The sequence below is a fragment of the Actinopolyspora lacussalsi subsp. righensis genome (assembly GCF_900116555.1).
Taxonomy (GTDB): domain Bacteria; phylum Actinomycetota; class Actinomycetes; order Mycobacteriales; family Pseudonocardiaceae; genus Actinopolyspora; species Actinopolyspora lacussalsi.
The window spans coordinates 171,477-227,731 of sequence record NZ_FPAT01000004.1; the positions used below are offsets into that span (position 1 = coordinate 171,477).

At 68.4% G+C, this 56,255-nt stretch carries 61 protein-coding genes and 3 CRISPR repeat arrays (2 of these 64 cut by a window edge); of the genes, 25 read left to right on the forward strand and 36 right to left on the reverse strand.

The features are described 5' to 3' along the window. A protein-coding gene (locus BM394_RS09145) for an isochorismate synthase (protein WP_425427652.1) crosses the window boundary here: on the forward strand, window positions 1-965 show its 3' portion. Its footprint begins 241 nt before the window's first position; the window shows 965 of its 1,206 coding nt (coding positions 242-1,206); its start codon lies beyond the left edge, outside the window; the stop codon is at window positions 963-965. A gap of 42 nt (window positions 966-1,007) precedes the next feature. On the opposite strand, the gene BM394_RS09150 is transcribed toward BM394_RS09145, so the two are convergent. Beyond that, window positions 1,008-1,208 (reverse strand): PqqD family peptide modification chaperone, encoded by a 201-nt coding sequence (locus BM394_RS09150; protein ID WP_092976685.1) that lies wholly within the window; start codon window positions 1,206-1,208, stop codon window positions 1,008-1,010. A gap of 224 nt (window positions 1,209-1,432) precedes the next feature. Then, on the reverse strand, window positions 1,433-2,953 hold the full coding sequence (locus tag BM394_RS09155) for a M1 family metallopeptidase (protein WP_092976688.1): 1,521 nt from the start codon (window positions 2,951-2,953) through the stop codon (window positions 1,433-1,435). Between the two features lie 151 nt (window positions 2,954-3,104). Between BM394_RS09155 and BM394_RS09160 the strand changes: the two genes are divergently transcribed. Beyond that, window positions 3,105-3,350 (forward strand): hypothetical protein, encoded by a 246-nt coding sequence (locus BM394_RS09160; protein WP_092976691.1) that lies wholly within the window; start codon window positions 3,105-3,107, stop codon window positions 3,348-3,350. Window positions 3,351-3,383: 33 nt separating this feature from the next. Here BM394_RS09160 and BM394_RS09165 read toward each other — a convergent pair whose 3' ends face one another. Further along, window positions 3,384-3,674 (reverse strand): hypothetical protein, encoded by a 291-nt coding sequence (locus BM394_RS09165; protein ID WP_092976694.1) that lies wholly within the window; start codon window positions 3,672-3,674, stop codon window positions 3,384-3,386. A 147-nt stretch (window positions 3,675-3,821) separates the two neighbouring features. On the opposite strand from BM394_RS09165, the gene BM394_RS22760 reads away from it, so the two are divergent. Further along, window positions 3,822-3,989: a hypothetical protein gene (locus BM394_RS22760; protein WP_175530031.1), complete on the forward strand. Its 168-nt coding sequence runs from the start codon at window positions 3,822-3,824 to the stop codon at window positions 3,987-3,989. 86 nt (window positions 3,990-4,075) lie between these two features. On the opposite strand, the gene menD is transcribed toward BM394_RS22760, so the two are convergent. Then, entirely contained in the window at window positions 4,076-5,797 is a 1,722-nt protein-coding gene (menD, locus tag BM394_RS09175; RefSeq protein ID WP_092976700.1) for a 2-succinyl-5-enolpyruvyl-6-hydroxy-3-cyclohexene-1-carboxylic-acid synthase, read from the reverse strand. A 192-nt stretch (window positions 5,798-5,989) separates the two neighbouring features. Between menD and menE the strand changes: the two genes are divergently transcribed. Beyond that, window positions 5,990-7,195, forward strand: a complete 1,206-nt coding sequence (menE, locus tag BM394_RS09180; RefSeq protein WP_092977203.1) for an o-succinylbenzoate--CoA ligase — start codon at window positions 5,990-5,992, stop codon at window positions 7,193-7,195. Window positions 7,196-7,318: 123 nt separating this feature from the next. After that, entirely contained in the window at window positions 7,319-8,191 is an 873-nt protein-coding gene (locus tag BM394_RS09185) for a 1,4-dihydroxy-2-naphthoate polyprenyltransferase (RefSeq protein WP_092976703.1), read from the forward strand. Window positions 8,192-8,239: 48 nt separating this feature from the next. Here the strand turns inward: BM394_RS09185 and BM394_RS09190 are convergent, their stop codons facing one another. From BM394_RS09190 to BM394_RS09225, 8 genes are all read right to left on the reverse strand, one after another. Next, window positions 8,240-8,716 carry a hypothetical protein gene (locus BM394_RS09190; protein WP_092976705.1) on the reverse strand — a complete coding sequence of 159 codons (477 nt, stop codon included), beginning with the start codon at window positions 8,714-8,716 and terminating at the stop codon, window positions 8,240-8,242. A gap of 10 nt (window positions 8,717-8,726) precedes the next feature. Continuing rightward, a complete protein-coding gene (locus tag BM394_RS09195; protein WP_092976708.1) occupies window positions 8,727-9,161 on the reverse strand; it encodes a hypothetical protein in 435 nt (144 codons plus the stop codon). A 49-nt stretch (window positions 9,162-9,210) separates the two neighbouring features. Then, entirely contained in the window at window positions 9,211-10,194 is a 984-nt protein-coding gene (locus BM394_RS09200; RefSeq protein WP_092976711.1) for a WXG100 family type VII secretion target, read from the reverse strand. Window positions 10,195-10,330: 136 nt separating this feature from the next. Next, window positions 10,331-10,660 (reverse strand): hypothetical protein, encoded by a 330-nt coding sequence (locus tag BM394_RS09205; protein WP_092976714.1) that lies wholly within the window; start codon window positions 10,658-10,660, stop codon window positions 10,331-10,333. Window positions 10,661-10,799: 139 nt separating this feature from the next. After that, window positions 10,800-11,405 (reverse strand): DUF3558 domain-containing protein, encoded by a 606-nt coding sequence (locus BM394_RS09210; RefSeq protein WP_092976717.1) that lies wholly within the window; start codon window positions 11,403-11,405, stop codon window positions 10,800-10,802. A gap of 266 nt (window positions 11,406-11,671) precedes the next feature. Then, on the reverse strand, window positions 11,672-12,988 hold the full coding sequence (locus BM394_RS09215) for an MFS transporter (protein ID WP_092976720.1): 1,317 nt from the start codon (window positions 12,986-12,988) through the stop codon (window positions 11,672-11,674). A gap of 410 nt (window positions 12,989-13,398) precedes the next feature. Continuing rightward, window positions 13,399-13,916: a CRISPR direct-repeat array (repeat unit 29 nt; unit sequence CGTAGGCCCCGCGCACGCGGGGATAGACC). A gap of 58 nt (window positions 13,917-13,974) precedes the next feature. Further along, window positions 13,975-14,448, reverse strand: coding sequence for a hypothetical protein (locus tag BM394_RS23675; protein ID WP_425427651.1), 474 nt, complete (start codon window positions 14,446-14,448; stop codon window positions 13,975-13,977). Next, on the reverse strand, window positions 14,445-15,773 hold the full coding sequence (locus tag BM394_RS09225; protein ID WP_139235180.1) for a helix-turn-helix domain-containing protein: 1,329 nt from the start codon (window positions 15,771-15,773) through the stop codon (window positions 14,445-14,447). The genes BM394_RS23675 and BM394_RS09225 overlap by 4 nt, the downstream gene beginning before the upstream one ends. 416 nt (window positions 15,774-16,189) lie before the next feature. Between BM394_RS09225 and BM394_RS22765 the strand changes: the two genes are divergently transcribed. The 3 genes from BM394_RS22765 to BM394_RS22770 all read left to right on the forward strand — a co-directional run bounded on the left by BM394_RS22765 (window position 16,190) and on the right by BM394_RS22770 (window position 19,092). After that, on the forward strand, window positions 16,190-16,330 hold the full coding sequence (locus BM394_RS22765; protein ID WP_175530032.1) for a hypothetical protein: 141 nt from the start codon (window positions 16,190-16,192) through the stop codon (window positions 16,328-16,330). A gap of 188 nt (window positions 16,331-16,518) precedes the next feature. Next, window positions 16,519-18,090, forward strand: coding sequence for a radical SAM protein (locus tag BM394_RS22990; RefSeq protein ID WP_245780070.1), 1,572 nt, complete (start codon window positions 16,519-16,521; stop codon window positions 18,088-18,090). A 549-nt stretch (window positions 18,091-18,639) separates the two neighbouring features. Then, a complete protein-coding gene (locus BM394_RS22770; protein ID WP_092976725.1) occupies window positions 18,640-19,092 on the forward strand; it encodes a MerR family transcriptional regulator in 453 nt (150 codons plus the stop codon). 1,070 nt (window positions 19,093-20,162) lie between these two features. Continuing rightward, window positions 20,163-20,800: direct repeats of the CRISPR family, unit length 28 nt; unit sequence GTAGGCCCCGCGCACGCGGGGATGGACC. A 90-nt stretch (window positions 20,801-20,890) separates the two neighbouring features. Here the strand turns inward: BM394_RS22770 and BM394_RS09245 are convergent. After that, window positions 20,891-22,054, reverse strand: a complete 1,164-nt coding sequence (locus tag BM394_RS09245) for a dipeptidase (protein WP_342752666.1) — start codon at window positions 22,052-22,054, stop codon at window positions 20,891-20,893. A gap of 269 nt (window positions 22,055-22,323) precedes the next feature. Between BM394_RS09245 and BM394_RS09250 the strand changes: the two genes are divergently transcribed. The 3 genes from BM394_RS09250 to BM394_RS09260 all read left to right on the forward strand — a co-directional run bounded on the left by BM394_RS09250 (window position 22,324) and on the right by BM394_RS09260 (window position 24,149). Continuing rightward, window positions 22,324-22,755 (forward strand): Rrf2 family transcriptional regulator, encoded by a 432-nt coding sequence (locus tag BM394_RS09250; protein ID WP_092926291.1) that lies wholly within the window; start codon window positions 22,324-22,326, stop codon window positions 22,753-22,755. 101 nt (window positions 22,756-22,856) lie between these two features. Continuing rightward, complete coding sequence (locus BM394_RS09255; RefSeq protein ID WP_092976731.1) at window positions 22,857-23,609, forward strand: SDR family NAD(P)-dependent oxidoreductase; 753 nt, start codon at window positions 22,857-22,859, stop codon at window positions 23,607-23,609. Window positions 23,610-23,732: 123 nt separating this feature from the next. Continuing rightward, window positions 23,733-24,149 (forward strand): nuclear transport factor 2 family protein, encoded by a 417-nt coding sequence (locus BM394_RS09260; RefSeq protein WP_092976734.1) that lies wholly within the window; start codon window positions 23,733-23,735, stop codon window positions 24,147-24,149. Window positions 24,150-24,259: 110 nt separating this feature from the next. On the opposite strand, the gene BM394_RS09265 is transcribed toward BM394_RS09260, so the two are convergent. Next, window positions 24,260-24,451 carry a DUF397 domain-containing protein gene (locus BM394_RS09265; RefSeq protein ID WP_092976737.1) on the reverse strand — a complete coding sequence of 64 codons (192 nt, stop codon included), beginning with the start codon at window positions 24,449-24,451 and terminating at the stop codon, window positions 24,260-24,262. A gap of 324 nt (window positions 24,452-24,775) precedes the next feature. Then, a CRISPR array of direct repeats spans window positions 24,776-25,352; the repeat unit is 28 nt; unit sequence GTAGGCCCCGCGCACGCGGGGATGGACC. A gap of 161 nt (window positions 25,353-25,513) precedes the next feature. On the opposite strand from BM394_RS09265, the gene BM394_RS09270 reads away from it, so the two are divergent. Beyond that, window positions 25,514-26,275, forward strand: coding sequence for a DddA-like double-stranded DNA deaminase toxin (locus BM394_RS09270; RefSeq protein WP_092976740.1), 762 nt, complete (start codon window positions 25,514-25,516; stop codon window positions 26,273-26,275). Then, a complete protein-coding gene (locus tag BM394_RS09275) occupies window positions 26,272-26,691 on the forward strand; it encodes an Imm1 family immunity protein (RefSeq protein ID WP_092976743.1) in 420 nt (139 codons plus the stop codon). Before BM394_RS09270 ends, BM394_RS09275 begins: the two co-directional genes overlap by 4 nt. Window positions 26,692-27,259: 568 nt before the next feature. Here the strand turns inward: BM394_RS09275 and BM394_RS09280 are convergent. Together BM394_RS09280 and BM394_RS09285 are read right to left on the reverse strand one after the other, a co-directional pair. Then, complete coding sequence (locus tag BM394_RS09280) at window positions 27,260-27,451, reverse strand: DUF397 domain-containing protein (RefSeq protein ID WP_092976746.1); 192 nt, start codon at window positions 27,449-27,451, stop codon at window positions 27,260-27,262. Then, entirely contained in the window at window positions 27,435-28,301 is an 867-nt protein-coding gene (locus BM394_RS09285; protein WP_092976749.1) for a helix-turn-helix domain-containing protein, read from the reverse strand. The genes BM394_RS09280 and BM394_RS09285 overlap by 17 nt, the downstream gene beginning before the upstream one ends. Before the next feature lie 133 nt (window positions 28,302-28,434). Here BM394_RS09285 and BM394_RS09290 point away from each other — a divergent pair, with 133 nt between their 5' ends. From BM394_RS09290 to BM394_RS09315, 7 genes are all read left to right on the forward strand, one after another. Next, a complete protein-coding gene (locus tag BM394_RS09290; RefSeq protein ID WP_092976752.1) occupies window positions 28,435-28,653 on the forward strand; it encodes a hypothetical protein in 219 nt (72 codons plus the stop codon). After that, entirely contained in the window at window positions 28,650-28,913 is a 264-nt protein-coding gene (locus tag BM394_RS09295) for a hypothetical protein (protein ID WP_092976755.1), read from the forward strand. The genes BM394_RS09290 and BM394_RS09295 overlap by 4 nt, the downstream gene beginning before the upstream one ends. Further along, complete coding sequence (locus tag BM394_RS22360) at window positions 28,906-29,175, forward strand: hypothetical protein (RefSeq protein WP_139235182.1); 270 nt, start codon at window positions 28,906-28,908, stop codon at window positions 29,173-29,175. Before BM394_RS09295 ends, BM394_RS22360 begins: the two co-directional genes overlap by 8 nt. A gap of 276 nt (window positions 29,176-29,451) precedes the next feature. Further along, window positions 29,452-29,709 (forward strand): hypothetical protein, encoded by a 258-nt coding sequence (locus BM394_RS09300; RefSeq protein ID WP_175530033.1) that lies wholly within the window; start codon window positions 29,452-29,454, stop codon window positions 29,707-29,709. Continuing rightward, entirely contained in the window at window positions 29,706-30,122 is a 417-nt protein-coding gene (locus BM394_RS09305; RefSeq protein WP_092976759.1) for a hypothetical protein, read from the forward strand. Before BM394_RS09300 ends, BM394_RS09305 begins: the two co-directional genes overlap by 4 nt. A 244-nt stretch (window positions 30,123-30,366) precedes the next feature. Then, a complete protein-coding gene (locus BM394_RS09310) occupies window positions 30,367-31,212 on the forward strand; it encodes a hypothetical protein (protein ID WP_092976762.1) in 846 nt (281 codons plus the stop codon). Next, window positions 31,209-31,430, forward strand: a complete 222-nt coding sequence (locus tag BM394_RS09315; protein WP_092976765.1) for a hypothetical protein — start codon at window positions 31,209-31,211, stop codon at window positions 31,428-31,430. The genes BM394_RS09310 and BM394_RS09315 overlap by 4 nt, the downstream gene beginning before the upstream one ends. Before the next feature lie 94 nt (window positions 31,431-31,524). On the opposite strand, the gene BM394_RS09320 is transcribed toward BM394_RS09315, so the two are convergent. Beyond that, window positions 31,525-31,929, reverse strand: coding sequence for a DUF4229 domain-containing protein (locus BM394_RS09320; protein ID WP_092977204.1), 405 nt, complete (start codon window positions 31,927-31,929; stop codon window positions 31,525-31,527). Window positions 31,930-32,098: 169 nt separating this feature from the next. Between BM394_RS09320 and BM394_RS09325 the strand changes: the two genes are divergently transcribed. Both BM394_RS09325 and BM394_RS09330 read left to right on the forward strand, forming a co-directional pair. Further along, complete coding sequence (locus BM394_RS09325; protein WP_092976768.1) at window positions 32,099-32,341, forward strand: BldC family transcriptional regulator; 243 nt, start codon at window positions 32,099-32,101, stop codon at window positions 32,339-32,341. A 549-nt stretch (window positions 32,342-32,890) separates the two neighbouring features. Beyond that, window positions 32,891-33,079, forward strand: a complete 189-nt coding sequence (locus tag BM394_RS09330) for a hypothetical protein (protein WP_092977205.1) — start codon at window positions 32,891-32,893, stop codon at window positions 33,077-33,079. A gap of 340 nt (window positions 33,080-33,419) precedes the next feature. Here BM394_RS09330 and BM394_RS09335 read toward each other — a convergent pair whose 3' ends face one another. The 18 genes from BM394_RS09335 to BM394_RS09420 all read right to left on the reverse strand — a co-directional run bounded on the left by BM394_RS09335 (window position 33,420) and on the right by BM394_RS09420 (window position 51,678). Further along, window positions 33,420-34,925, reverse strand: coding sequence for a MinD/ParA family ATP-binding protein (locus BM394_RS09335; RefSeq protein WP_092976771.1), 1,506 nt, complete (start codon window positions 34,923-34,925; stop codon window positions 33,420-33,422). Window positions 34,926-35,186: 261 nt separating this feature from the next. Then, window positions 35,187-36,206 (reverse strand): c-type cytochrome biogenesis protein CcsB, encoded by a 1,020-nt coding sequence (gene ccsB / locus BM394_RS09340; RefSeq protein WP_092976774.1) that lies wholly within the window; start codon window positions 36,204-36,206, stop codon window positions 35,187-35,189. Further along, entirely contained in the window at window positions 36,203-37,852 is a 1,650-nt protein-coding gene (gene resB / locus BM394_RS09345) for a cytochrome c biogenesis protein ResB (RefSeq protein ID WP_092976777.1), read from the reverse strand. Before resB ends, ccsB begins: the two co-directional genes overlap by 4 nt. Further along, window positions 37,852-38,637: a cytochrome c biogenesis CcdA family protein gene (locus tag BM394_RS09350; protein WP_092976780.1), complete on the reverse strand. Its 786-nt coding sequence runs from the start codon at window positions 38,635-38,637 to the stop codon at window positions 37,852-37,854. Before BM394_RS09350 ends, resB begins: the two co-directional genes overlap by 1 nt. Before the next feature lie 211 nt (window positions 38,638-38,848). Further along, the gene (locus tag BM394_RS09355; RefSeq protein ID WP_092976783.1) at window positions 38,849-39,607 is read right to left on the reverse strand and encodes a TlpA disulfide reductase family protein; all 759 of its coding nucleotides are present in this window, start codon (window positions 39,605-39,607) and stop codon (window positions 38,849-38,851) included. Continuing rightward, a complete protein-coding gene (locus tag BM394_RS09360) occupies window positions 39,604-40,239 on the reverse strand; it encodes a histidine phosphatase family protein (protein WP_092976786.1) in 636 nt (211 codons plus the stop codon). Before BM394_RS09360 ends, BM394_RS09355 begins: the two co-directional genes overlap by 4 nt. After that, window positions 40,236-41,585 carry a glutamate-1-semialdehyde 2,1-aminomutase gene (hemL, locus tag BM394_RS09365; RefSeq protein ID WP_092976789.1) on the reverse strand — a complete coding sequence of 450 codons (1,350 nt, stop codon included), beginning with the start codon at window positions 41,583-41,585 and terminating at the stop codon, window positions 40,236-40,238. The genes BM394_RS09360 and hemL overlap by 4 nt, the downstream gene beginning before the upstream one ends. Window positions 41,586-41,771: 186 nt before the next feature. Continuing rightward, on the reverse strand, window positions 41,772-42,203 hold the full coding sequence (locus BM394_RS09370; RefSeq protein ID WP_245780072.1) for a hypothetical protein: 432 nt from the start codon (window positions 42,201-42,203) through the stop codon (window positions 41,772-41,774). Window positions 42,204-42,227: 24 nt separating this feature from the next. Next, window positions 42,228-42,857, reverse strand: coding sequence for a hypothetical protein (locus tag BM394_RS09375; protein WP_139235183.1), 630 nt, complete (start codon window positions 42,855-42,857; stop codon window positions 42,228-42,230). Beyond that, on the reverse strand, window positions 42,836-43,279 hold the full coding sequence (locus BM394_RS09380; RefSeq protein WP_092976795.1) for a hypothetical protein: 444 nt from the start codon (window positions 43,277-43,279) through the stop codon (window positions 42,836-42,838). The genes BM394_RS09375 and BM394_RS09380 overlap by 22 nt, the downstream gene beginning before the upstream one ends. Window positions 43,280-43,316: 37 nt before the next feature. Beyond that, window positions 43,317-44,141 carry a proline-rich domain-containing protein gene (locus BM394_RS22775; protein WP_175530024.1) on the reverse strand — a complete coding sequence of 275 codons (825 nt, stop codon included), beginning with the start codon at window positions 44,139-44,141 and terminating at the stop codon, window positions 43,317-43,319. Window positions 44,142-44,214: 73 nt separating this feature from the next. Next, the gene (locus tag BM394_RS09390) at window positions 44,215-44,772 is read right to left on the reverse strand and encodes a hypothetical protein (RefSeq protein ID WP_245780073.1); all 558 of its coding nucleotides are present in this window, start codon (window positions 44,770-44,772) and stop codon (window positions 44,215-44,217) included. Beyond that, entirely contained in the window at window positions 44,769-45,764 is a 996-nt protein-coding gene (hemB, locus tag BM394_RS09395; RefSeq protein ID WP_092976798.1) for a porphobilinogen synthase, read from the reverse strand. The genes BM394_RS09390 and hemB overlap by 4 nt, the downstream gene beginning before the upstream one ends. 313 nt (window positions 45,765-46,077) lie before the next feature. After that, a complete protein-coding gene (locus BM394_RS09400) occupies window positions 46,078-47,610 on the reverse strand; it encodes a bifunctional uroporphyrinogen-III C-methyltransferase/uroporphyrinogen-III synthase (protein WP_092976801.1) in 1,533 nt (510 codons plus the stop codon). 14 nt (window positions 47,611-47,624) lie between these two features. Then, window positions 47,625-48,563 (reverse strand): hydroxymethylbilane synthase, encoded by a 939-nt coding sequence (hemC, locus tag BM394_RS09405; protein WP_092976804.1) that lies wholly within the window; start codon window positions 48,561-48,563, stop codon window positions 47,625-47,627. Then, window positions 48,560-49,984, reverse strand: coding sequence for a glutamyl-tRNA reductase (locus BM394_RS09410; protein WP_092976808.1), 1,425 nt, complete (start codon window positions 49,982-49,984; stop codon window positions 48,560-48,562). Before BM394_RS09410 ends, hemC begins: the two co-directional genes overlap by 4 nt. After that, entirely contained in the window at window positions 49,981-50,829 is an 849-nt protein-coding gene (locus tag BM394_RS09415) for a redox-sensing transcriptional repressor Rex (protein WP_092926087.1), read from the reverse strand. Before BM394_RS09415 ends, BM394_RS09410 begins: the two co-directional genes overlap by 4 nt. Before the next feature lie 597 nt (window positions 50,830-51,426). Continuing rightward, window positions 51,427-51,678 (reverse strand): glutaredoxin family protein, encoded by a 252-nt coding sequence (locus BM394_RS09420; protein WP_092976811.1) that lies wholly within the window; start codon window positions 51,676-51,678, stop codon window positions 51,427-51,429. Between the two features lie 410 nt (window positions 51,679-52,088). On the opposite strand from BM394_RS09420, the gene BM394_RS09425 reads away from it, so the two are divergent. Next, complete coding sequence (locus BM394_RS09425) at window positions 52,089-52,733, forward strand: sigma-70 family RNA polymerase sigma factor (protein ID WP_245780074.1); 645 nt, start codon at window positions 52,089-52,091, stop codon at window positions 52,731-52,733. A gap of 337 nt (window positions 52,734-53,070) precedes the next feature. Beyond that, window positions 53,071-54,024: an HAD family hydrolase gene (locus BM394_RS09430; protein ID WP_175530034.1), complete on the forward strand. Its 954-nt coding sequence runs from the start codon at window positions 53,071-53,073 to the stop codon at window positions 54,022-54,024. 129 nt (window positions 54,025-54,153) lie between these two features. Here the strand turns inward: BM394_RS09430 and BM394_RS09435 are convergent, their stop codons facing one another. After that, entirely contained in the window at window positions 54,154-54,636 is a 483-nt protein-coding gene (locus BM394_RS09435; RefSeq protein ID WP_092976817.1) for a helix-turn-helix domain-containing protein, read from the reverse strand. A 364-nt stretch (window positions 54,637-55,000) separates the two neighbouring features. Between BM394_RS09435 and BM394_RS09440 the strand changes: the two genes are divergently transcribed. Further along, on the forward strand, window positions 55,001-56,255 hold the 5' portion of the coding sequence (locus tag BM394_RS09440; RefSeq protein WP_092976820.1) for a peptidoglycan-binding protein. 44 nt of this gene lie beyond the right edge of the window; only the first 1,255 of its 1,299 coding nucleotides appear in the window; its start codon is at window positions 55,001-55,003; its stop codon lies beyond the right edge, outside the window.

Consider the following 56,255-nt stretch of genomic DNA (forward strand, 5'->3'; position numbering starts at 1 on the left):
TGCTGATAGTCCCCGAAGTCGTGCTCGGGCAGCGCGGCGGGGTGCGTTGGATCACCACCATCGGTGAGCACGACCGGCGGCTTTCCCGTGCCGCTCCCGCACGGGCTCCCGGCACCATCCGCTACAGCGACGGGGAGTTCCCCACCACGCGTTACCGGCAGGCGGTGGCCGAGGCGGTACGCCGAATGCGCGGCTCGACCGAACTGAGCAAGGTGGTGCTGGCGCACGATCTGCTGGCCACCACCTCGGAACCGCTGAACTCGCGCTACCTGCTCGGCAACCTCGGCAGGCGCTACCCCGGGTGCTGGACGTTCGCGGTGGACGGGCTGGTGGGAGCCACGCCGGAATTACTGCTGCAGCGCAACGGCAACGAGGTGAGTTCCCGGGTGCTCGCCGGGACGGCTTGGCCGCACGAGGGGCGCACCCAGCGGCAGCTGATGTCGGAGCTGCTGGGCTCGGCGAAGAACCGTGGGGAGCACACTTACGCGGTGCGTTCACTGGCGGACGGGCTGGAGCCGTTCTGCAAGGAGCTGGACGTGCCCACCACCCCCGAGGTGCTGCGACTGCGCAACGTGATGCACCTGGCTTCGGACGTCTCCGGACAACTGGACCCGATGCTCGCGCAGAACGGCCACGCCGGGCTGCTGCGACTGGTGCAGTCGGTGCATCCCACGGCCGCGGTCGGCGGAACCCCGACGGCGGGCGCGATCGAACTGATCGACGAGCTGGAGGAGATGAACCGGGAGCGCTACGCGGGACCGGTCGGCTGGGTGGACGCCGACGGCAACGGGGAGTTCGGTATCGCACTGCGCTGTGCACGGATCACGTGGCACTCCGGCGAGGGGTCGCGGGCGCGGTTGTTCGCGGGCTGCGGCGTGGTTCCCGACTCCGATCCGGACACCGAGGTCACCGAGGCGGAGGCGAAACTTCTCCCCGTCCGGGAGGCTCTGGAAGGGGTGCGTTGAACGCGGATGCTCGTGGGCGCCGAAGTCCCTCCCGGGGAGTTCTCACTCGTGATCGGCGAGGCACGCGGCGCGTAGTTTCCGCAGCACCGCGTTCACGTCGTCGGCGGCCGCACCGGGATCCGCCCGGTAGGCGATGATCAGCTTCTCGGTCACACGCTCGGGATCCTCACCGTTGAGCAGATCGCGCAACACCCTGGCTCCGGTCGTGTTGAGCTGTCCGGACTCCTCGTCGTGCAACAACATCCTTCTCGGACCTCCACGAGCCCGCCCGACCGAAGACACGGCTCCGCGAATCCACAGCGGACCGATCCGGTCCTTTCACTCGAAGGCTAGCGGGGTCTCCGGGCACCGCAAAGCCGCCGCACCGGAATTCACGCGAAGGTACGACTCGCCTCGATGTCGAGGGGCCGCGAAGAACCGTCCCCGCCCGCGCGGTGCGAGCGGGGACGGTGGCGGAACCCGCGGGTTCAGCCGCGGTCGTGCATCCCGGCCAGCAACTCGTGAGTGTGGTTCAGCTGCTCGACCGCCTTCGGCGCGGACGCGTCCGCGGTCCGCGCGGCGGCGGTCCGGGGAACCCCGGTCGCACTGCCCACCCGAGGTTTGCCCTCGCTGAACAACCACTCGTCGAAGAAGCCGTCCAGCCGCTGTCCGGAAACGCGCTCGGCGTGCTCGATGAACTCCGGCACGGTGGCGTTGCCGCCCCGGTTCCGCTCGAACCAGGTTCGCACGGTGCGCAGCATCTTCGCGTCGCCGATCCGGTTCCGCAGGGCGTGCAGCGTCATGGCCCCGCGGTTGTAGACCGAGGCGTGGAAGAGGTCCTCCTTGCCGGGGCCACCAGGCGTGACCTGCCAGAACGGCGAGTCGGCCGGGTACGACGAGTAGTAGTGGTCGAACAGCTCCTGGGCCGTTCCGTTCCCCTCGTGCTCGGCCCACAGCCATTCGGCGTAACTCGCGAAACCCTCGTTGAGCCAGATGCTCGACCAGTCGTCCAGCGCCACCGAGTCGCCGAACCACTGGTGCGCGAGCTCGTGGGTGACCACCGAGGTGTTGGAACCGATCCGGAAGAAGTTCGGGCTGTAGACGGGCCTGGTCTGGTTCTCCAGGGCGAACCCGAGCCCTTCGGCGGGCACCACACCGCCCTGGGTCTCGAACGGGTACGGTCCGACGATTTCCGAGAGGAATTCCAGGATCTCGGGAGTGCGTTCCAGACTGGCCTCGGCGGGCCCCTTGATGTCACCGAGCCCGTCGGCGTAAGCGGTGATCATCGGCTGGTCGAAGGCACCCTTCTTGCTGTGCACGTCGTACTGCCCGATGGCCAGGAACGCGAGGTAGGTCGCACTGGGGCTGGGCATGCGCCAGTTCCAGCGGGTCCAGTCGCCCTGGCGGATACGAGCGGTCATCCTGCCGTTGGAGAGCACTTCGGTTCCGTTCGGCACGGCCACCGAGATGTCGAAGGACGCCTTGTCCGAGGGGTGGTCGCTGGCGGGGAACCACCACTCGGAGATCAGGGGTTGTCCGACCGCGACGGCACCGTTCTCGGTGCGCTTCCAGGGGGTCTGCCCGTCGACCTCCACTGTGGATGGTTTGTCGGCATAGCTGACCACGAACGTGGCCAGGCTCCCCTCCGGCAGTGCTCGCTTCGGTGTGACCGTCACCTCGGTGGCGCCCTGCCGCTCGACCCGCGCGGGCGCTCCGTTGACCCGCACGGACCGAATCTCCAGCGCGAAGTCCAGGTTGAACGAGCTCAGGTCCTCGGTCGGTTCGGCCACGATGGTCGTGGTGCCGCGCAGCAGGTCGTTCTCCGGCTGGTAGCGCAGCCGGATGTCGTAGTGGGACACGTCGTAGCCGCCGTTGCCCGCCTCCGGGTAGTACGAATCGCCGACGCCGGGTGCGCCCGCGCCGCCGGTTCCCGCCAGGGCCGGGGCCGCGAGAACCACCGTCGCGGCGCAGGTGGCGACAGCGGTACGTAGCGCTCGTCTCCGCAACAAGTGACAACTCCTAACACGGTGCTCGATCCGGAACACAACCAGTGATCATACGCACACGAAACGGGATCGGAGCGGATCAGCGGGCACCGGTCGAACATCGAACCGTGGGCGGCCCTGTCGGCCCCCGGAGGCTCGGACACACAATGCGGGCATGTCGAACAGCACACGGGGAACCTCCCCGAGCGTCCGTCCGATCGGGAACACCGCCCTGCTCGCGGCCGGAGTCGTCACCGCGATACAGCTGTCGACGGACAGTCCCGCCGCGGCAGGCCCTTACGTCGTGGCCCTGCTGCTCTGCGTGCTGGGAACGGGACTGCGGATCGAGTCGGCGATACGGGAACGCGTGCCGGAAACGAATCCGGATACGACAACACGCCAGGACCACACGAGTGGGTGACGTTCTTCGTGGCACCGGGTGCGCGAGAAACCGTCACTCCCTGCCGGGCATGGCCGGTCCGATGTGGTCGTGATCGCGCAGGTGCTGCAGCAGGTCGAGCACGGCCTCGATGCTGGTCCCCGCGATCGGGCCGCGCCGGTGCGGGATCGGCACGTCGGTGTAGGTGGTGTAGGCGATCCACCCGGCAGGATCGACGTTGTACATGACGCTGCCGAGGTGGTCCCCGGCGACGTAGACCTCGTAACCGACGGTCGCCCGCTCCTGGTCGACGATCGGTTCGTAGTGCTGGTCGGTGATCTCCTCGGCGGTGTACAACCGGGCCATCGCTGCTCCCGTGGTCGGATTCCGGCGTAACGGCACCGCGCGCGTTGGTGGCACGGCAGCCCCGTGATCCGACAGTCTCGCACCGACACCGATCCGACACGAGGGGTGTTCACCCGACCGTCCGGCGAATTCGATAAAACCGGACGCGTGGTCACCGAAACCCGCGATCATCTGATCGAACGAATCCGGCGGGACGTGGCAGCGGCCTGGAGCGCCGGAGAATCCGCCGTAGAAGAACCGCTGGCCGAACGCCGTACAGCCGCCGCTGTCGAGATCTCGGAGGCAGCGCATGTCTGGCCGTCGCGACCCGGTTGAACGTCCCGGCCGTCACCGCTGATCGGGTTTGGAAGGATCCGGATATCGGCGTGGAGGTCCGACTGATTCGCTGATTTCGGCTCCGCTCAGCCGAGCACGGCGGACGCGACGGCTTCCGACAGCCGTTCCCGCAGTTCGCGCTGCCCGTCACGCGCGGTGCGGACCTCGACCACCCGCAACCCGGACCGGTAGCGCAGCGCCGCACCGAGGTCCCCGCCGTGGTCCACCGATCGGTGCGGCACCCCGTGCGCCGCGCACAGCGCCGCCAGATCGGTGCCGTGCGGGGTGCCGAAGACCCGCTCGAACGGCTGGGCGTAGGCAGGGTCCCCCTGCTCTAGCAGCGAGAAGATCCCGCCGCCGTCGTCGTTGCACACCACGATCGTCAGGTCCGGGCGCTGTTCGTGCGGCCCCAGCAGCAAGCCGTTGGTGTCGTGCAGGAATGTGAGATCACCCAGCAGCGCGTAGGTGGGTGTCTCGCGGGCCAGGGCCACGCCGAGCGCCGTGGAGACCGTGCCGTCGATGCCCGCCACGCCCCGGTTGCGGTGCACCCGCACGTCGGGGCGCGCTCTGGCGGACAGCGCCACGTCACGTGCGGGGTTCGAGGATCCCACGACCAGCGTGGAGTCGGCCGGAATCTCGTCGAGCACTCGGGCGGCGACGACGGGGCCGTGCGGACCGGACTCGCGGTCGAGTGCGGCTGCCAGCTCCTCCCCCGCCTTCCGGTCGGCCGCCGACCACGCTTCCAGCCACGCCGGGTCGGGAGTCACCGCCGTGGGGTCCACCGAGTCGGCCAGCAGCGAGACGTCGTGCGCGGGCGCGGGCCAGGTGTCCGACCGCCCGTGCAGCAGGACCGTCTCCACCTTGCGGTCGGCCAGCAGCCGCTGCACCTGCCGGAACACCGTCGGCCTGCCGACGCAGACGACCAGGTCGGGGCGGTGGGCGCGGAGGAACTCGGCGAGTTCCAGCAGCCACATCCCGGTGGGCAGCAGCGTCTCCCCACCGTGGCCCACACCTCCGGTCTCGGCGAGAACCGGCCAGCCGAGTCGTCTCGCCCAGTCGAGATCGTGCTCCCCGCCGTCCGCGGCGAGCAGCACCAGCCCGTACGGCGATTCGGGCTCGTACCGGGCGGGTTCGTGCGGTGCCTCGGCGAACTCGGTCCAGGGGCGCCCGTCGGGGCGTCCCGCCAGGGATTCGCACCACTCCGGTCGGTCGGTGGCGAGCTCGCCGTCCGAGTCGGTCGGGACGGTCGCGGCCGGTTCGTCGGGCACGAGTGGTTCCCGGAACGGCAGGTTGAGGTGCACCGGCGCGGCCGGGCGAGCACCGCCGAGGGCCGCCCGCACCGCCCGGCAGGTCTGGCCGCGCCAGTAGGCGTGCTGCCCGGGGCGGTTCTCGGCGACCGCCAGTTCGTCGAACCACCGCACCGAGGTGCCGTAGAGCCCGTGCTGGTCGATGGTCTGGTTGGCCCCGGCCGCGCGGAGTTCGGGGGGCCGGTCGGCGGTGAGCACGAGCAGCGGCACCCCCGCGTGCCCCGCCTCGGTGACGGCTGGGTGCAGGTTCGTCGCGGCGGTGCCGGAGGTGCAGACCACGGCCACCGGTTCCCCGCTCGCGGCGGCGATGCCGAGGGCCAGGAACCCCGCACTGCGCTCGTCGATCCGCACGTGCAGCGCGAGACGTCGCCGGGACGCGGCGCGGTGCAGCGCGAAGGCCAGCGCGGCGTTTCGCGACCCCGGGGACAGCACGGCGTGCCGCAGCCCGTTGCGCACCAGCTCGTCGACGAGCACCTCGGCCTGGGCCGTGGCGGGATTCAAAGGATCACCCCGGTGTCCGGGAGAGCTGCGGTGGACTGCTCGTCACTCTACAGAACCTTCTCACCTCCGCTTTCGCAGGTTCTGCCGATCGGGAACCCGGGCGGCGGAGCACGGCGGACCTCGGTGCGGCCGGCACGGAGACGGGAGCGGGGACGGCGGAACCACGGCCGGGCCGGGCGGACAATGGAGGCCATGAGCAGCGCCAGAGAACTCCGCCCCCTGACGATTCCCCGTGATCCGGGCGAGCTGACGGCGGTGGTAGCGGAGCTGCGGAACGCGCTGGACGGGACCGGCCCGGCGTTGCTGCCGCTGGCGGCGGACGACCCCGCCGCCGGGGAAACGGCCCGTGCGCTCGGCGCCGGGGAGCCGCTGGCCACTGTCGAGGACTCCGAGTCGGATCCCACGAGCCTGGTGATCGCGACCTCCGGCTCGACCGGCGCGCCCAAGGGGGTGCTGCTGCCCGCCTCCGCGCTTCGTGCCTCCGCCCGGTCCACCCACGACCACCTCGGCGGCCCCGGTCAGTGGCTGCTGGCGATGCCCACCCACCACATCGCGGGAATCCAGGTGCTGGTCCGCTCGATCGTGGCTGGTCACACCCCGCGAGCCGTGGACACGCGGGAGGGCTTCACCGCCGAGGCGTTCGCCGACGCGGCCGAGCCGCTGCTGAGCACCGAAAACCAGCACTACACGGCGCTGGTGCCCACCCAGTTGGGGCGGCTGCTCGACGCGGCGAGCGATCCGCGCGGGCTCCGGGCGCTGCGTACCTTCGACGCGGTGCTGCTCGGCGGCGCGGCGGCGGCACCGGGCCTGCTGGAGCGGGCGCGCGCGGCGGGGGTGAACGTGGTCACCACCTACGGCATGAGCGAGACGGCGGGCGGCTGCGTCTACGACGGCACCCCGCTGCCCGGTGTCAGGGTTCACGTCGAGTCCCCGGAGCCGGGGCGGATCAGCCTGTCCGGCCCGACACTGGCGCGTGGTTATCGCCGCTCCCCCGACAACCACGGCTCCGATCGGGCGGCGTTCGAGACGGGGTGGTTCCGCACCGGTGACGTCGGACAGTGGCGCGACGGGCACCTCGAAGTGCTGGGCCGGGCGGACGACATGATCGTCACCGGCGCCGTCAAGGTGGTGCCCGCGGTGGTGGAACGCGCGCTGACCGAGCACCCCGGCGTCCGCGAGGCGTGCGTGCTCGGCGGTCCCGACCCGGAATGGGGGCAGGCCGTGCTGGCGGCCGTGGTCCCCGAGCGCACCGTGCCGGACGAGCGGGAGCTGCGCAGGCGCGTCCGGCAGCGTCTCGGCGCGGCGGCGGCCCCGAAACGGTTCGTGGTGCTCGACGAGCTGCCGCTGCGCGGGCCGGGCAAACCCGACAAGCGGGCGCTGCTGGAGCTGTTCGGCTGACCGCTCCGCCCCTCGTGCGCTCCTCGTACGCACCGCGTCGCGCACCGTCACCGCTCGGTGACCGAGATCAGGCGCGACACCCTGGGGCGATATCACGGATCACCGGTGCGCGAGGATTGCCGCATGGCCTCAGTCGCTGAATGGGTTGAAGGTGTTCGGGTCCGGACCTGGCCGAACGCCGTGGCTCCCGTGATCGCGGGTAGCGCCACCGCCGCCGGAGCAGCCGGATTCGACCTCCCGTTGGCGTTGTTGTCGCTGGTGGTGGCGCTCTCCCTGATCACGGGGGTCAACTTCGCCAACGACTACTCGGACGGCATCCGCGGCACCGACGAGGTGCGGACCGGGCCGCGACGGCTCGTGGGATCCGGCTCGGCACGTCCGGGCAGTGTGCTGGGAGTGGCGCTGGGCTGCTTCGGCATCGCCGCGGTCGCCGGGCTGGCCGTGCTCTACCTGAGTGGTCACTGGTGGCTGCTGTCGCTGGGAGCGGTCAGCATCGCGGGAGCCTGGTTCTACACCGGCGGCAAGCGACCCTACGGCTACGCCGGCTGGGGCGAGCTGGCGGTGTTCTGCTTCTTCGGCCCGGCCGCCGTGCTCGGCACGATGTACGTGCAGGCCGACAGCATCAACGGTTCGGGGATCGGCGCGGCCGTGGCGATGGGGGCGTTCTCCAGCGCGGTGCTGGTGGCCAACAACCTGCGGGACATCCCCACCGACCGGCAGAGCGGCAAGCGCACGCTGGCGGTGCTGCTCGGCGACCGGGACACCCGGACGCTGTACGTGACCCTGGTGCTGGCGCCGTTCCTGATCACCACGCTGACCGGGCTGCGGATCACGCCCGCCCTGCTCGGCTTCCTCGCGCTGGCGTTGGTGATATCGCCGATACGGCGGGTGACGCGCGGCGACACCGGGCTGAGCCTGCTTCCGGTGCTGCGCGACACCGGGTTGGCGATGCTGCTGTGGGCGGTGGCGACCGCGGTGGGGCTGACTCTCGGTTGAGAGCCCCGGATGCCGGACCGGGCACCCCGGTCCGGCACCGAGAACGCGTCACCGCCGAACGCGCACCAGCCCGTAGTGCCAGATCAGCGCGAGCACCAGCGGGATCGCGGCGATCGCGGCGGAGCCGAACTGCACCAGCCGCGAGGTCGCCAGCTTGTACATCGTCAGTGTGGCCCCCGACCTGATGGTCACCTGCTCACCGCAGGTCACCGTGGCGGCGCCGGAGAACCACGGCTGGTACTGCCGGTAGGAGACGGTGGAGTCGTTGCGCGGACTCCGGATGTTGCGTCGTTCGCCGCTGTCGGGAACGACCTCGCAACTGGCCCATCCGTTCTTCCTGAGGTTGTCGGTGAGCGCGATGGTCTTCCCGCTCCAGCGGTACTCGTCCGCGTTCTCCTCGGTGACCCCGCGATCGGAGTACACCGTGGTGGCGTTCAGCGTCGCGGCCCCGTAGAGCACCCCGAACCCGGCGACCACGAGTACGACCCAGCCGATCGCCAGGTACAGCGCTGCTTTCCGTAACATCCGTCCTCACTCACCAGTTACCGCTCCGCAGGAACGAATCAGGCGGTTCCTCGTCGTCCTGTTCCGGGGCCCGGTTCGGATCGTTGGCGATGATCTCGGTGGCCTCGTGCCCCTCGTCCAGCATCTCCTTGACCTGCCGCATGGCGGGCACACCCTCCTCGAAGGCGCGCCGCACCCCCTCGTCCGCCACCGCCCGGCCGCTGGTCACTTGCTGCCAGCTCAACTCCCCCTCGTCGATGCGCCGCTGCAACTCGGCGATCCCGGCAGGAGCCTCACCCCGCCGGACGAGCTGTTCGATCTGTTCGGTCTGCTCCTCGGAGAGCTCCGCTTCCGGTAGTTCGTCGTTCATCTCCTCGGCACGCGCCGCGACGCGCTCCGCGTCAGTCACGGCCTCGTCGAGTGCGGCCTCCGCGTCGCGGATCTCCTGTGTTTTCCAGTCCCGCAAGTCCTCACCTCGGGTTCGCCGGTTTCGACGGGTTCGGTGGAGTCCGGCGTCACAGATTTCCCGCCATGCTCGTGCGGCGGCCCGAACCGTGCTGCTCACCGGACCGCTCCGGCGACTCGGTTCCACCCTGTTGTCGCGCACCGCCCCGCTGCTCCGCATCGCCCTGTCGCACCGTGGTGTTTCCGTTCCCGCCCATGTCCGAGGTGGTCTGCCGCACGTCGGAGGCACCACCGCGCACCTGCGTCGCGCCCTCTCTCACCTGGTTGACCCCGTCCGTCACTCCGGACACGGCACCGGTGAGCTCACGTGTTCGGTCCAGCGCGACGTTGACGGCGTCACCGGTACCGCGCGGACCATCGCCACTGGCGACCTCCTGAATCCTGGCGAGTGAGGTTCCGGTGGATTTGACTCCCTCGATCACCTGCTTCACGCCCTGGTAGATCCGGATGATCGCCTGGATCATGTCCATGATCATGAACACGATGTCGATGCACTGGATCACGATGCGAACCGCGTTGGCCCAGCCCCCGACAGGCACCCAGGCCGTGCAAGCCGCCTGGATCAGCCGGTTCACGAGCTTGTCGATCAGCTCCAGGATCTTCGAGCAGAGCATCTTCGAGGTATCGGCGGCCTTGGTGAAAGCCGTGCTCACCAGATCGGCCGCCGCCGCGTCGGCCTCCAGCGCGACCGTCCAACCACCGACCATCATGGACTCGAAAGCCGCAGCGGCGGCACCGTCCCAGCTCTGCCGCAGATCGCTGACACCGTGGTTGAGGTTGCGCCGCACCGCCCGCAGCGACTCGCCTATGTCGTTCCACGCCTTGGCGTTCTGCTCGATCTTGGCGAAGTCACCGGTGATGGGCGAGATCAACGACTCGACGAGGTTCTGCCCCGCGACCTGCTCGTAGATCCAGTTGACCCCCTGGACCTGCCAGCTCGCGTCCTGGATGGCCGATTTCAGGGTTTCCGAGTCCGCCTGCCCGGTGCGCTGTTCGAGCTTCGCGATCGGATCGTCCACATCGGCGAATGCCATTCGTCCCCCTCGTAAGACTGCCCCGTAATGGCTCGCACCGGCCCCGGCCCCGGGAAATCTCCCGTGGTCGCTCCTTTCGGAGCCCGACACGGTGATGGGGCCGACCGGTGCTGTCGATCGTTCTGACGCCGAGTGCTCAGGGCCGCATCCCGCTCAGGGCTGTCTCTATGCCGCTGAGCAGCTGTTCGATCTCGCGTTCACGTTCTTCGTACTCGGCGGCCGTGTTGTCCAGCTCCTCCCTGACCCGGAGCAGCTTGGCGTGCGCCAGGCGCAGGGTTTCGGAGTAGAGCGCGGTGGCCCCCTGCACGACCGGGATCAGGGACGCCATGACGCCGGTGAAACCGCTGGTGTCCGAAGCGGTCTCGTTGGCGTAGCTCTCGATACCGTTGAACGACTCGGCGTTGCGCCGCAACAGACCGCCGTAGTCGCGGAGCCGCGACGGTACGGCTTCGACTCTCTCCGACACCGTTTCCCCCTCTGCGGAGCCGTTCCGGACGTGGCCGGACGCGTCTCACTCGTTCGGACCACGACTGTGACGCGACCGCACGACTTACGGTTCCGGGAGAAACCGATTTTTCGAGTCGGTGGTGGATCGAGCTTTCCGCTCAGTGCGCCACGGAGTCCAGCACCAGGCGCGAGATCCGCTCGGCGGCCTCGCACTGTTCGGTGCCGGCCTCCTGTTCACTGACCACGACCTGCAGGGTGGCTCCCGTCACGTCGGAGTAGACGGTGCAGTCGTTGGCGTAGGAGGTTCCGCTGGCGGCGACGGGGAAGTCGGAGAGCCGTTCGCCGCCGAGCTGGTCGAAACCGTCGGGCTGGGCGGCGAGGAGCACCGAGTCGTCGGCCTCGCTGCCCTGCTCGGCCGGAAAGCGGCAGCCGCGCACCGGAGGATCGAAGCTGACCTCCTCCGGCTGACCGTTGCCCACCGCGAACGCGGGCTCGCGCAGCTCGGCGGGCTCGACCAGCGAGCACATCCGCTCGGCGGAGAGTTCGGCCAGCTTGTCGCGCTGCTCCGTCGGAGTGGTGGGGGTGGCCGAGGACGACGGCGCCGGTGTCGACGTTCGCCCGGTGCCGGTGGAATCGGTATCGGTATCGGTGCTGCCGCCACCGCCGCAACCGCTCAGAAACACCAGCAGCGCGCCCGCGCAGGCCGAAACGCGGGACATCCCGGTGCGTCCGAACCGGGAGCCGACGCCAGAAGCACAAGACATGCTCCCCAGGATGCCCTAGACCGCCACACTTCGCGGCGCCTGCGCGATTTCTCGAGAAATTGACGCCGACCGCACTGCCACGCCTGGGCGCACCGTCGATTTCCCGAGAAATCGACGGTGCCGTGCCGGAAAGGGGACCGCGGTCCCGGAAAAGCGGCCACACCGCTGCCGGCCGGACAGCGGTGCGGCCACTGTGCACTCCGAGGGCGCTCCGGCGACGAACGAACCGGGAGCGCCCTCGGTGCCCACTTCGGAAACCGGAGTTCCTAGTGTTGCGCGGCCGGAGTGGTGGCCGCCTCGTCGTTGGTGAGGTCACGCTTGTAGGTCTCGGTCAGCAGGTAGGCCGAGCCGAACGAGATCACCGCGAGCACGATCACGTAGGCGGCGATGGACATCGCCGAACCCGTGGTGCCGTACAGCCAGGTGCAGATCATCGGGGCTATGCCGCCGCCGAGGATGGACGCGAGCTGGTAGCTCACCGAGATGCCGCTGTAGCGCAGCCGGGTGGAGAACAGCTCGGAGAAGTAGGCGGACTGGGGGCCGTAGACCGCTGTCCGGCACAGCTGCATCACCATGCCGCCGAGCAGGTACAGCATGATCGAACCCGTACCCACCAGCATGAAGTAGGGCACGGCGATCAGCGCCATCACGGCCATGCCGCCGAGCACCATCCTGCGCCTGCCGAAGAAGTCGGACAGCAGCCCGAACAGCAGCATCAGCGGTATGTCGACGAAGCTCAGCAGCGAGTTCGCGTTGAGCACCGTGGTGCGCTCGAACAACCCCTCCTGCGTGGTGTAGAAGACCATCCAGGTGCTGGTGATGTAGAAGGTGGCGTGCGTGCCCAGGAACATGCCGGTGGCCAGCAGGATCGTCTTCGGGTGCGAGCGCAGCGCCTCCAGCACCGGCATCTTGGCCTTCTCCTTGGTGTTCATCACCTGTTCGAAGACCGGGCTCTCGCTGATCGTGATGCGGATGACCAGCCCTGCCACGATCAGCACGGCGCTGAGCAGGAAGGGAATCCGCCAGCCCCACGCGAAGAACTGTTCGTTGCCGACGCTGGCCGAGATCGCCGAGAAGGTGAGGTTGCCCAGCAGCAGCCCGGCGGGCACGCCGACCTGCGGCCAGGAACCGTAGAAACCGCGCCGGTTCTCGGGGGCGTGCTCGACGGCCATCAGGGCCGCGCCGCCCCATTCGCCGCCGACACCGATGCCCTGGGCGAAGCGCAGCGTGACCAGCAGCAACGGTGCCCAGACACCGATCGTCTCGTAGGTGGGCAGCAGCCCGATGAGCAGCGTGGCCACACCCATCAGCATCAGCGACCAGATCAGCATCGGTTTTCGTCCGAGGCGGTCGCCGAAGTGGGAGAACACGACGCCGCCCAGTGGGCGGGCGATGAAGCCGACGGCGAAGGTGGCGAAGGAGGCGATCGCACCGACCATCGAGTCGAGTTCCGGGAAGAACAGCTTGTTGAACACCAGCGCGGCGGCGGTGCCGTAGATGAAGAAGTCGTACCACTCGATGGTGGTGCCGATGAGGCTGGCGAAGGCCACTCTCCGGGAGTGGGGTTGTGACGTACCGACCATTTGGTATGCACCCTTCGTGTCGAAGCTAACGGGGACTCGCACGGACAGGTGGGTGTGGCGCAGATAACTAACGCTGTAAGTTTTGGGAACGTTAACGGCGGAGCGCGGCAATCACAAGGGGGCGGCGGAACTCGATCTTGAAAAGGACGAAAAGGACCGGCGCCAGCAGAGCGGGCGCCGACGGAGAGCGGGAACGCGCGGCAGGGGCGCGGCGGAAGAGCGCGCGACCGTCTTCCGGGGGTCAAGCCGCCCCGGCACAGCACGGTCCACAATGGTCGTACGCTGTGGCGGGAGAAGTGGCTCGCGGGGACGATCCCCGAGCCTCGTCGTCATGACTGACGATCTGGAGGAGGCCGGAACGAAGTGGTTCTCACAGCGCGTTCGCGCCGCTAGAATTCCAGGTCAGTGAGTGTAGGCCCCGCGCACGCGGGGATAGACCCTCACTCGATCACTCTCCAAGGTAAGTAAGAACGTAGGCCCCGCGCACGCGGGGATAGACCCTCGTGCCACCGTGTTTCGGTGGGCATCTCGCCGTAGGCCCCGCGCACGCGGGGATAGACCGCGCTCACGCTCAGCCTCGTCCTCCGCACGCTCGTAGGCCCCGCGCACGCGGGGATAGACCACAGGTCTGTTCTGCCTGACGCGGCTGCGGCGGCGTAGGCCCCGCGCACGCGGGGATAGACCGCTTGAGCAGTACCAAGCCGAAGTCGCCGACGTGTAGGCCCCGCGCACGCGGGGATAGACCCCGGGCGTGCGGCTTGTCGAGCAGCCGGTTGATGTAGGCCCCGCGCACGCGGGGATAGACCCGTGATCCACCTGTTTTGTTCGTGCATGAGTTCGTAGGCCCCGCGCACGCGGGGATAGACCACGGAGCCTGTCGTTTTCGGTGGGCACTCATAAGTAGGCCCCGCGCACGCGGGGATGGACCTACGTCAGTCAGGGGTATTTCCGGATTGACACCGTAGGCCCCTCGGGAGTGCTCGGGATCAGTCGCGGCGGGCGCCCTCCGGCCAGATCACGGTGGTCGGCAGTGCACGGTCCTCCGCCGCCGCCACGATGTCGGCGGTCCCGCCGTAGCCCCGTGCCGGTTCGCCGTCCCACACCGCGATCAGCCGGTCGGCACGGTCGATCATTTCGAGGCTGGCGTCCATGTGGGACCGCGAGGTCGATTCCACGTGGTTGAGCCGCACCACGTCCGAAGCACGTGCCATGAGGGCGTCGTAGATCGGGTGATGCTCTGCGGGAAGCCCCTCCCGGTACTGAGTCGCGGGCACGATGACCACGAGCTCTCCCCCGTGATCGAGCACAGCCCGGGCGAAGAGGCTGTCGGCGCCGTCCGCCAGGCAACTCAGCCCGACGACCTCGGGAGTGCTCGCTATCTCATCGCGGAGCGCGGTGTCCACGAGTTGTTCCGTATCGCCGGGGAGACCCCGGTGTCCCGTGATAGCTAGCTTCGTCACCACTGGTCCTCGTCGTAGAGCTTGGTCAACATCCGATCGAGATCCTCGACCTCACGACCGCCCTCCGGCAGCTCGGATCGCAGCGTCCGGACGTTCGACACGATCCGCTCAGAACGGTACCGCTTGCCGACCCGCAGCGCTTCCAAGCCGAGTTTGGCGGCTTCGTCCTGATGAGCTGCCCGTGCCAGTAGTAACGCATGCTCGACCTTCGCGAGCGCCTGGGGCTTGGGAGCCGCCATCGACGGAACGACGGCAGCGTAGACACTTCTCGCCGCCGAGACGTCACCGAATTTCGCCAGCGCACTGGACTGATAGCGAGCCACCTTCGCCGCCGTGAAAGCGAACACCCACGGCCATCGGGCCTCGCCGGCATGTCGATCAGCGAGGCGTTCCGCGGTGGTGAGCGCTCCGGTCATCGCCGCTCGATCTCGTAGCGCGCCGAAGGCGACCGCACGCAAGGATGCGAGCCATGCTCGGGCGGCGACCGGGCTACTGTTGTCGAGCTGACGAGCCGCCTTGTCGAGCAGTCGCACACCCTGGTGCGGGTCACCGATCTCGACGGCGAAGTGTCCGAGGCTCCCAATCATGTAGGACACCAACAGGGGATTCCTGGCTGACTCGGCGAATCGGATGCTCTCCTGGTACCGCGCACGCGCGAGGACTGTATCGCCTCGGTCAGCCGCGAGCCACGCTGAGAAACCAGCGACCTCGCTCAGAGCGGCGAATCCACGAGCATCATGCAGCTTGTCCCGAACGACCTGCTTCACCAACCGCAGATGCCCTTCAACGGCGGGTGCGAGATGCCGCGAAGAGACCGACGCTTCCATGCGCCGATAAGACTCGGTCGGTGCGGATATCGACGCGACGAGCCCGTCGCTCGTGTCCGCCGCCGCACCCGTACCGCGAGTTCGTGCCAGCGCTACGCCGACACCAAGCCCGAGGGTCGTTCCGAGGTAGGTCCTTCTGTCCACGTTCTCAGTGGTACACCCGTTGCCACTTCGCCTGAACCCGAGTTCGAGGTCTGAGTCGGCATTCAGGATGTGCCGTAGTGCTTGCCGATAGCGAGCGGCAGGCCAACGGATGACGCCGCGCTCCCACTTGCCGATGTGGTTGGCGTCGACCTCGGTGATCTTCTCCGTCAGCCGGTAGGTCTGGGCGTTCACGGCTTCGGCCAGTTCCTGGCGGGTCATCGGCTGACCTGGTGATGACGGCGACCCAAGACGTTGTCGTGCAACGCGTAGGGCTTCGTTGGGCTCCGGCACACCTGCTCCTCTGATCAGTCCGTTTCTGACAGTAACTGACCGAATACAAGCGGAGAAATTCAACTCTCCCAGAACTCTCCCCTTGCGCTCCCAACTTCGCTCCCTCCCGTCCCGGGGCGCGACGACGGAGGCTCGTCGTGTCACTGCCAAAACGGTGGAGAGGTCGGACCATGCGGACACCCGTATCGATCGCGCTGCCCGCCGCGACCGCGAACGTGCGAGCGACCCGTGCAGTAGCGAAACGTCCGTTCGTACGCGAGCAGCGGGCTCCGCGCCGAACGCGGCGCACTACGAGACTCTTCTGGGGGCGACACACCGAAGCGTATCCGGGGTTCACGTACGAACACCCGCACACAGCGCCATCACACGAACGCCGCTGGCGGACCACGCCTCCGAAGGCTCGGACCGAGGACGGTGCACGCGTCTACGCGGTGGGCCTGCGAGGAGAGTTCGTTCGGCACGAAGTGCCTGAGCGCCCGGTGACGCAGCTCTATGAGGGCCGCGAAGTGGTCATCGCCGAGTGCGGCTGCCTCGCCTTCCTGTTGTTCGGTGTTCCTCCCGGCCGTTACGAGCGCTGTCCCAGCTGCCCAATTGATCAGGAGACGTTGCCGCACCGGTAACACCGAAGTCGGACCTACTCGACCTGCTCCGCTCCGCCCCACGGGCTGTAATCAACACAGGAGATCGAATGATGTCGGATCTTGCCGCGAACGTTCCGACCTATGTGAACAAGGATGCGACCTTGCGAATCAAAGTTGTGGACGCGTGCGGGATGACATGCACGTTTTGCCACAACGAGGGCACGCCAGTGGTGGCTGACAATCGGCGCCGAGCGTCGGGGGAGTTCGTCACCGCGGGCAAGTCGGGGCGTGTGTCCATCTACGCGGCGAGTAACGGGGCGAATTTCTTGCCCACGACAGTTGAACCGAATAAGGAATACCAACGTGCGCTTCGTGCGCTGCGTGGACTCGGACTGAGCGAGTTGCACATCACGGGAGGCGAACCCACCCTGCACCCCCGGTTGGCAGAGGTCGTGCGCCTCGCTCGCGACGCCGGGTATCGAGTGCGCATGACCTCGAACGGCGAGAACGGCGCCGAGGTGCTCGGGGCGTGCGCTCGCGCTGGGCTCGATCACGTGAACTTCTCGGTGTTCGGCACCACGGCGACCGAACTCGCTCGAGTACAGAGCACGCGGTTTCAGGACACTGCGCGGGCCGAGAAGAAGATCGAGGCACTGCGTGCTTCCATCGCGGCTTGCGAACGACACGGCATCGGAGCACGGGCGAACATCGTCGTGCTCGACCACACGCACGTCGAACGGGTCCACCTGTTGCTCGACGAGTACTCATCGGCGATCTCGGTACGCCTGTTGAACAGCCTCGACCACGGGACGGCCTCCGTCGACGCGATCGAGCGCGTCCTCACCGAGCGAGGCGCGGTCGCCGTAGCGGACCACGTAACGGCGGGCGTCTCCGGTGCACGGACCGAGTACCGCATGGCTGACGGTCGGCACATCTCGTTCAAGCGGCTGCGTCCCACACGCTTGCCGGACACGTGCGCCGGGTGCCGGTTCAACAACGGCACCGACTGCCAGGAGGGCTTCTACGGCCTGCGCCTGTACCGAGCTCGCGATGGCCGGTGGATGGTCGGCGTCTGCATCCAACGGATGGACCTGTGCCAACCTCTCGACGAGTTCCTGTCGGGGCAGCTCGCCAGCGAGGTCGTACGGTTCCGCGAAGCGGAGTACGCCCGGCTCGCTCGGCACGCTACTTCCCCGACTCAGCACGCGCCGCACTCCTCACAGCAACGAAGGGATCATCACGTCATGGCGATCGAGCACGAGGCGAAAGTACTGGAGATCGATCCGGACGAGTTCGAACACCGCGTCGTCGCACTCGGCGGACGCAGGATCGACAAGGCATGGCAACGCCGCTACGTCTACGACATCGTCACGGGAGATCAATCGCGGTGGGTTCGCCTGCGAGACACGGGTGGCGAGACCACGCTCACGATCAAGGAGATCGCCGACGACGGCATAAGCGGCACCACCGAAACCGAGGTCGCGGTCTCGGACTTCGAGACGACCAACGTCCTGCTCGACAAGCTGGGTTACCGCCCGAAGGCGTACCAGGAGAATACGCGGGTACGGTTCGAGCTCGACGGCGCCGAGGTCACCATCGACGCATGGCCGCACATACCGCCGTATGCCGAGATCGAGGCCGACAGCACATCGGCGGTGCTCGCGGTCGCCGACCGGCTCGGGTACGCCGAGCAAGATCTCACCGGCGAGAACACGACCAAGATCTATGCCCGGTACGGCATCGACCTCGGTTCGATCAGCCACCTGGCGTTCACTGCGGACGCCAACGTGAACCGGTAAGGCAACTTCGAGTGCACGAGCGACGTGCCCTTCCCTTCGCGGAGTGTCCAGAACTCGTCGCTTTGAACAAACGAGCGGAGGAGGACTGAACGAAGTGGTTCTCACAGCGCGCTCACGCCGTTAGAATCCCAGCGCAGTGAGTGTAGGCCCCGCGCACGCGGGGATGGACCCAGCGTGTCGATCTCGCTGACACGCCGCAGCAGCGTAGGCCCCGCGCACGCGGGGATGGACTCCTCGACGCCCGTAGAGGAGGGATTCCTGCCCCCGTCGCGCACGGCACCTTGCCCTCGGTTGCGCCGCTCAGGAGTTCACCGATGGCAGTGTCGCAGAGCGTGCGAGCAACGGCGGCCCATTCGATCGGCTGCGCGAGCGAACCGCCGGGTTCCGTACGGCCGACGAGGCCCACACCCGGTGGGGCGCCACCTGGAACAGTCCGCCTCCGCACCGCGACTACGCTTCGCGCTCGGCCATACCGCCGAGGTGCCATTCCCGATTTTTTGGATTATTCTCGGGATCGAAAGGTGTTGGTTCGGCTGTGGGAGGTGTGCCGTGACCACGACCAAACAGCGTGAGCGCGACGAGCTCTTCGACCAGTTCCAGCGGGTCGAGGAGCTCGAGGAGGTCGCCGAACAGGCCTCGGCGCAGCTGGACCCCACCCAGCTCGAACGCTTGCGCTCCGTGGCACGACGCACGCTCGCGGGCATCAAGCCGGTTCGTGTCTCCCTGGCCAGTGAGCTGCTCGACCTCGACGAGAAAACGATCAGGAGTTGGACCGAGGAAGGTGTGCTCACCGAGGCCGACACGGCCAGCACCCGGCGACTGCTGGACCCCGAACGGCTGCACGAGGTGCTGCACATCGTGCGCGAGTTGCGCGCCAACGGCAAACGAGCGGATCTGCTCGACGCGGTGTGGTGGAAGCTCAGCGACCAGGCCGTCCTCGACCGGGAGGACCTGGCCGACAGCCTGGCGGAGATGCGTCGCGGCGACGCGCACAAAGTATGACCGACAGTTATCAATTACTACCGGTGGTGTTGAGATCATCACCGCGTGACCGTTGACGTCGAAATCACCAGCATTGCTCAGCAGCGGCGAAAGGTGCTTCGCAACAAACACGCGAAACACTTCGAGCAGTGGTTGGAGGAGCTCAAACGGGACGGTTGCCGTGCGCTCCAGTACCGCTTGACCGGCGATCTCGTCGAACGAGTCTGCGTACGACACCTCACCGGCCCGCTGCGCGTGATCGTCGCGTTCCACAACGCCGAACACGCCACCATCGTTCTCAATCGGTCCCCACGACGACAGCGACCCCGGCATCGACGTCTACCGGCACCTGTACTCCCTGGCCGGGATCGAAACCCCGTCCGCGCGGACGCGGACGAAACCACCCTGCTGCGACGAAGAAGGGCACCCACCCTCGGACGACGAGGAGATCATCGACCTGGTCCAGCGGGCCCAACGTCTACGACGTCGACGCACAAGCTGATCCCTCGAAGTGGCACATCGGAGGAGGGTCTCCGCTCATGCTGTTCGTGCCCGTCGCTCGCCCACGCATGCGCGGGGTGGCCCCCGACTGGCAACGGATGTGGTCAGAGGATGTGGAACGGCGTGGCTCGGCGGATCACGGTTCGGAGAAACCGCCCTCCCTCGCTGGCCGGGCACTGCCTGCCGACGATAAGTCCGAAGAATGCGTCGATGACGGACACAACGCAGACGAACCAACCAACGACCAGCTGCACGGGCACGTACGGATGGCTCACTCCAGCCAAGGGAAGAGCCGAGGCCGTGCTAGACGAGCGATGTGCCGTCCCTGTCGCGGAGCGCCAGTGAGCTCTTCCTCACCACCACTGAGAGACTCCGGGAGACAGTGGTGTCCCTCGTCCAGCGCTACGATTCAATCCTGCACATCAATCCACAATGGTCATGCGATGACTTGGTGAGCACCCCCGCTTCGGGGTGCTGGAACAAGCCCGGAAACACACGATCGTGCTTCGTCACCACGAACATGGGCAGGAGGACAGAACGAAGTGGTTCTCACAGCGCATTCGCACCGCTAGAATCCCAGCGCAGTGAGTGTAGGCCCCGCGCACGCGGGGATGGACCCCGAGCGCGCCGAACTCGGCCAACTCGGGCGGCGTAGGCCCCGCGCACGCGGGGATGGACCCTAATAACGTCCGCACCCTGGATCTCCTTACCAGTAGGCCCCGCGCACGCGGGGATGGACCGTCGTGCAGACCATAGAGCCACTGGCACGTGTCGTAGGCCCCGCGCACGCGGGGATGGACCTGGGCTAATGAGGCTGGATATCTCACTGGAGGGGTAGGCCCCGCGCACGCGGGGATGGACCCGCCTGCCTGTAGCAGGTCCGCAGCCAGGACAGGTAGGCCCCGCGCACGCGGGGATGGACCTCGATGCGGCCACAGGTGGCGGCGTCTCCGGCAGTAGGCCCCGCGCACGCGGGGATGGACCCCGCGAACGGCCCGTCATGGTCGATGTCGTGGCGTAGGCCCCGCGCACGCGGGGATGGACCGTCCGCCCCGGTCGAATCGAACTCGTCGCAGGGGTAGGCCCCGCGCACGCGGGGATAGACCCAGCACCAGCCCCAGCGCCGGGTCGGCTCCGTAGTAGGCCCCGCGCACGCGGGGATAGACCCAGTAGGAACACTGTTTGCGACAGAAACCCGAGGTAGGCCCCGCACGCGCGGGGATGAACCTGTCGCCCCTGCCGCAGCCGCTTGACCACGAACCCCACCGTCGCCGTCGGCGCTCACCGCGAATCCGGGGCGAAGAAGACCGGCAGCCGGTCAGTCGGGCAGCACCTCGCGCATGACCCGGATTGTGTTGCCGCCCATGATCGCGGCGATGTCGGCCTCGGAATGCCCCCGTTCACGCAGTTCCCGCGTGATCACCGCGATGTCGCTGGTGTCCCAGCCGACCGTCGTCGACCCGTCGTAGTCGCTGCCCAGCGCGGCCGTCTCGATGCCGCCGACGTCGATGACGTGCTCGATGGCGTCGACGACTGCGGCGGGAGTGGTGTCGCAGACGGCGGCGTCCCAGTAGCCGATGCCGACGACTCCGCCGGTACGCGCCACGCCGCGGATCTCCTCGTCGGTCAGGTTGCGGTTGACATCGCAGGTGGCCTGCACACCGCCGTGGCTGTACACCACCGGTTTCGTGGCACGGTCGAGCATCTCGGCCACCGCGCGGTGACTGGAATGTGCGATGTCGACGATGACCCCCCGCTGCTCCAGCTCGTCGAACACCCGGCGGCCCAGGTCGGTGAGTCCGCCCTTGTCGATACCGTGCATCGAGCCGACGACCTCGTTGTCGAAGAAGTGGGCGAAGCTCGCCATCCGCATGCCGGCGTCGAACAGCACCTCGACGTTGCCCTGCTCGCCCTCGAGGTTGTGCAGCCCCTCCACGGAGAAGAGCGCGCCGGTGACCCGCTCACCGGCTTCACGGGCGGCGACCAGCTCGTCGAGGTCGGCTCGGGTGCGGATCCGCACCAGGCGACCGTCGGAACGCGCGGCCGCGTCGCTGAGCTTCTCGGCGTGGTAGAGCGACCGTTCGAGCAGCGAGGTCCACGTCGCCGGTGGCTGCAGCTGGGCGATGGACAGCAGTGTGATGTTGTCGGTGTCGGCGGAGTTGGATTCGTAGTTCTGGCCCCTCGGGGACTTCGACACCGACGAGAACACCTGGAGGCCCACGTTGCCCTCCTCGAGCCGAGGCAGGTCGACGTGCCCTCGGTCGGAGCGCTCGAGCGGGTCACGGTCCCACATCAGCGTGTCGGCGTGCATGTCCACGATCGGCAGCGAGTCGTGCAGCTCCCGCGTGGACGCGTCGACCGAGGGAAGGCGGGTGTCGACGACCTGGTTCATGCGGCGCTCGACGATCCCGGGCGCGAACACGAAGAACGCGATCACCGCGAGCACCACGAAGAACGAGCCAGCACTGACGGTCCACCGCAGCCACCCGCGCTTGATCCGAGCCACGAACGCGAACCGTAGCGCTTTCACCGATCCGTGGTCCATCCCCGCGCACGCTGGGATCGGCCCGGCTCGGCTGTGCACTGGTGACCAGGAATGACACCTCCGAAGCAGCGACGGGCCGGGCGATGCTCTCGACCGTGGCCGGGGCACACCCGGCCCGACCAAGGGCTGCCCTCCGTGGGACTTGCCGCATGCCGTTGTAACGATTAGTGTTACGACTAGGATCGAGCGGAGAGGTGGAGACCGACGTGAGCGCCAACAGCAGACTGACCGTCGCGGCGCACGCCCTGACCTGGATCGGGCTGTATCAGCGGCGCGGTCATGAGGTCGCCACCTCCGAGCAGATCGCGACGAGCGTCAACACCAACCCGGTGGTGATCCGCCGCCTGCTGGCCGAGCTGCGCAAGGCGGGCCTGGCCGACTCACAACGGGGAGCGGGGGCGGGCTGGATGCTCGTGCGGGACCTGGAGACGATCACCCTGCTCGACGTCTACCAGGCGATCGATCCAGGACCGATCTTCGCCTTGCACCGCGCGACACCGAACCCCGAGTGCGTCGTGGGAAACGGCATCGGGCCCGCGATGACCGCCGTGTACGACGAGGTGGAGGCCGCCTTGCGCGGGGAGTTGGCCAAGACCACGTTGGAGGACGTACTGCGGGACGTCTTGAAAGCCGCCTGACCTCGGGCTGTTGACCTTCCCCCTTCGAGGGAAATAGCGGCCCGCGAACATCGGCCATCGATGTAACAAAAATTGTTACAGCAAGGAATCGGAGAAATCCCATGGGACAGCTGGACGACAAGAGCGCCCTCGTCACCGGCGCATCCAGCGGCATCGGGCTGGCGATCGCCCGCCGTTTCGCTGCCGAGGGCGCGACGGTCTACCTCACCGGCCGCCGCGAGGCCGAGCTGGACGCCGCCGTCGCGCGGGTCGGCGCCCGAGGCGTCGCCGTCCAGAGCGACGCCTCGGACCACGGCGACCTCGACCGGCTCTTCGCCGAGATCGCGAACCGCAGCGGCCGACTGGACATCGTGGTGGCCAACGCCGGGGTCGGGGAATACGGTCCGCTCGGCACGATCACCGAGCAGGAGTACGACCGCACGACCTCGATCAATCTCAAGGGCACGGTCTTCATCGTCCAGAAAGCACTGCCGCTGCTGACGACAGGCGCCTCGGTGATGCTGGTCTCCTCCAGCGCGGCCCTGCGGGCCGCCCCGGGCCTGGGCGTCTACGCCGCCACCAAGGCCGCGATCCGCGGCCTCGCCCGCACCTGGGCCGCCGAGCTCGCGGACCGCGGAATCCGCGTCAACACCCTCACCCCCGGCGATGTCGAGACCCCGGGCGGGGACGAACTGCGCGCCGCTTTCCCGCACGGCGATCAGCCCACCGCGGCCGAGCCCGCCACGTTCAGCCCGCTCGGCCGGATCGGCCGTCCCGAGGAGGTCGCCGCCACCGCGCTCTACCTGGCCGGAGACCAGAGCAGCTTCACCACCGGTGCGGAACTGCTCGTCGACGGCGGCGCCACACAGCTCTAGGCACCGATCGGCGATGCGGGACGACCGTGCTCGGCGGATCGCTGAGCGGCAAGCACTTCCTGTTCCAGGGCCGCGGCCCGACCGACACACCACACGCGAACGACAGGACGAAGGACGAGGACGATGGCAACGGATACGCAGACCTCGCGAACCGTGGCGGAGAAGTTCGTGGAGCGCCTCGGCAGGCAGGACCCGGAAGGCGTCCAGGAACTGTTCGCCGCGAAGATCGACTGGTACGTCCCCGGCAGTGACGCGCTGCCCTGGACCGGACGCCGTACCAGCCGGGAGGAGGTCGCGCCGTACTTCACCACGATGTGGCCGCACTTCGAGCCCGGCAGGAGCGAGGTCGCGCTGGATCGCGTCATCGTCGACGGTGGTGACGTGATGCTGCTGGCGGTCTTCACGCACACCGTCGTGTCCACCGGCAAGGAGTTCACCACACCGGTGGCCATGCACCTGGTGGTCGAGGACGGCCGGATCGTCCGCATGCACCTGCACGAGGACACGCTGACCGTCGACAAGGCGTTCACCGCTGACTGAGCGGAGAGGACTCGGGCACTCCGTGGCACGGGGCGGCCCGGCCGGGCGGCACTCCCACGAGAAAGCGCCTCCGGAGCGCATCCGGAGGCGCTGGACCTCTCGCCGCTGAATCAGCCGAACTTCTCGGCCTTCACCGCGTCGATGAACGCCGACCACTGCGGACCGGTAGTGGTGAAGTAACCAGCCGCGCGATCCTTCGTGTCACGCACCGCAGCACCATCCGCGCCACGACCGACCTCGACGCAGTTGCTAACTCGGCCAGAACGGCTCGATTTCCGCCAGTTCGTAGGGTGCAGCTTCATCGCTTACCTCCCGGTATCCCGCCAACCCGGCCATGAACTCAACGGGCCACCCGGCCCTCACTTCACGAAAGGTAGCGCACCCATCGCTTTTCCGTGACTATCCACACCGCCATGCCCCTGAAGACAGCCAAAACCGCGACAGCGTTCCAACCGCACAACAGTCCACAAAGGTTATAACCTGACCCGAAGCGCAGCACGTTCCGAGATATTCCGCAGCAGCCCGACTGCACACGACCGAGCTTCCTCACTACGAACCCCAAGAGAGGCCAGAACGAAGTGGTTCTCACAGCGCTTTCCCGCCGTTAAAATCCCAGCGTAGTGAGTGTAGGCCCCGCGCACGCGGGGATGGACCGGCCGGTGGATCACGCTGTGACCCACCTGATCAGTAGGCCCCGCGCACGCGGGGATGGACCCTCATCCGGGGTGGACGAGGCTGTGACCTGCCCGTAGGCCCCGCGCACGCGGGGATGGACCACGAGTTAGCGTCAAGCCCGTTTGGCATAGTGGGTAGGCCCCGCGCACGCGGGGATGGACCGCGCCGGGAGGCGGCCAACGATCGGTGGAAGCGGTAGGCCCCGCGCACGCGGGGATGGACCAGCCTGCCGCTCGCGGTGCTGGTGTCGACCGGTGTAGGCCCCGCGCACGCGGGGATGGACCCCAGGACATCCGGTGCCGGGTGGCCGCCCCGTCGTAGGCCCCGCGCACGCGGGGATGGACCGAAGAGGTGACCCGTGGACATCGCGAAAGGCCCGTAGGCCCCGCGCACGCGGGGATGGACCCATGCGGGCGGCGGTCTCCAGCCGCTGCGGGTCGTAGGCCCCGCGCACGCGGGGATGGACCATGTCTGGTGTTCAGACGGGAATGATGCTCACCGTAGGCCCCGCGCACGCGGGGATGAATCGAAGGAACGGCCCACGGCAGGTATCGAAGATGCCCCCGAGCAGAGAGCTCGCTCATGAGTCGAGGCATCCGGCGAAGCCCTCGCGCTGCGGCAAGCCAGGAGGTGTTCTCGGAAAGCGACGCGAACAGCCGAAGAACCCCGCGACTAATCCATAGCTCACCATGAGCGCGCTGGAGGAAGTCGGGCAGTCACTGGCGACCACCATCACGAAAGCCACCGAAGCCCAGAAAGCGATCGTCGCGGCCGGAAACACCTGGAACGAACGCGGCCAGAAACTAACCGAACACCTCTCCGGCACCAACAACGCGGACGCCCAGCACCTCCTGGACCAGCACGAGACCACCGCCGAGGACACGCGGGAAGCATGGCGCAAAATCACACTGGCCCTCCGCGCCATCCAGCGGTACCGCACCAGCATCGAAGGGGAGCCGACAAGCGAACTCGGCGCTGCCCCGGGGGCGTCCGCCCCGCGCACTGGCATCAGCAATGCCACCGCGCCGGACGGCTCCGAGTATCCACCCGAGGCAGCGTGGGTGGCGGACACGCTGCCTCGTCGGGTTCGCCCCGGAGACAAGACTGTGGGGTACGCGAACGGCTCGTTCACCGATCGGTTCGTCTCCGGTGTCGATCACGTGTGGACACCGCACATTCAGGAGCGCGCTCGCGGTCTGGGTATGAGCCGGTGGGTGATCAAAGCTCTGAGCAGCCACGTTGAGATGAAGGTGGCGAGCATGATGATTCAGCGAGGTCAGCGGAACGCAGAGGTGGTGATCAACAACGTGCCGTGCGGATCTCGGGCGGACCAGCCGCCCGGCTGTGCACAAGCGTTGGAAAGATTCCTGCCCGGGGAAAGCACACTGACGGTCCACGGCACCACCGAGGCCGGAGAACCATTCACGCAACGGTACGAGGGACGAGCATGACGAACGCGCTCACCGAGGCTCAGCAGCGGGTCAACGCCTTCGGCGTGGTGCTGTCCGCCGAGCACGACCCGGACGAGCTGATCCGTGGGATCACGGAGTGGGAAAGCACGATCGAGGGCGACGATCCGGAGTTCGGTCTGGTGTGGTTCTTCATGCACAGCGCCGAGGAAGGCGCGCGAACGCTCACTGTCGGCCTGCGCCGAACGACCGGAGCCCTGGCGTGGTTCGAGGACGACGCTTTCCTGGTGCCCACCGACGGCACCAACGACGAGCACGTGGATTACTTCTCCACGGAAGGACACCACTTCCCGATGGATTCCCGCACGGAGATACCACGTGAGAAGGCGCTGGCAGCGCTACGCGAGTTCGTCCAGCACGACGCGCTGCCCAACGGCATCGAGTGGGTCGAGCAGTGACGGATTGAGCGATCCCGCGCCGGTTACGAGTGACGTCGTGGTGATCCCCGTCGAGCGCCACGAATCCGGCACGGCGACACAATCCACGATGTCCGCAGGATGACTCGGTAAGCGACCTCGCTTCGAGCAGCGTGCCGAAGCGCCCCCACGACACGAGACCGAGCTCCGTCGCCACGAACGGCCAGAAAGGACACACGAAGTGGTTCTCACAGCGCGTTCAAGCCGCTAGAATCCCAGCGCAGTGAGTGTAGGCCCCGCGCACGCGGGGATGGACCGGCTGATGGTTCGAAGGAAACGTGGCCCGAAACGTAGGCCCCGCGCACGCGGGGATGGACCACGCATTACCGGGGTAGCACGCAAGAGTGTTATGTAGGCCCCGCGCACGGGGGGATGGACCCACCAGCCCGGTCACCAGTAGGGCGCGGGTCATGTAGGCCCCGCGCACGCGGGGATTGGCCGCCCGCATAAGCCCGCGAGCGCACCTCCACGCCGAGGTGAGCAGGCCGAACTCGCACGAAAAAGCGCCTCCGGAACGACTCCGGAGGCGCTGGACTTCACACTGCGGAAATCAGTCGAACTTCTCGGCCTTCACCGCGTCAATGAACGCCGACCACTGGGCATCAGTCGTAGTGAAGTACCCGGCCGAGCGATCCTTGGTGTCACGCACCGCCGCGCCGTCGTTGAAGCGGCCGACCTCGACACAGCTCGTCCGCTGATGCGAACGGCTGGACTTGCGCCAGCCTTCAGGATGTACCGTCATTGCTGTCATCCTCCATTTCGTCTGCACGGCTGGCGATGAACTCCACGGAGGCATCGGGGCTCATCGTCACCTCGTGCAGATTAGTAACCGCTTCCTGGTATGCGTGAGCGGTGCCCGGAGTGTGCAACGACACCGACGAGTGGTACTGCTCCATGTGCACGATCGGCGTAGCCTTCGGGAATTCGAACAGGATGAATGAGCCCATGTGCGCCGGGTGCCACATTGTCGCGCCGCTGCGCAGGATACGAATCTCGATGTTGTCCGACTCGGCCATGTGTACCAGGTGGCGCAGCTGCTCAGTCATCACTTCACGTCCACCGATCGGATCATCGAGTACGGATTCCGTGATGATCGGCACGAAGTGCGGAGCGTTTCGGGTGGTGAGGATTTCACGCCGTCCGATACGCATGAGGACGCGCTGCTCACGCTCGTCGACGGACAGCATTCGCATGATGGAGCGTGCGTAGTCCGAGGTCTGCAGAAGTCCGGGGATCACTCCGGTGGCGACATCGGTGATACGACTGGCGCTGCGCTCGAACTCGATAAGCGTGGTGAGTTCTTTACGCGGGCCGGATCTGCCGGTGGACAACCAATCGGGCTTGTCCGCGTCCCGCGCCATGTCGACTACGCGCTCCCGTTCTGACGCGGATACCCCGAGAGCTCCGAGGTAGGCGGCGACCAGTTCCGGACTCGGCACCGTGGCACCGGTTTCGTACCTCTGGATTTTGACGTGGTTGGTTTCGAGTTCACGTGCCACGGCTCGCAGAGTGAAACCCGCGTTCTCCCGAATTTCTCGCAGTTCAGCGCCAAGGGCACGGGCCTTCGGCGTCCCGCCACTGTTACCTGCCATGTAACAACAGTATCCATGACGAGTGAATATGCACCATCACCTGTTTAGGGTATTGCCCACCTTGGACAAATAACTCATCTTGGTACAAGTAACAAGGTTGGTTACTTGCTCCGTCATGAAATGAGGAACGGTCATGCCACACACCTACGATGTATCGCACCCGGGCATACGGCTGCGGTGCAGGGACGAGTCCGGCTCGTCGTCGCTACGGATCTGGCGGTCACAGTGGACGCCGAGAGTGATCCGGATCGACACGCCGACCGTTTACAACCGAACCGAGTGGACGGTCGAGCAGGCGAAGCTGCTGCGGGACGTGCTCGACGACGCGATCCGGGCGGGCGAGCGGTCATGAGCCATCCACACACCCAGCTTTCCGTCTTCCTGCGGCGCGGCGAGTGGATGCTCAGCGACGCCGCCTTCGAGATCGGCGGGCAGCGCTACACCGCGACGCAGTGCCGCGACACCGCCACCGTGCTCGACGAACTCGCCGCCGCACTGCGGCAACACGCCGCCGCACTGCCGAGCGGCGAGCTCCCAACCGGCGAGCTTCCCCCCGACAGCACTCCCGCTGACAGCACTCCCTCCGACGACGCGAACGAATCGGATGCCTGAGGCACCGCCCCCTGCAGCGCCACCCACCACCCCGCCGGAGCAGCTCCGGGCCGACGCGGCACCCACGGAGATCATGCCCGCCCTGCGGGCGGGGCGCTGGTCCCGCTGGCGCGGCACGCTGCCACTGCCCGCGATCGCGAAGCGCCGACCGGGCAGCAGCGGCCTACCCGCTCGGCCCACCGGAACCAACGCGCCGACAGCCCTCGACCCGCCACACCCACAGCTGCTCGCCCGCGTCCTCACCGGCTTACGCGCCCTGTGAACCACGGCCCGGCCTCGTGAGCCCCGACCTCCGGGCCGGACCGTCCGCCGCCCGGCCGGGCCGCTCCCCTTCCCCGTCCCGGCCGGGCGGTTCCCAACAGCGCGAGAACCGCGCGCCCCGACCACCGAAACGCCAACGATCCCCGGAACGACACGACGATCTCCCGAGCCGACACAGCTACGCGGAAAGGACAACCGGAATGACGACCGCCGAACGCGGAACTCCCCGCACACGGGAGACGGAGCAGGACACGGCGCCGCGCGCCGGTGATGCCTCGTGACCGGTCACCCGACGCGGCCGAACATCGCCCTGAGCCACGACCCCGAACAACTGGACCGCACCATCCACGACATAGCGGCCGGTCGGGCGACCGCCCGGCAGTGCGCCGAGACCGCCTCGGCGCTGCGGCACCTCTCCCACGAACTGAGCGACCACGCCGCCGTACTCGCCTTCGGCGGCCCGCCACCGAGCGAGCAGCCACCCACCACCGGGACAACTCCCGAGGAACCACGGAAGCGAGAGGATTCCGAATGAACACCCATCCGGTCATGCTGCTGGGCACGGCGGTGCTGCTGGTGGGCACCGCGATCGTGCTCGGCGCCTGGGGAAACCGCGTCAGCTACCGTCCCCGCCACGCGGGCGGCAGTGGTCCCGCCGCCCGACGGCTGGCCGCGCTGCGGCTGGAGGCGTACTTCCGGACGGAGCGACCCGCCGCCGAAGTCATCGGCTGGCCGCTGTGCGACCCGGACCGATACCCGCGGCTGTTCGACCTCGCGGCACCGCAACCGGTTTCGCCGCCCGACCCGACGATTCCGGAGCCCGTACAACCGATCCCCGGCGCGACCACCGGGAACGGAAACCCCTCCGGTGCTCCGGGGAACTCCGGAGCCGAGCATCCCGATCTCGCGCTCCTGCGCCGCGTGCTCGACGGACTCCACCGGCTCTAGGGCCTTCCGCCGTCACCCCACCCGCACTGCCCGCTCCTGGTTCTCGTCAATTTCTCGCGAAATCGTCGCCCCGGCCACACGTACGAGGCAAGAAACGGGAAAAACACTGGGACGAACGGGTAACGCGAGGTCACCGCTTCGGGCAACTCCCCTTCCGACGCTCCTGCCGCGCTGACTACCTTCACAGCGGATAAACGAAGCACGGCATCATTCCCCGATTCCTCCCACCGTGGAAGGAGAAAGAATGCCCGCCCCGGAGAAAACCTCCACCGAAACGGAACTGGTACGCGACCCCTGGCTGAAGCAGTTCCACACCAAACAGGGCACTCCCAGAAGCGGGGACGTCACACGGTACGTGGATTTCAGGTACAGCTGGGTGGACTACTTCGAGCACTGGGAAGCGTACTACCTCGCCAGGGAGGACTCCGCGGACATCCCCGTCACGGTGCACCTGGAGTTCGACTACCCGGAGCTGATGCTTCCGCCGGGAGCACCCGAGGACGCGAAGGTCGTGGACCTCAACGGGTGGGGAAATCAGGGCTACATCCAGCAGGGGATTCCCACCACCAAGGGGGCCCACTACAGGCTCTCGTACTGGGTCGGGTTCGACATGCACGAGCTCGCCAAGGGCGGGAAGAAGATGGCGGCACGAGGATACGTGCTGGACGGCTACAGCAAAAAGGAGCTGAACGAGAAAACCGTCACGGTGGTGCACGAGAACGGCACCGTGAACTCCAAGAACAAAAGCCCGAAGCCGAACTGGAAGAAGACCGAGACGACCTTCACCGCGCAGTCGGCACTGACCATCATCCGGCTGGTCGACTGGACGGGACCGGAGAAAGATCCCGGAACGAAGCGGGACGGCATTATCGGAGCGGACGTCACGGGAATATCCGTTCGGAAAGCGGGATCCTCCGACGATGACGATAACCAGGACGACACCGGCAAGGACCGCGAGCAACTGCGCAAGGAACTAGAGGAGTGCAGGAAGAACTGCCAGCGGAAGGCCGACGACGCCTACCGGGAGGGACGCAAGGATGCCTGGAAGGACGCCTGGAAACGCTACAAGATCAACAAGGGTGACCAATGACCACGCCTGACGACCTCACCGACCACCGGGAGGACAACGTGTCGAACGAGTACCGTCGCGGACTCGTCGACGGCGAGGAACACGGACAGCGGGACAAGCGCTCGGGTAAGCCGAAGGAACAGCACCAGCGGGACGGGACGCGCGGCTACCGGGACGGCTACGCCGACGGGTATTCCGACGGCTGGACCCTCGCCCCCGATCCCGAGCAGGGTGACTGATCGGAGCACACGACTCGGGGCGGCGCCTGTCCGGTGTCGATTTCTCGCGAAATCGCCGGACGGGTGGGGGCGCGCACCGAACCGGAAGGTGAGTTCAGTCACGAGGCGGGTCGGAGTCCGAGGGCTCGTCGTCCACCGGGGGGTCGGATTCGACGCTGTCGGCCTCACCGCGCAGCTGCGCCCGCAACTGTTCTTTACGTTCCGAGCGCTCGGCGGCCCGCTCGGCCATGCCCGTGGCCACCCTGCGGCGCAGCCCTGCGAAGACCACCAGGGAAAGCGGCATGGCCACCACCACGGCCACGGCCAGCGCCACCAGCAGCGGAACATCGAAAAGCATCAGTACGGCAGCCAGCACGGCGAGCAGTCCGAACCTGGCGACGGTGTAGAGCGTGATATCCCGCGCGAGGTTGCCACCGCGCGGTGGCCGGTCCGCGCCGGAGGTCTCCCGGTCGCGCGGTCCCTCCGGGCCCTCGGGCGTTCCCTGCTGCTGTTGCTGCACGTCAGCCAGGGTAGAGGACGGCTCCACGGCACCACGCTCCGCCCGAACCGCACCTTTCGTCCCTTACTTTCCCTTTACCTGGACCCAACGGTTCGAGTACCTGCCCCCATCAGTGCCAGGATGCGACCGGAATGCCCGGATACCATCCATTCGACCGTGGAGGTCACCAGTGACAGCGTCGACCCAACAGATCCCGCAGAACGGCCAGGACCATCTGCTCACCCCAGGAGAGGTCGCCGCTATGTTCCGGGTTGACCCGAAAACCGTGACCCGCTGGGCCACCGCGGGCCGGATCGGCTCGATCCGCACGCCGGGCGGACACCGTCGGTTCCGCGAGTCCGAGGTCCGCACGATGCTCGCCGAGCTGACCAACGACGCGGACATGGTCAACGGAATCGGCACCGCCCGCTGACCGGAGTTCCCAGTTGATCGGAGTTCCCAGTTGATCGAAATTCCCAGTTGATCGGGGTTCTCCGCGCACCCTCCACCGGGTGCTCACCCGACTAAGGGTGAACGGTGAACCACGGCCCGGCCGAGCCGACGCCTTGCTGTGTGGCAGGGCACGGGGACCGCGAGGCACGAACCTTCGAGGTCACGAACCCTGCCGTCCGGCAATGCGACCGGCTCGGCCCCGGCCGCAACCACACCCAGCGTCGCTCCCGGCCACCGAGGCCACTCCGCTCCACCGGGGCGGCGGCAGGACCGGATTCGCCAGCGGACGACCACCGCCGCGGTCCCGTGCGGCGACCGCCCCCATCCGCGCGACACTCCTCACCGCATCGCGCGATGCTCGGCACTCCTACCGGTTTCGCCGACCGGTTATCATGGAACTTCGCACGCCACACGGATCGGACAAATCCCCGCGCCACGGCGAGCGATCCGGCATGCGGCAACGAACAGCGGGACGAGTCCCCTTAACCGGCGGATCCGCTGCCCCGACGGAACAACGGAGGTGACCACGATGGTCTACATCCTGGCGGCAATCGGTGCCATAACGCTCGTCGTGCTGCTGTGGCAGGGCTTCGGTCCCATTCGGGAGACGTTGGAGAAGCACACCGAGCAGCCCCAACGCCCAACCGCGCCGGACGACGACCCCGACTTCCTCCGCCGGATCTCCGAGCAGCAGCGCAAGCCCCGCGACGAGAACTGAGGTACCCCGGCCGGTGCCCGTGGCCGGGCTCCGGCCGCTGGGGCCGTAAATTTCCCACGAAATTGACGCCACCCAGTACGGCGGTGCGCGGCGCGGGCGGCGTCAATTTCTCGCGAAATCGCCGCGCCCCTTCGACGCAAAACCGAACTCCGACCACTCCCGCAGACCGAACTCCCACCACTCACGCAGCCGGCACCGCCGCGGGTTCTCGCGTGCGGCTCTCGCGAGGACACCGGAGACGTTGTGTAGTAACTACCCGATGTCTCCGGACCCGCAGCGAGAGCCGTGCGCGAGGTTCCGCCAAGCTAGCCCTTCGGCAGCCTGCGAAGTAAACGTCTCGTCAGCCTGCCTGCTGCCTACCGGCGGCGTGCGGGAAGTCGTCGGCGACGGTGGCCGCCAGTTCGAGCAGCGCCAGCCTGGTGGGAGCGGCCAGCTGGTCCAGATCGACCTCCGCGCCCTCCTCCAGGTGCGGATCGAACGGGATCTTGGACACCGAGCGGCAGCGCGAACCGAAGTGCGCGGCCAGCTTGTCGACGTCGACCTTGCCGGACCCCGGCCGCACCGAGTTGATGATCGCCACCGAGCGCGACACCAGCTCGCCGTAACCGTGGGCGTCCAGCCAGTCCAGTGTGGCCGAAGCACTGCGCGCGCCGTCGATGGAGCCCGGCGAGACGATGACGAGCGAGTCCGCGACGTCCAGCACGCCTTTCATCGCGGAGTGCATCAGCCCGGTCCCGCAGTCGGTGAGCACCACGTTGTAGAAGTGCTCCAGCAGGTCGACGGCGGTGCGGTAGTCGTTCTCGCTGAACGCCTCGGAAACCGCGGGGTCCTGCTCGCTGGCGAGGATCTCCAGCCTGCTCGGCCCCTGCGAGGTGTAGGAGCGCACGTCGCTGTACTTGCGGATGCGCTGCGCGTCCCGCAACAGGTGGCGCACCGTCGCGGTGGTCTCCAGCGGGATCTTCTGGCTCAGCGTCCCACGGTCCGGGTTGGCGTCCACCGCGACCACCCGATCACCGCGCAGCGAGGAGAACGTGGAGCCGAGCGTGGCGGTGGTCGTGGTCTTGCCGACCCCGCCCTTGAGGCTGAGCATGGCGATCTTGTAGCAGCCGTAGAGCGGCTGGTTGATGCGCGAGATCAGCTCCCTGCGGTGCACATCCGCCGGGCTCTCGCCCGGGTTGATGGTCTTCCCGCTGGCGAGGTAGACCGCGCGCCGCCAACCCGACTGCGGCGGGCGCTTGGACTGCCGCAGCAACTGCGCCGAGGACAGGTCCTGCGCGGCGGCGGGGTCCTGCTGTCCGGGCGGCACCTGCTGCGCCCCGGGAACGGCCTGCCCCGGCTGGGGTTGCTGCCCCGGCTGGGGCTGCTGACCGGGTTGGGGCTGGACCCACTGCTGCCCCGGGGCGGGGGGCTGGTTGGGCGCCTGCTGGCCGGGCGCGTACCCCTGTGGCGGATAGGGCTGCTGCCCCTGTGCGGCGGCGTACGGCCCGGAGGTGCTCCCCGGAGCCGGATACGGGCCGGAGGGGACGCCGGGCGGCATCTGGTACGGACCGGACTGCGCCTGGTTCGGGTCACCGCCGGGAACCGGCCTGGGTCCGGAAGCCGCGGGATTGGCGTACGGGTTGACCGCCGGGTTCGGACCGGACTGGGGGTACTGCCCCGGCGCCTGGTACTGCTGTGCCTGCTCGGGATGGCCTCCCGCGGGCGGGGCGGGAGCGCCGTAGTCGGGGGCGGCGTGCCCCGACTGGGACGAGCTCTCGGCCGACTCCGCGTTCGGTTCCGCTCCTCCCCCGGCGGGAAACCGTCCCGAATCCTGCCGGGCGTCCGGCTCGTCGTTTCTTCCGGTCACCGTTCGAATCCTCCAAGAACGAATCGAGACCTACCCGGCCCGTGTGCACGGTAGTGGCGGAAACTCATCCGGTTCACGGCGGGCGGCCGACGCGGGACCCCGGCCCGCGCCGTTTCCCGCGGGCCCGCCCGGATCACCGGGCCATACCACAACCGCGATCTTACGGACAATATCCACGATCACGCGAGTACCGGGCCGCGCGACCGTGAACGCGCCGCCACGGTTCGCCGAAGGGTCACCGACGAGGGAGGAAGCAGCCGGTCACAGTCCCGCGTAGGAGTGCAGCCCGGATATCACGATGTTGATGAAGAACAGGTTGAAGATCATCACCGCCAGGCCGAAGATGTTGATCCAGGCGGCACGGGTCCCCCGCCATCCCGAGGTCGCCCGTGCGTGCAGGTAGGCGGCGTAGACGATCCAGGCGATCAACGAGCAGGTCTCCTTGGGGTCCCAGCCCCAGAAGCGCCCCCAAGCCGCCTCCGCCCACATCGCACCCGCGATGATCGCGAAGGTCCACACCGGCATGATCAGCACGGTGGCGCGATAGGCGAACCGGTCGAGCACCTGGCTGCTGGGCAGCCGCCCACCGATGCGGCCCTGTTCGCCCGGATCGTTCTCGCTCCGGAGCCGAACCAGGAAGAGCACGCTGGCGACACCGGCGAACATCAGCACACCGGTGGACACGATCGCGGCGGAGACGTGGATCCAGAGCCAGTAGGACTGCAGCGCGGGCTGCAGCTGCGAGGCGGTGGCGTACAGCGCGGTGCCGGAAAGGAACAGCAGCAACGTGGTGGGAAGCAGCACGAAACCGCCCAGCCCCCGCAGTTTGGGCGCGGTGGTGGGCTTGCGGACGGCGCGGGACTGCCGGTAGAGCACCACCAGCCATGCCACGACCGCGACCAGGCAGATCGCCGAGCCGAACTCGTACATGTTGCCCCACGGCGCGCGCCCCACGGCCACACCACGGGTGATCAGCGAGAAGGCCTGCACGAGCACGCCGAGCACGGTCACGGCCACGGCCATGCCGCCGAACCGCTCCGACCACGGTTTGCGGGGCTCGGGTTCCAACCGACCGACGACCGGCCCCGATCCCGGTTCCTTGGTGGCTACCCCGCCCGCGCCGACGGTCGCCCGCGCCGGTTCGGCGTTCTCGGCGGCGTTGTCCGTGGCCTTGCCGGAGGCGAACTCGGCGAAGTAGAGCGACATGGCGAGGATGTAGACCACGACCGAGGTCGCGAACGCCATGTCGCTCAAATCGGACAGTGTCTGGTCGACCATCAACTGCTCCTTCCGGGGGAGTCGGTCCTCGACGAGCCCGCGGTGGTTTCCGCACCGCTTCCGAGCAGCTCGTCGGCCAGCTTGGTGAACTCCTCGCCGTAACCGGCCTGATCGGTTCGCGCGAGTCCGCCTATCTCGACCGAGGCACCACCGGTGGTGCCCCCGGCGGCGGAAGCGTTCTCGTCGGTGTCGTTCGAACCGGCCGCGAGGGGTTTGATCCGCAGCCAGATCCGGCGACGCTTGATGCTCAGCGAGGCACCGAGCCCGATAACGATCGCGACGGCGAAGACCAGGACGTAACGCTGGAACGGGTTGTGCGAGATCTGCAGGTTCGCCCAGCGCTCCACCCCGTCGAACCGGATGGTGGTGCCGTCGTCCAACCGAACCGTGTCCCCGACGGCCAGGTTCTCGCGGGCGACCCGGTTCAGCTCACCGGAGTCGATGAGGGACTGGTCCACGCTGAAGATCGACTGCCCCCTGCCGCCCGCGAGCCCGAGCTTGCCCTTGAGCACGTCCACGGCCACCATCGGATCCCGCAGCGCGGGGAAGCGCGAGCTGAGCACCTTGCCGTCGAGGCTGGCGGTGGGCGCGAACAGCCCGGTGATCGCCAGCTGGTTGTTGTGCCTGCGCTGTTCGTTCGACATGCCGGGACGGTCGAACTTGGTGGCGCCCTGCGAGAGCATCGTGGTGGTGTCGACCGGCTGCCACTGCGTCTTCTTGGTCCGCTGGGTGCCGTCCGGGAAGGTGACGGTGAAGATCGGGGTGTAGCCGTTGCCCGTCAGGTAGACGCGGTCGCCCGCCGTGCGCAGCGGGTTGTTGACCCGCAGGTCGTGGGACTTCCAGTCGCCGTTGTCGAGTGCCTCGCCGGCCTGGTACTCGATGTCGGCGTGGAACCGCTCGGGCTGGCCGGAGTGCAGGTAGCGCACGTCGAAGTCGTTGAGCCGCACGCAGAACGGGCTCAGGTTCGTGCCGTCGACCGTCAGGCCCGCGTCGAAGGAGTCGTAGTTGAAGGTTCCCGAGTTGCAGAAACCCTCGTCGCCGACCTTCACGATCTTCTGGCCCTCGTAGCGCATCAGCTGGTCACCGCCGACGGTGATCAGCAGTCCCACCAGCGCGAAGTGGAACACGAGGTTGCCCGCCTCGCGCAGGTAGCCGCGCTCGGCGCTGAACGTGCGGGTGCCGTCCTCCGCCGTGCTCTCGGCCACGCGCCAGCGCCGCAGCCTGCGGCGCGTGAAGTCGGACATCTCGTCCGGCGAGAGCGAGACGGTACCGGCGGCGTGGTGCGGCATCCGCTCGAGGTTGCGCGGGGTACGCACCGGACGCGCACGCAGCTGTCGCAGGTACTCCGCGCTGCGCGGGACCAGACACCCGATCAACGAGACGAACAGCAGCACGTAGATCGCGGCGAACCACACCGAGCTGAACACGTTGAACGCGCCGATGGAGTCGAGAACCTTCGCCCAGGTGGGGTGGTTGTCGTAGAACGTCTCGACGTTCCGGCGGTTCAGCGACCACTGCGGCAGCAACGCGCCGGGAAGCGCCGCGAGCGCCAGCAGGAACAGCAGCACCAGTGCGGTGCGCATCGAGGTGAGCCCACGCCAGGTGTTGCGCAGGAAGGCCAGGACTCGCCGGGGAACCGAAGTGTTCATCAGATGGGCAACTCGAATCCGTTGATGGGGGCGCGCAGCGACGCGATCATGCTTCCCCACAGGCCGGTGACCAGCAGCAGGCCGACGAGTATGAGCAGCACCCCACCGACCCACTGGATGGCGCGGGAGTGCCTGCGCAGCCAGCCGGTGCCGCGTACGGCCCAGCGCGCGCCGAGCGCGAGCACCACGAACGGGATCCCGAGGCCGAGGCAGTAGACCAGCACCAGCACGACACCCCGCAGCGCGGCGCCGCTCTGCCACTGGGTGCTGTAGGCCAGCGAGACGACTCCGGTGAGCGTGGGGCTCAGGCAGGGTGTCCAGCCGAGGCCGAAGACGGCGCCGAGGGCGGGAGCGCCCCATAAGCCGCCGCGCGGCACCCGTCGAACGCGCACGTCACGCTGCAACGCGGGGAACACGCCGAGAAAGACCAGGCCCATGAGCACGGTGACCACACCGCCGAGCCTGCGCAGTACGGGCTCGTTGAGAGCCAGCGCGTCGGAGAGCCCGAGAACCCCGACCGTGGCGATCACGAACACGGCGGTGAACCCGAGCATGAAAAGCAGCGCCGCACCCGCGACCCGCCATCGCCCGTGGCGACGGCCCGCCGTGGTCTCCGCGGTGTCGACCGCCGGCGCGTCGGCACCGACGAGACCGGCCAGATAGGCGAGATAGCCGGGTACCAGCGGAATCACGCAGGGCGAGGCGAAGCTGACCGTGCCGGCGAGAACAGCGAATCCGACCGCCACAATCAGCGGCCCGGTCTGGACTAGCTCGGTCGGATCCACGAACCCGAGGGTAGGTAAGCCACTGCCGAGTCGGCACAGCGCCCCTGGTGACCGAAACCACATCGGGATTGGCGGCCCCGCGCCGGAGCGAACCGTAACGAAGCTTCCCGCGCTGACCGTCCTCGGAGAGCGGTCAGCGTCACACCGAAGCGATGGGGAACGTCCTCACCGGGGAGTCCTCCAACCGGCCGGTTCGGCGACGGCCGGATCGTTACCGACCGGACTCCGGCTGCTCGGACGGGCTCGTTCCACCCGTGCTGCCGGAACCACCCGTGTCACCGGAGTCGCCCGTGTCACCGGAGTCGCCCGTGTCGCCTGCCTCACCCGTGTTTCCGGTCCCACCGGAACCGGAGTCCTCGTTCGCGATGTCGCGAACCTTCGGCAACAGGCCCTTCTCGGTGACCTCGCTCAGGTAGATCGCCGCCACGCGGTGCTCGCGGTCCAGCACCACCGTGGCCGGGGTGGTGCTGCGGGGAAAGCCGTTCAGCGCCAGCATCGCGCGGCCGGACGGGTCGTAGATCGAGGGGTAGTCGACGTCCAGGTTGTGCACGAAGTCCTTGGCGGCGTCGCGGTTGTCGCGCACGTTGATCCCGAGGACCCGCACACCCTGGTCACCGAGTTCGTCCTGCACCGCCTGCAGGTCGTCGGCCTCCGCACGACAGGGCGGGCACCAGGAGCCCCACACGTTGAGCACCACGACCTCGCCGCTGAAGTCCGACAACCGGATGGTGTCGTCGGCGTTGGCCAGCGACTCGCCCTTCAGGCCCGTGACGTGTCCGCGCTCGTCCGGCGAGTAGAACAGCCGCGTCCGCCCGCCCGGCGAGACGAACGTGAACTCACCGTTGTCGGAGACCGCGTTCTCGCTGCCCGCGCACCCGGACAGCAACGCGAACAGCGCGACCAGCGCCAACGCGGCGACAGGCCTGCCCCCGCGACCGCTGCCGCGGCCCCGCGATCGGTCGGATCTCATGCACCGCTCGCTCTCGCGTCGGTCTCGCCCACGGGCTCGGCGTAGGCCAGGCGTTCGAACTTCTCACCCCGGAACACCATGCTGGTCACCGAGGCCAGCGAGCACTGCCTTCTGCGCGGATCGTGCCAGAGCGCCCTGCCCTCGATGAATCTGCGCAGGATCCAGATGGGCAGCTGGTGGGAGACGCAGACCGCCTCACCGGACCCGGCCGCCTCCCGGGCGCGGTGCGCCGCCGCGAGCATCCGGTGCGCGATACCGAGATAGGCCTCACCCCAGGAAGGACGCACCGGGTTCCAGAGCTTCGGCCAGTGGCGCGGCGAGCGCAGCGCGCCGTCACCCACCGACACCCGGCAGCCCTCGAAGCGGTTGGCCGCCTCGATCAGCTGCTCGTCGGTGTCGATGTCCAGCTCGTGCCGCTCGGCAACCGGGTTCGCGGTCTCGGCCGCCCGCTGCATCGGGGAGGCGTGCACCACGCGGACGTCGCGGTCGGACAGGAAACCGGCGACGACCTTGGCCTGCCGCTGCCCCTCCTCGGACAACCGGTAGCCGGGTAAGCGCCCGTACAGGATGCCCTCCGGGTTGTGCACCTCACCGTGCCGCACGAAGTGGACCACGGTCGTTCTGCCGCTCACTTGGACTCCCCCGGCTCGGCCGCTGCCGCCGCGGCGGCGGCGTGTGGCAGCGCCTCGGCGATGATCTCGAAGGCGTTGTCGTCCATGGCCGCGTTGACGAACCAGCACTCGAACGCGCTCGGCGGCGGGTAGACCCCGCGCCGCAGCAGCTCGTGGAAGAAGGCGGGAAACCGCCAGGTCTGCTGTGCCTGCGCACCCGCGAAGTCGTGCACCGGGTTCTCGGTGAAGAAGACGCTGAGCATGTTGCCCGCGAAGGAGATCCGGTGCGGCACTCCCCGCTCGCGCAGCGAATCGCCCAGCAGCTCCCCGAGGCGGCTCGCGTTGCGGTCCAGCGCGGCGTAGACGTCGGCGTCGGCGGCGCGCAGGTTCGCCAGCCCGGCGGCCACCGCCACCGGATTACCGGCGAGGGTGCCCGCCTGGTAAACGGGACCGCGCGGCGCCAGCAGGTCCATCACATCGGCCCGGCCACCGAAGGCGGCGGCGGGCAGCCCGCCCGACATCACCTTGCCGAAGGTGTAGAGGTCACCGGCGACGCCGTCCACGCCGTACCAGCCCGCGCGCGAGACGCGGAAACCGGTCATGACCTCGTCCATCACCAGCAGCGCACCGGCTTCGCGGGTGATCTCGCGCAGCGCGGCGTTGAAACCCTCGCGCGGCGGCACCGCGCCCATGTTGCCCGCGGCGGCCTCGGTGATCACGCAGGCGATCCGGTCGCCGTGCTCGGCGAAGGCCCGCCGCACCGTCTCCAGGTCGTTGTAGGGCACCACGATGGTGTCGGCGGCCTGCGCCTCCGTGACACCGGGAGTGCCGGGCAGCCCGAGGGTCGCCACGCCGGATCCTGCTCCGGCGAGCAGCGAGTCGACGTGACCGTGGTAGCAGCCGGTGAACTTGAGGACCTTGTCGCGGCCGGTGAACGCGCGCGCCAGCCGGATGGAGGTCATGGTGGCCTCGGTGCCGGAGTTGACCAGCCGCACGTGCTCGACGGGATCGACCCGGTCGATGATCTCCTGCGCGAGGTCGATCTCACCGGTGGCGGGAGTACCGAACGAGAGCCCGTCGACGGCGGCCTCGCGCACGGCGCCGACCACGTCGGGGTGGGCGTGCCCGTTGATCATCGGCCCCCACGAGGAGACGAGATCGACGTAGCTGTTGCCGTCGGCGTCCCGGAGGTACGCGCCCTCACCGTGGACCATGAACCGTGGTGTGCCGCCGACCGAGTGGAACGCACGCACCGGGGAGTTGACCCCGCCGGGGGTCACCGCCTCCGCTCGTTCGAAGAGCTGCCGGGAGCGGGGCGCCGGATCGGATGCTGCTGTCGTCGCGTTGGCGGGATTATCGGCAGTCACGCCGCCCAGTTTGCCAGGCAGCGGATGAGTGCTACCCGGGGATCCCCACCCGGGGTGGTGAATCTCGCGACCGCTTCCGGGGCGCTTTCCGGCCGAACCGCTTCCGTTCGAGCGGTGATCGGTCGACGGATGCTCTCGGCCGATCCCGGGTCGTGGGCCGAACCGATCAGTGCGCGGACGTTCGGTTCACGACCGGGAGTCCGAATCCGGGGTCTCCCCGGAGTCGGAGGTGGTCCCGGACTCCGCCGTTCTCCCGGACGCGGGCGTGTCCCCGGAGCGGGGCTCCGACTCGGAACCGCCCCGGGTCGGCTTGCCCGACCGACCGGCGCGCACTCCCAGTGCCAGGTGGCGGAGGGCGTCGATCAACAACAGCCCGCCGACCGTTACCGCGAGCACCGCGAGCGCGACCCAACTGCCCAGCATCCGGGATACGACGGTGCCGCCGGAGGCGTCGGGCAGCTCGATGCGGACCACCGAGTTCTCCCATGCCGGAAAGGCCAGCGCGATCAGCACCGCCGCCAGCAGCACCTCGACCCCGAACACGACCAGGCGCCACGGCTGGTGCAACCGACGTGGTGGCCGCTCGGACGCGGTCGGCTCGGATTGGGGATCATGCACCGAACCAGCATCGCATGCCGTGAGCTACTCCGAACGCAGCAGTGTCACGAGTTCGGCACGCAACGCTTCCGGCGAGCGGGCCCAGGCCAGCACCACGGTCTCGGTTCCGGCCGTGGTGTCGGATTCGAGTCCGCTCACCGGCTCGCTCGCGGTTTCGGCCCCGGCATCAAAGTCGACAGCGGTCACAGGCTCGACAGCGGCACCGGAGCCGCCGGCGCTGTCGGGATCACCAGCGCTGTCGGAGTCACCAGCGCTGTCGGGGTCGGCGGGCTGCCGCAGCAGCAACGGGACCTCGGTCATTCCCTTCGGCACCGTGCTCGCCGCACCGAGTACGCGAGCGGCGCGCGTCGCCGGTTCCGCCTCGGGCAGCACGAGACGGTCGAGCGGGACGGACTCCCCGCCCACGGTCAGCTCCACTGTGGTCAGCGTTACCGAGTGGAAGCGCCTGCGCGCACGGACCCACGGCACCGCCGCCGCTGCCAGCAGGACCGCCAGCACCGGCCACTGCGGCAGGTGCAACGGCCCCGGGGTGGCCAGCTCGACGACGAGGCCGAGCAGGGCGAACGCCGGTCCCCAGAGCAGCGGCCACCAACTCGACCCCGGCTCGGCGTAGCGGACCTCGACGGCTTCGGTCAACGGTCGCCGGCCAGCCATTCCGAGGTTTCCCGGCGCCAGAAGCACGCCCACGCGAGCGCCGCCAGCACGAGCACGATCAGGTTGGAGGCGCTCCAGGATCCGGAAAGCAGCAGCAACAGCACGTGTGCCACGGCGAGCAGGCTGACCGCGATCCGCGCCCAGGAGTGCCGCCGCAGCACCAGCCACGCCAGCCCCGCGTACCCCAGGGCCAACACGACCGCCAGGATCGTGTTGGCCACGAGGAGATCGCGGGCCAGCTGCTCGGCCCGCTCGGGGAGCAGCCCACTGGCCGCGACGAGCCTGCCGCGCAGCGCACCGAGATCGGCCCACGAGATCACGGCACGGACGAGCAGGAAAACGCCGAGCGCCGCCCAGAGCCCCAGTCCCGCTCGCAGCGTCCGCGGCACCCCGGTGGGTACCGGTTCGGAGGTGTTCGTCATCCGTGCCCGTCCCGCTCGCCGTGGTATCGGAGTCCGGTCACCGTCGCGCCGTCGCCCGGAAGAACCCGTTGGACTGCTTGAGGTAGACCAGCACGATGAAAGCGATCATCGCCAGCAGCGTGATGATGCTCTGCGTGTAGCTGGTCACCAGCTGTGCCGTGGAAAGTTCCAGGGTGTAGCTCCCCCCTTCGGGGAATTGCACCGTCTGCGGAATGGCGGCGGTGACCATGCCGCTGAGGGCGTTGAGCATCCAGACACCGGCGAGAACGGTCAGCGTGATCCTGGCCCAGTTGCGGCCCGCGCTCATCTTGAACGCGAAGAAGATCCAGAGTCCGGTGAGCACAACGGAGATGATCAACCAGAACACGACGCCGAACATCATGCCGAACCGCAGCATGTCGTCGCTCATGACCGTGGAGCTGTCGGAGATGTCCTCCAGCATCCGGTTCATGTAGTTCCGCTGCAGCACCATCGAGACCACCGACAGCACCGTGGCCAGTACGGGAACCGCGACCGCGATCCAGAAGGCGATTTTGATCGTGTTCGGTCGTGGTGGGCCCTCGATCTCTTGCGCCGAGACCGGCGGCGCGGCGTAGGGGTTGGGATAGCCGCCCTGCGCCGGACCGGCCGGGTAACCCTGCTGCGGGTAGCCCTGCTGCGGATACCCCTGTCCCGGGTAGCCCTGTCCCGGATATCCCTGCTGGGGATATTCCTGCTGCGGGTGGGGAGCCGGACCGTAGCCGGACTGCGGATCGGGTTGTTGGAAGCCACCCGACTGCGGGTCGGGCTGGTACCCGGGCTGCTGCGGGTACTGCCCCTGATTAGCGGGATCCTGTTCCCAAGGATTCTGTGGGGAAGTCACGCCGAAACCGTAGAAACCCGCCGTCGAGATGTCCAATTTCCGCGGTAGCGGGAAAACCCGCCGGAAACCCCGCTCAGCCGGGGGGACGAACTCCCGGCCCGGCGAAGAAACGCCTGGAATCACCACGCAGCAGCAGCACGAACACCGCGATGTTCAGCGCCGCGATCACAGTGGTGAACAGCACAGTCAGCGGCCCGACCGCCATGTCGGGCATCAGCCGCGGATCCAGCAGCGACCGGGCCATGCTGATGACGAACCACGCGAACAACCTGCCGCCGACGTACAGCCCGCAGAGCACCATCACCAGCACGCGTGCCCAGTTGGCACCACGCGCCATCCGGTTGCCGAAGAACACGTACAACAGCGTCAGCCCGGCCATGAACAACAGCGCGAACATGATCCCGCCGTTGGCCGCCGCGTCCACTTCTTGCTGCGACAGCTCGGGGTTGACCCGCCGCAGCTCGCCGATGAGCATCTCGCGGTCGGCCAACCGCAGCAGCGTGTTCCCCAGCCCCACGAGCGCGGCGGCTATCCACAGCCACCTGGCCAACCACACGGAGCGGGGCGGTGTGGTTGGTGCGGACGAGGTGCGGTGGTCCACACCGCCGTGCGGGTCGGGCGGCGCGGTCACGCGGCATCCCCTCCGGACTCCTCGCGCAGCCAGCGGGCCGCCCGCGCGGCCCAGTAGGTCAGCACGATGTCGGCCCCGGCACGGCGTATCGAGGTCAGGGTCTCCAGCACCGTCCGCTGCCGGTCCAGCCAGCCGCGTTCGACGGCGGCCTCGACCATCGAGTACTCCCCGGAGACCTGGTAGGCCGCGACCGGGACCTCGGAGATCTCGGCGGTCTGCCTGACGAGGTCGGTGTAGGACATGGCGGGTTTGACCATCACCATGTCCGCGCCCTCGGCGATGTCCTGCCCGACCTCGCGGGCCGCTTCCCTGCCGTTGGCCGGGTCCTGCTGGTAGGTCTTGCGGTCCCCGGACAGCTGGGAGTCCACGGCGTCGCGGAACGGGCCGTAGAAGGCGGAGGAGTACTTGGCCGAGTAGGCCAGCAGCGAGGTGTCGTGGAAGCCGGCGGCGTCCAGCGTCTCCCGGATGGCGCCGATCTGCCCGTCCATCATGCCGCTGGGGCCGAGCACGTGCGCTCCCGCCTCGGCCTGCGCCAGCGCCATCTCGCCGTAGAGCCGCAGCGTGCGGTCGTTGTCCACATTGCCCTGGTCGTCCAGCACACCGCAGTGCCCGTGGTCGGTGAACTCGTCCAGGCAGGTGTCGGCCATGAGCACGGTGTCGTCGCCGACCTCGGCCGCGACGTCGCGCAGCGCCACGTTGAGGATCCCGTCCGGGTCGGCGGCGGCCGAGCCGGTGGCGTCCCGTTCACTCGGGACGCCGAACAGCATCAGCCCGCCGACGCCCGCTTCCACGGCGTCCACGGCCGCCGCGCGCAGCGAGTCCCTGGTGTGGTGCGGCACTCCCGGCATGGAGGGAATCTCGACGGGCTCCGTCGCGCCCTCGCGGACGAACATCGGCAGCACCAGGTGCCGCGGCCGCACCTCGGTCTCGGAGACCAGCCGCCGCAGCGCGGCGTTGCGGCGCAGCCTGCGCGGGCGGACCGATGGATACATCTCTCGAACACCTCGCGGGAAAAAAGGGGTGATCCGGCTGTCGAGGTTGGTTGCGTGGCGGAACCTCTCGTGGTGCTCTCGCTGCGGGGAGGCCCGACCTCGGGTAGCGACCTACACAACGTCGGGCCTTCCTCGCGAGAGCACCACGAGAGAACCCGCGGCGGTGCCGGCTGCGAGAGTGGTCGGAGTGCTCCCCGGCAACGCCGAGGAGCACCACTCGGTTCACGATCCGGCCGAAAATCTCACCGAGATTTTCGGCTACCGCCGGAGGTTCCGCCGAGCGACCAAGCAGGCAGCCCAGGGCACACGCGAATTACGAACGGCGGGTGCGCTTGGCCTTCTTGGGCGGTGGAAGGGCACCCTCGGCACGCAGCTTGGCCGCGTGCTCGGCCAACGAGTCGACCAGGGACGGCACCTGGGCCTGGTCCGGCCGCACGTCCACCCGGAGCCCGAACTCCTTGGCGGTCTCGGCCGTCTTGGGGCCGATGCAGGCCACCAGCGTCCTGGCGTGCGGCTTACCCGCGATGCCGACCAGGTTCCGCACGGTCGACGAGGAGGTGAAGCACACCGCGTCGAACCCACCCGTCTTGATCATCTCGCGGGTCTCGGCGGGCGGCGGCGCGGCGCGGACGGTGCGGTAGGCCGTGACGTCGTCCACCTCCCAACCGCGCTCGGTCAGCCCGGCCGACAGCGTCTCGGTGGCGATGTCGGCGCGCGGCAGCAGCACCCTGGCGACGGGGTCGAGCACGTCGTCGTGCGGCGGGAAGTCCTGCAGCAGCCCCTCGCTCGACTGGTCACCGGAGGGCAACAGCTCGGGGTTGATCCCGAAGGAACGCACCTTCTCGGCCGTGGCCTCCCCGACGCAGGCGATCTTGACGCCGGAGAACGCGCGCGCGTCGAGGCCGAACTCGTGGAACTTCTCCCACACCGCGCGGACCGCGTTGGCGGAGGTGAACACGACCCACTGGTAGCGGCCGTCCACCAGCCCCTTGACAGCCCGCTCCATCTGGGCCGGGCTGCGCGGCGGCTCCACCGAGATGGTGGGGACCTCGTGCGCGACGGCACCGTGTGACCACAGCCGGTCACTCATCGCCCCGGCCTGATCCTTGGTACGCGGCACCAGGACCTTCCAGCCGTAGAGCGCCCTGGTCTCCCACCAGGAAAGCGCCGCGCGGTTGCCCGCGGCGGTGCCGACGGTGACCACCAGCTGTCCCTGGAGCTCACCGGCGTCGCCGGGCAGCGAGGCCAGGGTGGTGTCGATGGTGCGCTCGGACACGGTGGTTCCGGAGGCGGTGACCGCGGCCGGAGTCTGCGGGCTCATGCCGTGCTCGGTCAGCGCCGAGGCCGCCTCCGCGAGGTGACTGCCGGAAGCGTGCAGCACGACCGGGCCGTTGGTGGAGGCCAGCGCGGCCCAGTCCACCTCGCCGCGCACGTCGACCTCCGCGTGTGCGGAGCCGAGCGCGACGCCCGCGTAGGCGGGAACGGCCGTCCCCGCGGACACTCCCGGAACCACTTCGAAGGAGACGTCGGTCTTGGCGATCTCCTGCACCTCGCGCACCACCGCGTCGGCGGTGAACGGGTCACCGGCGACCAGCCGCACCACGGGGCGGCCGGTCTGGGCCTCGCCCGCCAGGTTGCCCGCCACGTCGGCGGGATCACCGACGGCCGGACGCACCTCGGCGGCGTCGTCGGCGAGTCCGGACACCTCGGCGGGCACGTCCGGATCGGTGACGACGAGCGAAGCGTGTGTAAGCAACTGTCTGGCCCGGACGGTGAGCAGGCCCGAATCACCGGGACCGGAGCCCACGAAAGCCACTCGTCCGGGGGTATTGCGTGCTCGGGTCATCAGGGCACTCCCCATCAACTACTGCCGGGGCCGCTGAGCGACGCGGCCCTGGCTTCGAGCAGCTGGGCGGCGACATCCCTGCCCAGCTGCTCAGCGGCGGTCGTCTCACCAGTGGCGGATGCGCGCACCAACCTGTTCTCGTCGGTCGCCACCACCCCGCGCATGGACAGCCGGTAAACCACACGGCCGTCGTCGTCGAGGTCCTCCACCACCCCGGCCAATGCGCCGACGGGCGCAGTACAGCCGGCTTCGAGCGCTGCCAACATGGCGCGCTCGGCGGCCACCGCGACGCGGCTGGCCTCATCGTCCAACACGGACTGCAGCAAGTGCTCGGTGTCCACGTCGTCGACGCGACATTCCACCGCCAGCGCGCCCTGAGCGGGTGCGGGCAGCATCTGCAGTGGATCGAGCGATTCAGTGATCACCTCAAGCCGGCCCACCCTGGCCAGGCCCGCGCGGGCCAGAACGACGGCGTCCAGCTCGCCGTCGCTCACCTTGCGCATTCGGGTGTCCACATTGCCACGAATACCGCGCGTTTCCAGCCCCAGTCCCAGGGCTTCCAGCTGGCTTGCGCGGCGCGGCGAACCGGTCCCCACGACGGAGCCCGGCGGCAGTTCCCCCAACGTCAGATCGTCCCGTGCCACCAGCGCGTCCCGGGGGTCCTCCCTCGGTGGGACGGCCGCCAGTGCCAGTCGGGGATCGGGCGCGGTGGGCAGATCCTTGTACGAGTGCACCGCCACATCGACCTCTCCGGCGGCGAGTGCCTCGCGCAACGCGGAGGTGAAAACACCGACACCGATCTCGGTGACCGGGGCCTGTGACTGGTCACCGGACGTGGCGATCCGGACCAGTTCGGTCGTGTAACCGGCGCGTTCCAACTCCTCGGCGACCATGGAACTCTGCGCCATCGCCAGCGCACTTCCCCTGGTGCCGATCCGGAGGGTTCTGGTCAACGGTCCTCACCGTCCTGTTCGGAACGATCGCGCGAGACCGCGGCGGCCCTGGGAGGCTGGGCGTGCGAGACCGAGGTGCGCGTGCCCGACACGGCGTGCTCGCCCTCCTCGACGGCCTGCGGGGTGCCGATGGCCGCGGCGGTTTGCGGATCGAGTTCGAATAGCTCACGAAGCGCGTCGGCGTAACCGGAGCCGCCCGGGGCCGACGCCAGTTGTTTGACCCGGACGGTCGGAGCGTGCAGCAGCTTGTCCACCACGCGGCGGACGGTACGGGCGAGCTCCCCGCGGACGTCCGTGTCGAGCTCGGGCAGCCGGGAGTCCAACCGGAGCAGTTCGGAGTCCACGACCTCCGCCGCGCGCTTGCGCAACGCGGTCACGGTGGGGGTCACCTCGGCCGAACGCTGCGCGGCCAGGTAGGAGCGGACCTCCTCCGCGATGATGTCGCCCGCCTCCTGCCTGGCTCCACCACCGTGCTGATCGGCCAGCCTGCGCTGCAGCGACTCCAGGTCCACCACGGTGACGCCCGCCAGCTCGGCCACCTCGGGCTCGATGTCGCGCGGCAGCCCGAGATCGCAGCACAGCAGCGGTGCGTCCGAGGACCTCTCCGCGAGAGCGCTCGACACGGTGGCGGTGTCGACCACGGCCCCGACGGCTCCGGTGCAGGTGACAACCAGGTCCGCGTCGCGGATGGCGCCGCTGAGCTCGGAAAGCGCGACCGTGTCGGCCGACAGCCCCTCCGAACGCAGCGACTCGGCCAGCCGGTCACCGTTGCCGGAGGTGCGGTTGGCGATCACCACCTCGGCGACCCCGAGCCGTTTGAGCTGCGAAGCGGCCAACGCGCCCATCGATCCCGCACCGACCAGCAGGGCGGAACGGCCCGAAAGGCTCGTCAACACGTTCTCGGCGTCGGACAGCGCCTCGGAGACCACCGAGGCTCCGGCGGCGTCGATGTCGGTCTCGGAGTGCACCCGTTTGCCGACCCGGAGCGCCTGCTGCGCCAACTCGTGCAGTGTCTTGCCGACCGTCTCGGCCTCGTCGGCGTCGCTGTACGCCTGCCGCAGCTGCCCGAGGATCTGGGCCTCGCCGACGACCATCGAGTCCAGCCCGGCGGCGACGGAGAACAGGTGCTCGACGACGGCTCCGGCGTAGTGCACGTAGAGGTGGTCGGCCAGTTCGCTGAACTCGACCCCGGCGTGCCTGGAAAGCACCGAGGTGACGTCGTCGAGACCACCGTGGAAGGTTTCGGTCACCGCGTAGACCTCCACGCGGTTGCACGTGGCCACCAGCATCGCCTCGCAGATGTGCTCGCTGCGAAGCAGCTCGTGCAGCAGCTTGCCGACGTCGTCGGCACCGACCGCCATGCGTTCGAGCATTCGTACCGGGGAACTGTTGTGCGACAGACCGACGGTGAGCAGATTCACGGCCGAACCACCATCCCGTCCACCGGGCTGATCCCGGTGTTCACATCACGATTTTCCGACTGGGGCGCCCCGGTCGCCGCGTGCTCGGAGTCGGTGGAGTCGGGGGTTTCCTGACTCCGCCGGGCCACGTGGAAGGACAGGATCTGCATCTCCACGGCGAGATCGACCTTGCGCACCTCGACCTCCTCGGGGACCTGCAGAACCACGGGCGCGAAATTCAGGATGCACCGAACCCCCGCCTTGACCAACCGGTCACAGACGTCCTGGGCACCTTTCGCGGGAGTGGCTATGGCGCCGATGGTCACGTCCCGTTCGGCACACACCCGGGGAATGTCGTCGACGTGGTCGACCGGGATGCCGCCGACGGGAACCCCCATCAGGTCGGGATCGAGATCGAACAGCGCCGCGACGGGAAAGCCCCGGCTGGGAAAACCACCGTAGTTCGCCAGTGCGTGTCCCAGGTTGCCGATACCGATCACCGCGACCCTGTTCTGCTGGGTCAACCCCAGGGTGCGTTCGATCTGCCCGATGAGTACGGCGACCTCGTAGCCGACTCCCCTGGTGCCGTAGGAGCCTATGTAGGAGAGATCCTTGCGGAGCTTCGCCGAGTTCACACCGGCCGCGACGGCCAGCTCCTCGCTGGAGACGGTGTGCACCTCCCGCTCGTGGAGACCGGAAAGCACACGCAGGTACACCGCGAGCCGTGCCACGGCCGCTTCCGGGATCGACCTGGCGCGATCCTGCGGCTCGGGGATGCTCACCCCTTCCGACTCCGACGACCGCGATTCCGCCGTGCTCGCGGCTTTCGCCTCGCCGTCTCGCACGTCGTCTCCGTGCGCCGTCACGCTGGATCTCCCTCGAGCTGCCTGCTGTTGCTTTCGTCGGTGGCCGGAGGAAGCGCGAACCGGTGGTCGCCCCGTTGGACAACGTGACGACCGGTTGGACGCAGCACCGACCACGAAGGGGTGACTTCCGGGGGCGCGTACCAACGCCACCAGTAATCGCGTGCGGAGATTCCGCGGAACGAGTCCGGCAACACGACACCGCCCACCGTAGCTATTTGTGAACACATGCACAAAGTCGACCCGGCCCGTAGTAACGAGCCCCACAACCATCCGAACGCCCTACCGGACACGGGGCCGAATTCTCGGGCTGTCGCCGGGCTCGACCGTGCTGTCGTGGACCCGCCGACCCGATCGTCCGTTCCCCCGGCTTCCCGAAGGACCCGCGGGTGGGCACCAGTTCCGGATCCGGTCCGACCGGACCGAGCCGTGGAACAGGTACTGAACACATCCTCCCCGACAGCCCCCCGAGGTGCCAAAACGAGTGGTCTGCGGGCCGCGACGCCTTCGAGAGGACCTGAACGAGGAGCTCCGACGACACCGGTGGCACGTGGTTCGGAAGGGGTCGCGGCGATCCGGTTTCAGCGGGCCGTCCCGATCTCAGCGGGCCAGCGCGGCGCGCAGCCGCTGCGGCTCCACCTTCCAGAATCCGTGCTCGACGCCGTCGACGAGTATCACCGGGACCCTGTCGCCGTACTCCGCCCTGAGCTCGGCGTCGGCGTCGACGTCCGAGGTGCTCCAGGAGACCCCCATCTCGGAGCACACGCCGTCGATCTCGGCCGCGGCGGTGTCACAGGCGGGACAGTCCCGCCGAACGAGCAGCGTCACCTCGTGCGTGGCCGTCTCGGACACCGGTACCCCCTCGTCTCGAAGTTTCGCGGACACGATCGTCCGTCACGGGTGATTGTCCATCCCACTGCCGATCCGAACGGCTCCGGCTCACCCGGTGAGCGGGGAGAACGGCGGATCGCGGGTGGTGGAAATCACCGGAATCCGCGCGCGGAGGACGAGGGCAGGCGGGGGCTCCGGGGAATCGGTATCAATTCGACCCCCGAATGCACTACCTACCCGGCAGTAACAAGACGTATGCTGCCGATCCTGACAACCGATTCCCGACGAGGCTCGCACGATCACACCGAAGACTCCAGGGACCAGAAATGCTTCAGGCAACGGTGCAACATCAGCGAACGCCGCGACTCCCCCCTGCACGCCACGAGGCGCGCCAGCAGTCGTCAGCAGCCCCGTTACGCGAGGAGCCCTCGGTGGCACGGGAGCCGACACCGGCCGAGGAATCACGGCTACCCGCCGAACCACCGTCACCGCTCCCGGCCGTGCCGGAGCCCGGTGAGCCCGACGGCTGGAGCCACGTGCGCGCCGCGCAGGACGGTGACAACCAGGCGTTCGGCAGGCTCTACGACCAGTACGCGCACCTGGTCTACCGGTACGTGCTGCTGCGGGTCAGCGACCACTGCCTCGCGGAGGACATCACCAGCGAGACCTTCGCCCGAGCGTTGCGGCGGATAGCCTCGGTGAGCTACCAGGGACGCGATGTCGCCGCCTGGTTCATCACCATCGCCAAGAACCTGCTGCTGGACCACATCAAGTCCAGCCGCAACAAGCTGGAGGTCCCGCTCGCCGATCCGAGCGAGGCCAACAGCGGCGGCACCCCGCAACAACCGACGGGACCGGAACAGCACGTGCTGGCCGAAGCGGCCCACCACGAACTGATGGACTGCGTCCGCAGGCTCAACCCGGATCAGCGGGAGTGCATCAGGCTGCGCTTCCTGCTGGGCCTGTCGGTGACCGAGACGGCCGGTGTCATGAATCGCAACGAGGGAGCGGTGAAGGCACTGCAGCACCGGGCGATACGCAGACTGGCGCAGCTGCTGCCGGACGATCCGCGCTGAGACCGCCCCGCCGATACGGCGGCAGGCGAACCCTGAGGGCCGCGGAAATCGCGGACGACCACCTCGCTCCGCGGAGCGAGACACACCCCGCCACTGCCACCGGCACCACCGCGACCGAGCCCGGACGGCCACACTCGTACGGCCACGGGGCAGGACGACGCGAACTCGCGATCACTCCCACCGTTGGAACGACGCCGCCCCCGACTGGGTCAACACCGAAAACGGACAATACATCTAAGCTAGGAATGCTGGTGGTGGGCAACAGCACGAGAGCGGGTCCCACCGCTCGCGGACCAGCAGCGAACGGACGACTCCGGAGGGACCGGGAGGCGCGGCGGTGCCGACACGGCCAGGCTCAGCCGAGGAAACCAACGACGGGGACCAGCACGACAACGTGTCCGAACCACGGGAGCCGGAGCTGGCGGACGCCCCGGACAGCGCCGAAGTCGCGGGACGCGCTTCGGCGGAGGCGGCTGTCACCACGACCTCGGACGACGAGAACACGGCGACATCGCCGGATCTCACCGCGGCCGCGTTCTTCGACGTGGACAACACGATGATGATGGGGGCGTCACTGTTCCACTTCGCCAGGGGTCTGGCGGCTCGGAAGTTCGTCCGAGCGGGGGATCTGGCCGGGTTCGCCTGGCAACAGATCAAGTTCCGCATCGGGGGCGCGGAGAACGCGACGGATCTGCAATCCAGCCGGGAGCAGGCGCTCTCGTTCGTCGCGGGCCGCGATGTCTCGGACCTCGAAGGACTCAGCGAGGAGATCTACGACGAACTGATGGCCGACCGGATCTGGGCGGGCACCAGGGCACTGGCCCAGATGCATCTCGACGCGGGCCAGCGGGTGTGGCTGGTGACGGCGACTCCGGTGGAGCTGGCGCAGGTAATGGCACGCAGGCTCGGGCTGACCGGTGCTCTCGGCACCGTCGCCGAACACGAGCGGGGTGTCTACACCGGCAAACTCGTGGGGGAGATGCTGCACGGCGGCGCGAAGGCACACGCGGTACGGGCACTGGCGGCCAGCGAGGGGCTGGATCTGCGCCGCTGCACCGCGTACTCGGACTCGGCCAACGACGTTCCGATGTTGTCGGTGGTGGGAACGGCCGTGGCCGTCAATCCGGACCAGCGGCTGCGCGAGACGGCACGCGCGCGCGGCTGGGACATCCGTGACTTCCGAACCGGCCGCAAGGCCGCGCGGATCGGGGCCCGTTCCGTACTGGGGATGGGGGCGTTGGGAGCGGGACTGGCCGCGGGAGTCGCGTTCCGCCGCAGGGATCGTTCCTGACCGGCCGATCGAGTGGTTCACCGGCCCACCCGGTAGTCCGGTGCGCCGACCACGTGAGGAGCCGGCCAGTCGCGCGAGCGGCCCGCTACCCGAACGACCTGCCACACGAACGGACAGCGTCCCCGGGGCTCAATCATGGGCCCGCGCCGCCCACACCCCGAGCAGGCAGCCCACGCCCAGACCGCAGAGCGTGCCGCCGAGCACGAGACCGATCGGCACACGGTGCCGACTCGTCGACGACGACGGACTCGGCGGGTTCACCGGTTCCGGGACGAGCACCTCACCCTCGCCGGTTCCCCGGTCCGAACCGGACTCGACCACCTGCCGGTGCTGCCGCGAAACCGTCCACCGCGCACGTTCCCGGTGCGCCGCTTCCCACAGCGCCAGCACACCTTCGTGATCGGCCTCCACCGCCCGACAGAAGGCCAGCACCGCCTGATAGGGCGGCAGACTCCTACCGCTGAGATAGCGCCCCCACGAGGACTTGCTGTAGTTCGTCCGTTCCCCCAGCGCCGCCAACGTGAGTCCGCTGCGCGCCCGAAGTCTTCGCAACTGAGCCACGAGCTCGTCGGTCCCCACCGTCTCAGCGCTCCGATCACCCTGTCGTGACATGCTCCGGTCCTCTCGTGACGGTCGTACGCACCTGAATCGACGCGGTGTGACAAACCGTTCGGCGGTTGCCGCGATCACGGATGACTCTAGACGGTGTGTCCCGTTTCGACAGTGCTTCAGCGCGGCGAACACCCCGGCTTCGTTCGCCGTCCCGCACGGTCCGGAAATTCCCGTCAGTTCCCACAGCCCTGGTCGCGGGGACGGGACACCGCGATGATTCCGGAACGACAACTTCGCCGGGCGACGACCGTGTTCCGACACGTCTCCTTCCGACGAGCGGAGGTGGATCGGTCCACCTCCCGCGTCCGAGGCGCGGTGCTCGCCGCGAACACGCCCGGCTTTCCGCTCGTTCGGAAAGGAATCCATGCGCAAGTCAGGTTTACCCAAGGTGGGGGTGCGGCACCTGCTGGCCGGGTTGTTCGCGCTGCTCATAGCGGCCACGGGCGCGGTCGCGGCCCCCGGCCAGTCGGCGGCGGCGCCCAGCCTGTCGGTTCGCGAGGTTCAGCAGGACCTCGCGGGGCTCGGTTACCTGCCCTGGGCGGGTGTGGACGGTATCGACGGTCCGCAGACCTCCGGGGCCATCACCAAGTTCCAGTCCTCGCAGTGCCTCGCGGTGGACGGCATCGCCGGCCCCGACACGACCACCGCGTTGATGGACAAGGTCAAGGAGGTCCAACGAGCGGCCCACACCACCGCCGACGGTGTCTACGGACTGTGGACGCTCCAGAGCGTCGAGCGTTATCAGCTCGAGCACAACCTCACCTACGACGGCATCGCCGGGCCACAGACCATGAGCTCGATGGGGATCGAGCGGCGGAAGGGCTGTTCCGACGACGTCCAGGGGTTGCCCTACCCCTCCTCGTACACCCATCAGGTGCAGTGGAACCTGGCGGGAATGGGTTACCTGCCGTGGAGCGGGATCGACGGCATCGTCGGGCCGCAGACGCGTTCGGCGACCATGGAGTTCCAGCGGGACGCCTGCATCTCCACCGACGCGATCGCGGGCCCGGTGACCGGTGACCACCTGAGCCAGCAGATCACGGAGATCCAGCGAGCCGCGGGAACCGCCGTCGACGGTGCCTACGGCCCGAACACCCGCGCCGCGGTCGAGGACTACCAGAGCGCTCACGGCCTGGCCGTGGACGGCATGGCCGGGCCGAACACCATGAACGAGATGGGCATCGCCCGGGTGATGTGCGACCAGTCCTCCGGAGACCCGACTCCTCCGGCCGACGGGTCGACGCGGGAGCAGATCGTGTCGATCGCCGCGGGCGAGCACGGCTACCAGGAATACGGCACGAACTGCCAGAAGTACGACGACTGGTGCGCCGCGTGGTGCGCCCGGTTCGGCACCTGGGTGTGGCAGAACGCGGGGGTCGACGTACCGACCTACTGGTTCACCGGGGACTGGTACCGCTGGGGACTGGGCAACGGGCACTCCGTGCCCGCCTCGCAGGGTTTCTCCAACATCAAGCCGGGTGACGCGGTCTTCTGGGGATCAGGGCCGTCGAACACCTCGACCAGCTATCACGTGGACCTCGTCGAGTCGGTCAACGCGGACGGCACGTTGAACCTCATCGGCGGCAACGTTTCCGACGCCGTCAGCCGCAAGTACAACG

Coding starts and splice junctions, on each gene's coding strand:
- BM394_RS09165 (WP_092976694.1), bottom strand. CDS start 3,674: ATGGCCCGGTTGTACACCGCCGAGGAGATCACCGACCAGCACTACGAA.
- BM394_RS09270 (WP_092976740.1), top strand. CDS start 25,514: ATGAGCGCGCTGGAGGAAGTCGGGCAGTCACTGGCGACCACCATCACG.
- BM394_RS09285 (WP_092976749.1), bottom strand. CDS start 28,301: ATGGCAGGTAACAGTGGCGGGACGCCGAAGGCCCGTGCCCTTGGCGCT.
- resB (WP_092976777.1), bottom strand. CDS start 37,852: ATGAACACTTCGGTTCCCCGGCGAGTCCTGGCCTTCCTGCGCAACACC.
- BM394_RS09200 (WP_092976711.1), bottom strand. CDS start 10,194: ATGGCATTCGCCGATGTGGACGATCCGATCGCGAAGCTCGAACAGCGC.
- BM394_RS09315 (WP_092976765.1), top strand. CDS start 31,209: ATGACCACGCCTGACGACCTCACCGACCACCGGGAGGACAACGTGTCG.
- BM394_RS09380 (WP_092976795.1), bottom strand. CDS start 43,279: ATGACGAACACCTCCGAACCGGTACCCACCGGGGTGCCGCGGACGCTG.
- BM394_RS09190 (WP_092976705.1), bottom strand. CDS start 8,716: ATGTTACGGAAAGCAGCGCTGTACCTGGCGATCGGCTGGGTCGTACTC.
- BM394_RS09400 (WP_092976801.1), bottom strand. CDS start 47,610: ATGACCCGAGCACGCAATACCCCCGGACGAGTGGCTTTCGTGGGCTCC.
- BM394_RS09150 (WP_092976685.1), bottom strand. CDS start 1,208: ATGTTGTTGCACGACGAGGAGTCCGGACAGCTCAACACGACCGGAGCC.
- BM394_RS09305 (WP_092976759.1), top strand. CDS start 29,706: ATGAACACCCATCCGGTCATGCTGCTGGGCACGGCGGTGCTGCTGGTG.
- menE (WP_092977203.1), top strand. CDS start 5,990: ATGAGCAGCGCCAGAGAACTCCGCCCCCTGACGATTCCCCGTGATCCG.
- BM394_RS09255 (WP_092976731.1), top strand. CDS start 22,857: ATGGGACAGCTGGACGACAAGAGCGCCCTCGTCACCGGCGCATCCAGC.
- BM394_RS09260 (WP_092976734.1), top strand. CDS start 23,733: ATGGCAACGGATACGCAGACCTCGCGAACCGTGGCGGAGAAGTTCGTG.
- BM394_RS09185 (WP_092976703.1), top strand. CDS start 7,319: ATGGCCTCAGTCGCTGAATGGGTTGAAGGTGTTCGGGTCCGGACCTGG.
- BM394_RS09275 (WP_092976743.1), top strand. CDS start 26,272: ATGACGAACGCGCTCACCGAGGCTCAGCAGCGGGTCAACGCCTTCGGC.
- BM394_RS09265 (WP_092976737.1), bottom strand. CDS start 24,451: ATGAAGCTGCACCCTACGAACTGGCGGAAATCGAGCCGTTCTGGCCGA.
- BM394_RS09160 (WP_092976691.1), top strand. CDS start 3,105: ATGTCGAACAGCACACGGGGAACCTCCCCGAGCGTCCGTCCGATCGGG.
- BM394_RS09310 (WP_092976762.1), top strand. CDS start 30,367: ATGCCCGCCCCGGAGAAAACCTCCACCGAAACGGAACTGGTACGCGAC.
- BM394_RS09375 (WP_139235183.1), bottom strand. CDS start 42,857: ATGGCTGGCCGGCGACCGTTGACCGAAGCCGTCGAGGTCCGCTACGCC.
- BM394_RS09280 (WP_092976746.1), bottom strand. CDS start 27,451: ATGACGGTACATCCTGAAGGCTGGCGCAAGTCCAGCCGTTCGCATCAG.
- BM394_RS09330 (WP_092977205.1), top strand. CDS start 32,891: ATGGTCTACATCCTGGCGGCAATCGGTGCCATAACGCTCGTCGTGCTG.
- BM394_RS09215 (WP_092976720.1), bottom strand. CDS start 12,988: ATGGTCGGTACGTCACAACCCCACTCCCGGAGAGTGGCCTTCGCCAGC.
- BM394_RS09290 (WP_092976752.1), top strand. CDS start 28,435: ATGCCACACACCTACGATGTATCGCACCCGGGCATACGGCTGCGGTGC.
- BM394_RS09355 (WP_092976783.1), bottom strand. CDS start 39,607: ATGAGATCCGACCGATCGCGGGGCCGCGGCAGCGGTCGCGGGGGCAGG.
- BM394_RS09210 (WP_092976717.1), bottom strand. CDS start 11,405: ATGTCTTGTGCTTCTGGCGTCGGCTCCCGGTTCGGACGCACCGGGATG.
- BM394_RS09295 (WP_092976755.1), top strand. CDS start 28,650: ATGAGCCATCCACACACCCAGCTTTCCGTCTTCCTGCGGCGCGGCGAG.
- BM394_RS09435 (WP_092976817.1), bottom strand. CDS start 54,636: ATGTCACGACAGGGTGATCGGAGCGCTGAGACGGTGGGGACCGACGAG.
- BM394_RS22360 (WP_139235182.1), top strand. CDS start 28,906: ATGCCTGAGGCACCGCCCCCTGCAGCGCCACCCACCACCCCGCCGGAG.
- hemB (WP_092976798.1), bottom strand. CDS start 45,764: ATGTATCCATCGGTCCGCCCGCGCAGGCTGCGCCGCAACGCCGCGCTG.